The 57671-nt window shown below is 51.7% G+C and carries 44 protein-coding genes, 1 pseudogene and 1 CRISPR repeat array (1 of these 46 running past the window's edge); of the genes and pseudogenes, 32 read left to right on the forward strand and 13 right to left on the reverse strand.

The window, feature by feature from the left end:
• The first annotated feature begins 340 nt into the window (after window positions 1–340).
• Window positions 341–673: direct repeats of the CRISPR family, unit length 37 nt; unit sequence GTTACATTGAGGACCCGAGGAACGAGGGGACTGAAAC.
• 381 nt (window positions 674–1054) lie between these two features.
• The 4 genes from AC3WJN_RS13715 to AC3WJN_RS13730 form a co-directional block, all read right to left on the reverse strand.
• Window positions 1055–1594, reverse strand: a complete 540-nt coding sequence (locus AC3WJN_RS13715) for a hypothetical protein (RefSeq protein WP_237716587.1) — start codon at window positions 1592–1594, stop codon at window positions 1055–1057.
• Window positions 1595–1616: 22 nt separating this feature from the next.
• The gene (locus AC3WJN_RS13720; protein WP_007778817.1) at window positions 1617–3272 is read right to left on the reverse strand and encodes a stalk domain-containing protein; all 1656 of its coding nucleotides are present in this window, start codon (window positions 3270–3272) and stop codon (window positions 1617–1619) included.
• Between the two features lie 445 nt (window positions 3273–3717).
• A complete protein-coding gene (locus AC3WJN_RS13725; RefSeq protein ID WP_025845198.1) occupies window positions 3718–3900 on the reverse strand; it encodes an aspartyl-phosphate phosphatase Spo0E family protein in 183 nt (60 codons plus the stop codon).
• Between the two features lie 300 nt (window positions 3901–4200).
• On the reverse strand, window positions 4201–5448 hold the full coding sequence (locus AC3WJN_RS13730; RefSeq protein ID WP_007778819.1) for a helix-turn-helix domain-containing protein: 1248 nt from the start codon (window positions 5446–5448) through the stop codon (window positions 4201–4203).
• A 1515-nt stretch (window positions 5449–6963) separates the two neighbouring features.
• Between AC3WJN_RS13730 and AC3WJN_RS13735 the strand changes: the two genes are divergently transcribed.
• Window positions 6964–7455: a GNAT family N-acetyltransferase gene (locus tag AC3WJN_RS13735; RefSeq protein ID WP_005830902.1), complete on the forward strand. Its 492-nt coding sequence runs from the start codon at window positions 6964–6966 to the stop codon at window positions 7453–7455.
• Window positions 7456–7904: 449 nt separating this feature from the next.
• On the opposite strand, the gene AC3WJN_RS13740 is transcribed toward AC3WJN_RS13735, so the two are convergent.
• On the reverse strand, window positions 7905–9035 hold the full coding sequence (locus AC3WJN_RS13740) for an NAD(P)/FAD-dependent oxidoreductase (protein WP_007778825.1): 1131 nt from the start codon (window positions 9033–9035) through the stop codon (window positions 7905–7907).
• 280 nt (window positions 9036–9315) lie between these two features.
• On the opposite strand from AC3WJN_RS13740, the gene AC3WJN_RS13745 reads away from it, so the two are divergent.
• Window positions 9316–13662 carry an Ig-like domain-containing protein gene (locus AC3WJN_RS13745; RefSeq protein WP_007778828.1) on the forward strand — a complete coding sequence of 1449 codons (4347 nt, stop codon included), beginning with the start codon at window positions 9316–9318 and terminating at the stop codon, window positions 13660–13662.
• 69 nt (window positions 13663–13731) lie between these two features.
• On the opposite strand, the gene AC3WJN_RS13750 is transcribed toward AC3WJN_RS13745, so the two are convergent.
• Genes AC3WJN_RS13750 through AC3WJN_RS13760 form a run of 3 tightly spaced genes read right to left on the reverse strand, consistent with a single transcriptional unit; the run spans window position 13732 to window position 16926 of the window.
• On the reverse strand, window positions 13732–15633 hold the full coding sequence (locus AC3WJN_RS13750; protein WP_007778831.1) for a hypothetical protein: 1902 nt from the start codon (window positions 15631–15633) through the stop codon (window positions 13732–13734).
• A gap of 4 nt (window positions 15634–15637) precedes the next feature.
• Window positions 15638–16411, reverse strand: coding sequence for a PilW family protein (locus tag AC3WJN_RS13755; RefSeq protein WP_007778834.1), 774 nt, complete (start codon window positions 16409–16411; stop codon window positions 15638–15640).
• Window positions 16408–16926, reverse strand: coding sequence for a type IV pilus modification PilV family protein (locus tag AC3WJN_RS13760; protein ID WP_005830893.1), 519 nt, complete (start codon window positions 16924–16926; stop codon window positions 16408–16410). The genes AC3WJN_RS13755 and AC3WJN_RS13760 overlap by 4 nt, the downstream gene beginning before the upstream one ends.
• Window positions 16927–17104: 178 nt before the next feature.
• On the opposite strand from AC3WJN_RS13760, the gene AC3WJN_RS13765 reads away from it, so the two are divergent.
• The 10 genes from AC3WJN_RS13765 (at window position 17105) to AC3WJN_RS13810 (ending at window position 27583) form a co-directional block, all read left to right on the forward strand.
• Window positions 17105–17899, forward strand: coding sequence for a glycosyltransferase family protein (locus AC3WJN_RS13765; RefSeq protein WP_007778838.1), 795 nt, complete (start codon window positions 17105–17107; stop codon window positions 17897–17899).
• Window positions 17900–17922: 23 nt separating this feature from the next.
• Window positions 17923–19506: a VanW family protein gene (locus AC3WJN_RS13770; protein ID WP_007778844.1), complete on the forward strand. Its 1584-nt coding sequence runs from the start codon at window positions 17923–17925 to the stop codon at window positions 19504–19506.
• A 33-nt stretch (window positions 19507–19539) separates the two neighbouring features.
• Entirely contained in the window at window positions 19540–21198 is a 1659-nt protein-coding gene (locus tag AC3WJN_RS13775) for a GspE/PulE family protein (RefSeq protein ID WP_005830887.1), read from the forward strand.
• 31 nt (window positions 21199–21229) lie between these two features.
• Window positions 21230–22273 carry a type IV pilus twitching motility protein PilT gene (locus AC3WJN_RS13780; protein WP_005830885.1) on the forward strand — a complete coding sequence of 348 codons (1044 nt, stop codon included), beginning with the start codon at window positions 21230–21232 and terminating at the stop codon, window positions 22271–22273.
• The gene (locus AC3WJN_RS13785; RefSeq protein ID WP_005830883.1) at window positions 22273–23481 is read left to right on the forward strand and encodes a type II secretion system F family protein; all 1209 of its coding nucleotides are present in this window, start codon (window positions 22273–22275) and stop codon (window positions 23479–23481) included. Before AC3WJN_RS13780 ends, AC3WJN_RS13785 begins: the two co-directional genes overlap by 1 nt.
• A 22-nt stretch (window positions 23482–23503) precedes the next feature.
• Entirely contained in the window at window positions 23504–23980 is a 477-nt protein-coding gene (locus AC3WJN_RS13790; RefSeq protein WP_007780133.1) for a prepilin-type N-terminal cleavage/methylation domain-containing protein, read from the forward strand.
• Window positions 23981–24097: 117 nt separating this feature from the next.
• A complete protein-coding gene (locus AC3WJN_RS13795; RefSeq protein WP_007780131.1) occupies window positions 24098–24859 on the forward strand; it encodes a prepilin peptidase in 762 nt (253 codons plus the stop codon).
• Window positions 24860–24964: 105 nt separating this feature from the next.
• Window positions 24965–26011: a type IV pilus biogenesis protein PilM gene (gene pilM / locus AC3WJN_RS13800; protein ID WP_005830877.1), complete on the forward strand. Its 1047-nt coding sequence runs from the start codon at window positions 24965–24967 to the stop codon at window positions 26009–26011.
• A 6-nt stretch (window positions 26012–26017) separates the two neighbouring features.
• A complete protein-coding gene (locus AC3WJN_RS13805) occupies window positions 26018–26677 on the forward strand; it encodes a PilN domain-containing protein (RefSeq protein ID WP_005830874.1) in 660 nt (219 codons plus the stop codon).
• Window positions 26678–26695: 18 nt separating this feature from the next.
• Complete coding sequence (locus AC3WJN_RS13810) at window positions 26696–27583, forward strand: type 4a pilus biogenesis protein PilO (RefSeq protein ID WP_007780126.1); 888 nt, start codon at window positions 26696–26698, stop codon at window positions 27581–27583.
• Window positions 27584–27694: 111 nt separating this feature from the next.
• On the opposite strand, the gene psiE is transcribed toward AC3WJN_RS13810, so the two are convergent.
• Window positions 27695–28111, reverse strand: coding sequence for a phosphate-starvation-inducible protein PsiE (gene psiE / locus AC3WJN_RS13815; protein ID WP_005830870.1), 417 nt, complete (start codon window positions 28109–28111; stop codon window positions 27695–27697).
• Window positions 28112–28331: 220 nt separating this feature from the next.
• Here psiE and AC3WJN_RS13820 point away from each other — a divergent pair, with 220 nt between their 5' ends.
• Complete coding sequence (locus tag AC3WJN_RS13820) at window positions 28332–29090, forward strand: metallophosphoesterase family protein (protein ID WP_007780123.1); 759 nt, start codon at window positions 28332–28334, stop codon at window positions 29088–29090.
• A 212-nt stretch (window positions 29091–29302) separates the two neighbouring features.
• Here AC3WJN_RS13820 and AC3WJN_RS13825 read toward each other — a convergent pair whose 3' ends face one another.
• The 4 genes from AC3WJN_RS13825 to AC3WJN_RS13840 all read right to left on the reverse strand — a co-directional run bounded on the left by AC3WJN_RS13825 (window position 29303) and on the right by AC3WJN_RS13840 (window position 33565).
• Window positions 29303–30292: a hypothetical protein gene (locus tag AC3WJN_RS13825; protein ID WP_005830866.1), complete on the reverse strand. Its 990-nt coding sequence runs from the start codon at window positions 30290–30292 to the stop codon at window positions 29303–29305.
• A gap of 179 nt (window positions 30293–30471) precedes the next feature.
• Entirely contained in the window at window positions 30472–31011 is a 540-nt protein-coding gene (locus AC3WJN_RS13830) for a hypothetical protein (protein ID WP_035316968.1), read from the reverse strand.
• Window positions 31012–31451: 440 nt separating this feature from the next.
• Window positions 31452–33119, reverse strand: a complete 1668-nt coding sequence (locus AC3WJN_RS13835; protein WP_007780113.1) for an MDR family MFS transporter — start codon at window positions 33117–33119, stop codon at window positions 31452–31454.
• On the reverse strand, window positions 33116–33565 hold the full coding sequence (locus tag AC3WJN_RS13840) for a MarR family winged helix-turn-helix transcriptional regulator (protein WP_005830858.1): 450 nt from the start codon (window positions 33563–33565) through the stop codon (window positions 33116–33118). The genes AC3WJN_RS13835 and AC3WJN_RS13840 overlap by 4 nt, the downstream gene beginning before the upstream one ends.
• Window positions 33566–33837: 272 nt before the next feature.
• On the opposite strand from AC3WJN_RS13840, the gene AC3WJN_RS13845 reads away from it, so the two are divergent.
• The 19 genes and pseudogenes from AC3WJN_RS13845 to AC3WJN_RS13935 form a co-directional block, all read left to right on the forward strand.
• Window positions 33838–35625: an amidohydrolase gene (locus AC3WJN_RS13845; RefSeq protein WP_007780109.1), complete on the forward strand. Its 1788-nt coding sequence runs from the start codon at window positions 33838–33840 to the stop codon at window positions 35623–35625.
• 157 nt (window positions 35626–35782) lie between these two features.
• Window positions 35783–36322: a GNAT family N-acetyltransferase gene (locus tag AC3WJN_RS13850; RefSeq protein WP_007780106.1), complete on the forward strand. Its 540-nt coding sequence runs from the start codon at window positions 35783–35785 to the stop codon at window positions 36320–36322.
• Window positions 36323–36408: 86 nt separating this feature from the next.
• Entirely contained in the window at window positions 36409–37191 is a 783-nt protein-coding gene (locus AC3WJN_RS13855) for an ABC transporter ATP-binding protein (RefSeq protein WP_193373876.1), read from the forward strand.
• Between the two features lie 12 nt (window positions 37192–37203).
• On the forward strand, window positions 37204–39084 hold the full coding sequence (locus AC3WJN_RS13860; protein WP_007780103.1) for an ABC transporter permease: 1881 nt from the start codon (window positions 37204–37206) through the stop codon (window positions 39082–39084).
• A 283-nt stretch (window positions 39085–39367) separates the two neighbouring features.
• Window positions 39368–40648, forward strand: coding sequence for a hypothetical protein (locus tag AC3WJN_RS13865; RefSeq protein ID WP_007780100.1), 1281 nt, complete (start codon window positions 39368–39370; stop codon window positions 40646–40648).
• Between the two features lie 305 nt (window positions 40649–40953).
• Complete coding sequence (locus AC3WJN_RS13870) at window positions 40954–41991, forward strand: ABC transporter substrate-binding protein (RefSeq protein WP_005830841.1); 1038 nt, start codon at window positions 40954–40956, stop codon at window positions 41989–41991.
• Window positions 41988–44084 (forward strand): Fe(3+)-hydroxamate ABC transporter permease FhuB, encoded by a 2097-nt coding sequence (gene fhuB / locus AC3WJN_RS13875; protein ID WP_081494690.1) that lies wholly within the window; start codon window positions 41988–41990, stop codon window positions 44082–44084. The genes AC3WJN_RS13870 and fhuB overlap by 4 nt, the downstream gene beginning before the upstream one ends.
• A 114-nt stretch (window positions 44085–44198) precedes the next feature.
• Window positions 44199–45830 carry a helix-turn-helix domain-containing protein gene (locus AC3WJN_RS13880; protein WP_005830837.1) on the forward strand — a complete coding sequence of 544 codons (1632 nt, stop codon included), beginning with the start codon at window positions 44199–44201 and terminating at the stop codon, window positions 45828–45830.
• A 104-nt stretch (window positions 45831–45934) separates the two neighbouring features.
• Complete coding sequence (locus AC3WJN_RS13885) at window positions 45935–46972, forward strand: ABC transporter substrate-binding protein (protein WP_007780089.1); 1038 nt, start codon at window positions 45935–45937, stop codon at window positions 46970–46972.
• 451 nt (window positions 46973–47423) lie between these two features.
• A pseudogene (locus AC3WJN_RS13890) lies at window positions 47424–47852 on the forward strand (hypothetical protein); the annotation flags it as partial.
• Between the two features lie 74 nt (window positions 47853–47926).
• On the forward strand, window positions 47927–48661 hold the full coding sequence (locus tag AC3WJN_RS13895) for a hypothetical protein (protein ID WP_007780082.1): 735 nt from the start codon (window positions 47927–47929) through the stop codon (window positions 48659–48661).
• A gap of 174 nt (window positions 48662–48835) precedes the next feature.
• Window positions 48836–49915 (forward strand): Delta(5) desaturase DesA, encoded by a 1080-nt coding sequence (gene desA / locus AC3WJN_RS13900; RefSeq protein WP_005830828.1) that lies wholly within the window; start codon window positions 48836–48838, stop codon window positions 49913–49915.
• A gap of 67 nt (window positions 49916–49982) precedes the next feature.
• On the forward strand, window positions 49983–51119 hold the full coding sequence (locus tag AC3WJN_RS13905; protein ID WP_005830826.1) for a sensor histidine kinase: 1137 nt from the start codon (window positions 49983–49985) through the stop codon (window positions 51117–51119).
• The gene (locus AC3WJN_RS13910) at window positions 51116–51715 is read left to right on the forward strand and encodes a response regulator transcription factor (RefSeq protein WP_005830825.1); all 600 of its coding nucleotides are present in this window, start codon (window positions 51116–51118) and stop codon (window positions 51713–51715) included. Before AC3WJN_RS13905 ends, AC3WJN_RS13910 begins: the two co-directional genes overlap by 4 nt.
• Window positions 51716–52064: 349 nt before the next feature.
• On the forward strand, window positions 52065–53084 hold the full coding sequence (locus AC3WJN_RS13915; RefSeq protein WP_007780077.1) for an ROK family protein: 1020 nt from the start codon (window positions 52065–52067) through the stop codon (window positions 53082–53084).
• Window positions 53085–53165: 81 nt separating this feature from the next.
• On the forward strand, window positions 53166–54230 hold the full coding sequence (locus AC3WJN_RS13920; RefSeq protein WP_005830821.1) for a Gfo/Idh/MocA family protein: 1065 nt from the start codon (window positions 53166–53168) through the stop codon (window positions 54228–54230).
• A 95-nt stretch (window positions 54231–54325) separates the two neighbouring features.
• Entirely contained in the window at window positions 54326–55909 is a 1584-nt protein-coding gene (locus tag AC3WJN_RS13925) for a glutathione ABC transporter substrate-binding protein (RefSeq protein ID WP_007780070.1), read from the forward strand.
• A 152-nt stretch (window positions 55910–56061) separates the two neighbouring features.
• Window positions 56062–56985 (forward strand): nickel ABC transporter permease, encoded by a 924-nt coding sequence (gene nikB / locus AC3WJN_RS13930; RefSeq protein WP_007780066.1) that lies wholly within the window; start codon window positions 56062–56064, stop codon window positions 56983–56985.
• A 19-nt stretch (window positions 56986–57004) separates the two neighbouring features.
• Window positions 57005–57671, forward strand: partial view of an ABC transporter permease subunit gene (locus AC3WJN_RS13935; protein ID WP_007780063.1) — the 5' portion only. 227 nt of this gene lie beyond the right edge of the window; 667 of the gene's 894 nt are visible here — the first part of the coding sequence; its start codon is at window positions 57005–57007; its stop codon lies off the right edge, out of view.

Below are 57671 nucleotides of genomic sequence, written 5' to 3' on the forward strand. Positions count from 1 at the left end.
ATGGATGGGAATGGCTGTTGAAGGGGAAGAGGGGAGGTTGCGGTGTGCCTCCTTAATTAACAAAAGATATTCTGTAGTGATTTCGTTAGGAAACGAGGGAGCAATCTTACAAAAATGAGGCAAATGATTTATTATAGTCGTGAGAGCACATGATTATACTCTTGAAAGTGAATACTAATGGTAGGATACAGCCGGAAAGCAAGTGGAGAAAAAGTGTTTTCGAGGATGAAGCCTGTTTTTGGACAAAAAGATAATCCTCGAAAAAAGAGAGGAATGTTGAAGGCTTTGACTACAAGCAAAGCCCTGGCATGACTGGGTTTGTTCACGCCGACCAAGGTCGGTTACATTGAGGACCCGAGGAACGAGGGGACTGAAACATGATCTTCTTAACGGCTTTGTCCGAAATCGCATCCGGTTACATTGAGGACCCGAGGAACGAGGGGACTGAAACAGGCCATTGTCCACCGTTCGGCAGGGATGCTCTCCAGGTTACATTGAGGACCCGAGGAACGAGGGGACTGAAACCGCCAAAAATCGCCAGTTGGCTGATCGGCAGCACCGTAGTTACATTGAGGACCCGAGGAACGAGGGGACTGAAACACGTATTGTGCCACGGGTGAATTTTCCCGTCCGCCTGTTACATTGAGGACCCGAGGAACGAGGGGACTGAAACGGTTGCTGTTGATACGTCATTGTCGATAGCAGCTCATAGTTACATTGAGGACCCGAGAAAAGAGGGACTGAAACAACAGCATTCTTGATGATCGGGCCAATTTTACGTATCATTACCTTCATTTTTTAACGAAAACCTAATTTTGCAAAAGGCTCAATGATACATCCACTGCTTTTTTCTCGAACGCAGCGTCAAGAGTTCCCCAGACCTTTTCTATAAGAAAACCCCTCATAGTAGACAGAAAAAGCAAGCATGTACTCTGTCTACTATGAGGGAGCATATCATGGACGGCTGGTTATGAATTTATAGTATGTTTCTCAGTCGAGAAGGAATTTTTTTGGAAATCAAGGTTTTGGTGCAGAGACTCGCATAATTCTGTATTTACTTTTTTACAATATGATGACGGAATAACTCATCTCGGGCAGGCACTTCCCGATTCGCTCGGCGATAAGCGTCAGCGATCATTTCACAATAGTGGTCAAACCACTCGCGGTTTATTTGGCAACGGGTAAGCCCCTGATAGATTGGATGATTTGTGATGTCAGGGTTTATCTTCTTTAACTCTTCCAAATAGGTATGGAGTGAGGCTACCAATTCTTTTTTAAAAGTATGATAAGGAACCGGTGCTTCATAATGGGCCACCAAATCCTCAAAAATAAAGTAATCAAGGACGAATTGCTCATCTTTCAATTCAAAATAGTAGGTGCCAACCGAATCTGGATTCTCCATCTTGATCTTGACACCCCTTGATTCCATGAGATAAAGCAGACTAAAAAACTCATCCAAGGCATCAACTGCCCGAAAGAAGGAAAACACAAACTCGTTTCCATTCCATGTGCACGTAATATCTACTTTTCCTTTAAAAAACTCAAAAAATTTCCCCTGTTCAAGCCGTTCCTGCTTCTCGATTTGAAAATGCATCTTCAAGTTAAAGCAGCCTCCTTTACAATCTTCCTTCTCGCACTTTCGATCCACTCAATGGATATGCAGTCGTTATCGTTCCTAAATTATGATTGACGACAATTCTCAATGATTTAATACCGTGCTTTTCTTGTGAAAATGTAATATCGTAGACATCATTCAAGTCGTAAGTTCCAGCATTATTTCTCATAAATTCCTGTGCGGTAGGTTTGTTCACCTTATTCAGTTGATCCATAATCAAATTCATGATGTCTCTCTCAGACATGGCGGAAGGGAAGATGGTTTTGCCTCTAGGGAGACGATTTGGGTCGCCTACGTGTAAATCCTTAATATGTTTCCAACCCCAGTTGCTATTCCCTTCAAACAAGACAGCTTTTTTGGATTCAGCCAAAGCTTCCCCGACATTGCTACCGAGATTAACCATTCGAAGTACATGTTCCCCATCACCGCCAAATCTCGTCAAAAGGGCTGCGACAGCAGGGATTTTTAAAGCTTTACCAGTTGGAAGCAAAGAGGCGGCAGCTACTGTTTTCTCTGTTTTGCTGGCTTTGGGATCGAATAGGGTTTTCACATCGGAAAAGGCAAATTCAACCGCCATTTCACCCAAAGCGGCAAAGATAAAGCTTCCCGTTCGATTTTCCCAATCATCGAATGTAGATGTATTAATTTCTAACGTTCCTTTCCTCTGATCCCATTCTACATCCGTATCAGGCAATTTGTTTAGGAAAGAAGAAACGCGCACCACATCTTTGTGATCGAAGTTTTCCAGTTTGACGTCATATTTTTTCACCTTATGATTTTCATTAATCTCTAAGGAGCCTCTTTGAAGGTTGTATTTTACCCGTGTATCTCCTTTAGTCCCAATCAAGGTGGTTCCTTCATATTTGGTCTGATAGCCAGCCGCCCAAAGCAATTCTTGTGGCGTCGCATATAAATTATGGTCCCGAACCATTAAACTGTTAATTTTGACCTGATTTCCGTTTACCTCTGTTTGATTAATCGAGCTGTTAATAACTACCGAGTTTCCCTTTGGGTTTGAAGTGACTTTGACCGCATACAATCGACTAATTACATCATCCGAAACATAGGTCGTTCCATTTTTAATTTCAGCAGCACCGATTGTAATACTCCTTTCACTGTCACCGTCCTTCGAATATGTACCAGCGTAGGTGATTTGTCCACTGCTAATTCTGAGTTTAACGTAACTACCACCTTCCCCTTTTAAGGTGATTTTTGCAAACCCATTCCCCTGTTCATAAGAGACTCGCCCGCCAAGCTCCTCTAGCACAGCCTTGATTGCAACCATGTTCATTCCGTCTTTTTTATATCCATCGACGTTAGAATTACCAGCGGATATGTTTCTGCCGTTCACTGTAACATCTATACTATTAGAACTTGCACTGTACGCCGTAACTCCTGCTACTTTACTTCCAGAAGCGGATGAAAGGGACGGGCTATAGGATGTTGTAGACGTTGTTGAGCGGTTTGCAAAAGAAGACTGTTCGTAAGCCTGTTGTGCAGCCAGACTAATTTGAACGGAGTCACTTTTTGGTTTGGGTGTCGCAGTGGCTACTTCTTTAGGAGGAGGGGATGTTTTGGGTGGAGTAGTAACTTTTGCAGTTTGATCCGTGTTGCTTCTACTAGGTGTGTAATCGCGAATAGAGATGTTCTTTACCATTATGTTCACTCCTGGAATAACTTGTTAAAAACATATAGAATATAGGAATGAATACCATAATTGTAAATTATTTTTTGTTTACAAATTTCGACAATTCTTGTCGCAGTAAATTCGTATATAGTTGCATGTTTTACTTAATGTTCACGATATGAGTATAAGTTCCGTCTTGAGTGCGAGTAACAATGAGAAGGCAACTACAAAGAGCCGTAGAGCAGCAGAACGATATCCAGAGCATCTGCTTGGGCATCGACGTTCAGACGACAAAGCGCACTTTATGGCCGCTGAAGATCGCGTGTGATTGATTGAAGGCATATTGCCTCGCAAGGCGGACGCCGCGTGTGTTCCTACCCGCCTCTACATGTAAAGCCGCTCATGTTGCCATCCGCCTGTTAAAAACCCATTTACTCAAAAAAATTTACATTCCCGAGAAATCGTGTAATCGCTATCATTTTGGATTCATACTGCTTTGAAACTGGACAATATATTCATCCAGACGCTGGCTCAGAATTACAACCTCTATATGGTCCAATCCTTTTTCCTGAACGAGTTTAACAAGTTGTCTTCGTAATTCTTCGATGATATTCAATAGGTCTTCTTCATTTTTCCTTTTTTTGTTCACTTGAATCATACACCTGTCTTTATGGAGAGATTAAAAGTGATTTGTTCCAGTTTAATCGGGAAAAGATCTGGTTAATCGGAAATTTCTCGGTGATACCTTCCTTTTTGTGTAAGGGAAGGGCAATTCTACTATACAGCACTCTCCAAAAAATTCGGTTTAGAGAAAATAAGGAAATATAAAAGCCAGCACGTTTACACAAATGCTGGCTTTTATCTCAGGCTATTTCGTTTTTGAACTGCCAAGCAAAGCAAGTACTGCTTTGCGGAGTGGTTTGGACACGTCGCAGAGGACCGATACATTAACCAAAATCTAGCACAAGTCGGCCAAGTCCATGCAGCATAAAATTTCGTCGAGTGCTTTGTTCATGCGGCCGCGCTTCAATTCATATGCGATTTTAAAATACCGGAAGTTATAATGTCTTCCCTTATTAATCTGATCCTGATGTTCATAAAAGCGTTCGATTTCCGCAGAATACCGCTCTAAAACATGATCGATAGAAATGTCGAATTTGCTGGCAACTTCCATGATCGTCAAAAGTCCGGCTGGTATTTCCGTAGGGTGTTTGTCTAAAAAATCCAAATACTCGGGCAAGACTTGGGTATCTCCCATCAGTAAATCATACGTGTACATATTGGCTTTTGCCCATGTCTTGAACTTCTCTACTTCCATTCGCCCTGTATTATCAAGGAGTTCAAACCAGTCAAGATCAGCATAGCCCTGCACATACTTTTTCGCTTCACCATACAGCCCTTGCATCTGCAAGGCAGCTCCTTTCAGCAGAAAGCCTTGACCGTAATACACAACCAGATGACGCTCGGTCTTGAGCGGCTCACACGTCTTGGCGTTTTTCCGTTTGCGCCATTCATGCTCGTAAACCTTCGAGGCCAGTAAGCGGAGCTCGTCTGCATACTTTTCCATATCGCTCCACCTTTGCAAAACAAAAGATACATTCGCCAACTGAAGCAACCCGTCCAACTGATAATTTTCCGGCAGGCGATTTCGATAAGGTTCAAAGCGGATGACGGCTTTCCAGTTGTCTTCGGCATTCGCTCCTAGCGTTGCACGAAACAATCTGTACTGACTGAGCGAAAAGCGTTCTGAATGGCTATCCTTTTCATTTTCAATCACGAGCTGGTAAAAAGGAATGGATTCCTTGCGCTTCCCCGCTTCAAAGAGGCGTTCTCCTACTGAAAAGAGGATATCCACATTTTTTTGCTCATCCAGCAGTTTAGAAACGATCGGTTGAATGCAATCCTGTCGCCCAATCTCAGCACACCGGATCAAATACGGGATCACCCTCGGCCGCGAGACTCTTTCTTTGGCAAAGCACTCGTCGGGGTACAATTCATACAGCCATCCGGGAGGCTGTTCAAATGCTGTAGCCAAGGCATCCAACTGTCTTATCGTCATCGGGCGATTGCCCCGTAAAATATCGCTGAGATGCCCGTGATTGATTCCCGACAGCGCACTGAGTTTGCTTAGGGTGTAGCCGTATTGCTTTTGGATTTTTTCTATCGCTGACCGCAACGAACGTTGCAACGGTTCTTGCAGCCTCATAGAATACCTCCTAATCGAAAAAGTTTTGCGTGGGCGAATTTTGTTTCTGGTAAATATTGAGAAATCCAAATTCCACTTTAGTTTACTGTACAGTGCTGGTCAAGGGAAACTGGCATCTCGGTAACGAGAAGTTTTTTAACCAGGCTGCGAGTGGTATGGCACTGAGCTTGAGGGGAAAAGTCCCGATGGGGTCTTGTTTCTCCAAGAGCAATAGATACGCAGATGAGAGTGAGCAAGAAAGAATCTGAGGAAACAGGAAGAACCTTCGGCGCCATGCTGGGCGATGGGGATGTCTGCCGAAAGGGAAGATGAGAAGTGAGGTGCGTCTTTTTGTGGACAAAAGATATTTTGTCGTGATTTCGGCAGGAAACGAGGGAGAGGTATTATAAAAATGAGGCAAATGATTTATTATAGTCGTGAGAGCACATGATTATACCCCTGCAAGTGAATACTAATGATAGGACTCAGCCGGAAAATAAATGGAGAGAAAGTGTTTTCGAGGATGGGGCCTGTTTTTGGACAGAAAGGTAATCCTCGAAAAAAGTGCGGAATGTTGAGGACTTTGACTACAAGCAAAGCCCTGGCATTACTGAGTTTGTTCATGCCGACCAAGGTCGGTTACATTGAGGACCCGAGGTACGAGGGGACTGAAACTTCTCTTACTACGTAGTTTATCCGCTGTTTACTTATAGTTACATTGAGGACCCGAGGTACGAGGGGACTGAAACCTTTATAAAGGAGGACATAACTATGAAAACCTTAAACCGTTACATTGAGGACCCGAGGTACGAGGGGACTGAAACACGCTGAAAACTCAGGGTAAAAACCGATGAGGTCACGTTACATTAAGACCCCGAGAAACAAAGGGACTGAAACCGCTCTAACACAGACTGTTCTGCTTTTTTCGCTTCTGTACATTACGAACCCGAACACGAGTGAACTGCCACAACGAACCAAGTTCTTACGACAAAATGGCAACTGCCTAGAACACCCTAAACCCACAAAATAAGCCTACGAAAAAATTAAACTCATACTGAACAAACCGCAAAGCCCAACATTAAAAAATCCGCCCAACCAAAACCCCAGTTCCGAAACGAGGTGACCAAATGTTCGGATACTTCATCACGTTTGCCCTTAACTTTATAGTGGCCTACTTTATTTACGACGACCCCAGCATCCTGAAGCCTTTCGTGCACTCCGTTTTGATTCTGGCTTTGATCGTCCTCGTGGATCTATTTAAGAAAAAACAAAGAGCCACGCGCTGACTTTCAAGAAGGCAGTATGGAGCGCTAAAACAACTGGAAAGTAAGCAAAATGCCCTAATTCACACTTTTACAATTGTTGTATTTTGGGAACTATCCCGGACTGATCCAAATATAGGGAGCGAACCGTTACTATCCGTAAGACCATCCCCCATACACCCCACCCTCATTCCTACAACTACGCTATATCTATCTGTAATGACAAACGTACGTTCCTATGCTACTATAAAAATAAAAAGCAGGTGCTCCCCCAATGAACAAACCCGTCCACGTTAAATTGACGCACTATTCTCCCGCTCACTTGCCAGCGCTGCGCTCGTTTGAACTCCCCGAAGAACAGGGACAGTTTACATCATTGCCTGTCGAGACTCTCGCGGTAACAGAAGGCCAATACCCGATTGTGATTGTAAGCGAAAAGGAACCCGTAGGCTTCTTCTTGCTCCATTCCACGGAGCGGGTAAAGGAGTATTCCGCGAACCCCGACGCGATGCTGCTCACTTCCTTTTCCATTAACCATGCACAACAAGGCAAAGGCTATGCAAAGCAAGGAATGCTTCTCTTGCCGGCATTTATCCGTACCGAGTTTCCTGCCTGTACGGAAATTGTTTTGGCAGTGAACCATAAAAACATCCCTGCCCAGCGGCTGTATGTGGCAGCGGGCTTTGCAGATACCGGGCGCAGAAGAATGGGGCCGCTCGGCGAGCAATTTGTTTTCTGTTTGCCGCTGCCAAATGACCCGCAATAATCGCTAGCTACGCTATACGCTACTACAGCGCCAGCAGACAGCGGAGCTGCACACGAAAAACAAGCCGGAAACCCGCATTGGTAAAGGGCTCCCGGCTCTTTTCACACTCTGTTTGTTCCTGCAACTCGCAGTTCTCCTTCTTCGACAGCACTCATCTCAGCTCCGGCATGCTTGCTACGCATTCACACGAATACAACCGCCAGCCTGGACACTAGCCATCACACCGGAAACAATCGACCAAAAGCCAAGCCCGGCCCTAAAAGCGCAATCCATTCAGTTTTGCCTCTCTACCATACAAAATCCGCTTGCTAAGCCGAGCTACAACGACTTTCACTCGCTCTATACACGACAACCGCAACGAAAACAAACCGACAACACAACCGACAAAAAAACCGAAAACAAAAACAAGGCCCCACCCCAAAAAGGGACAAGACCTCGCTTTTCCAAACTCATTCACATTCAGCAACAATCGCGCCTGACACAGCGTAATGCTCCAACTGAATATCCATGTCCAGTCCTAGGGCAAGCTTGGCCATCTGATAACCGACGTAAGGCCCCATTGTCAGGCCGGACGCGCCGAGGCCATTGGCGACGAAAATGCCTTCCCAGCCGGGGAGCGGGCCGAGGACGGGAAGAAATCCCGGCGTGAACGGGCGAAAGCCTACCCGCGCTTCCACGAACGTGCTGTCGGCAAGCCTGGGGGCGATGTCCAGCGCTTTTGTGAACACTTCATGCAAGCCGCCTGGCGTTACGCGCGTGTCGAAGCCTGCGACGTCGTTTTCGTGCGTGGCTCCGACGACCATTTTTTGCTGATCGAAGGCGAGCAAATATTGATCGTTGGGCGGAATCACCACAGGCCAGTTGCCCGTATTCGCGTCTGGATAGTCCAGATGGACAATTTGCCCCTTTTGGAAAGTAACCTGAAACTGGACGCCCAGAGGCTGGAAAATTTCGTTCGCCCACGCTCCGGCACAGACGATGACGGAATCGGCGGTGATCGTTTCAGAGCCTGCACGCACTCCGGTTACCCGCGTTCCGTTGTGTACCAGGGTAGCTTCCTCGTATAGAAGCACAGCTCCATTTTTTTGCGCAGCCCGCAGCAAAGCATCCCGCAGGGCGCGGCCATCCACGCGAGCGGCTCCTGTGACATGCACCGCGGCGTAGTCCTCGTCGAGCGGAGGAAAAAGCGCTTTTGTCTCCTCGGAGGAAAGCATGGTGACGTCGCCCAGCTCCGGCGCATCTTCCTTGCGCGTGAGAGCCCGCTTTTCCAGCGCCTGCAGCTTGTCTGTATCCTTGTGAATGCTAAGAGCGCCGACACGGGCATACCCGGTGCTCGTCTCGCCGCTCTGCTCAAGCTCGGCGATCAGCGAGGGGTAAAAGCGCGCGCCTTCCTTCGCCAGTTTGTACCACGCCTGATTGCGCCTTTGCGACAGCCACGGGCAAATGATCCCTGCGGCTGCATCGGTGGCCTGGCCTTCATGTTTTCGGTCCACAATGATTACTTCTGCGCCTCTTTTTGATAGCTGATACGCCGTCGAAGCACCCAAAATTCCGGCACCTACAACAATGATTTTTTGCATGGTTCGCATCCTTTTTCATGAGGGGTGTACAATGGCTTCCTTATTACTATAAACTAACGGAGCAAGAAAAGGTACGTCTGCCATGGACCCAAGCTTGTGAACAGATGAAGGCGTAATTGTCGAAAAGATAATTAGTGCAAAAGTACCAATATTGGCGTAATCTGATAGTAATATAGTCGTTGGCGGATTGCTAGACAGCTAAAGGGCAAAACCATCATGATTTTGCTTCTGGCGCTTATACGAAGCCAAGCCAAAAAGGAAAAAGGAGGAGAGGGAAAAAGTGAGAGTATGGAGGCTTTTGCTATTGTTCCTGCTCATGGTTCAACTGACGTTGGGGACTTGGGGGCCGCAGGCGATTAGCCATGCGAATAGCGGGAACGACTTGAAAAAGCAGATTTTGGAGATTACGGATTCCGGCAGTTCGGAGCTTTCCTTGTCCAGTTCCGACTATGCGATCACGACGATGAGCATGAAAAAATTCGTCGCGATTCGCGAAGAGCTGGACGGGAAATACGATGCGATCTACATCGGCTCCGGGAAGTACAGCACGGATCCGGTAAGCTATCGCAACATGGAAAACTCCAGTTCCCCGACGGATCGGGCCAACGCGCACGATACAAAAAACAAAATGAACGACATCACCGACCTGAAGGCCGAAGCGATCAAAAAGGAGTTTATCAGCAAAGGCCAACTGGTAGTCTTGCACAACGATACCGTTACCAAAAATACAGGCAAGTTGAAAGCGCATTTTAACCCATATAAAAGTGGCAGCCAGAAAAATGTCCTTTTTGCCAGCAGCGCCTCAGATGCAGCGAAAAAAATTGCGCAAAACATAGCGACAAGACCGCGCTTGACCATTCTTTCCCAGCCGAGCGATTACACGCTTTCCTCGCATGCCATTTACGGTCCGGGAGATAAGATCACCTACACGTTCAAGTTGGCGAACTACTCTTCTTTTGTCGGCCGCGGGCTGAGCGCCAATCTGTACATTGACGCTGACTTCGACAGAGTATATGAGCCGGAAGAGCTGGTCAGCACGACTTCGCTTACGGCCAACAGCGCAGTCAACGAGCTTTCCTTCGTCCTGCCAAAAGGCTTGTCCACGCTGTACTACTGGAAGCTGGAGCTGGTAGACGAAGCGACCAAGCTGAAAGATTACGAGACAGGCATTTTTCAGTTCCGCGATCAAAAAGTGAACGTCAGGGTGCTGCAAGTAACCGTCAGCTCCAATGACGAGAGCGATTTGAACAAGCGGATTCAGAAGGCGTATCTGGACAACGGCACCGATTACGCCCTCCAGATCAATACGGTTTCGATGAGTGATTTCAACAAAACGTATTACAAGACCTTGAACGGCAACTACGACATGCTGGTGTTTGGCTTCCGGGATACATACAACGAAGGCGCGTCGATCAGTACAGCAGCAGCCGAAGCGGTGCAATCTTTTATCCGCACAGGCCAGGGCGTCATGTTTTCCCACGATACGATCTACCGCAGCAGCAACAACTGGCTCACGTATTTCAAAGACATTAGCGGACAAATCGACCCGATGCACAACCTGGGCTTCGGAGCGCCGAACCGTTCGAAAACGACCAAGCAAGTCAACAGCGGCTTGCTGACGCAGTACCCGTTTGCTTTGGGAGAATCCGTCACGGTGGCGGAAACGCACGACCAGTACTATACGCTTGACCTGGAAGATCCGACTGTCATTCCGTGGTACAACATGACAGGCAGCAACCGGGACGTCGACGATAGCTGGAACCATTACTACACCTACTCCAAGGGAGGCGTCACCTACTCGGGTACGGGACACACCTCCAGCAGCTTTCCGGATTCCGAGCAAAAGCTGTTCGTCAACACGCTGTACCGCGCCTTCATCGGTGCCAACCATGCGCCGATCATTACGATGATTGCGCCAAATGACAAGGAGCGCATTCGCAGCACCGACAAGGCGTTCGATATCGTCTACCGCGTGGACGACTACGATTTGAAAGACTTCATGCTGAAAACGAAAATCTACGTCGACGGCAAGCAGGTCTACTCCAATGATCGGACAGGTAACGGCTCGATCGTCATTTATCAGGCGGCCAATACCAAGCCGAACGGCGGCGAGATCGAGATCAGGGTAGAGGTGGAAGACAGCAAGGGAGCCAAGCAAACCGTTACGCGAAAAGTCATCGTAGACAAAGTGACACCTGCGCTCGCCCTGTCTCGCAAAGTGCTCAATGAAAATCCGGGACGGATCAAGAAAAGCGATCCGATCGCGATCGAGTACACCATCGAGCCTAGGGATATTCCCGTCAGCGAGCTGGCGTCGACAGGTCTGCGTCCAATCTGGATGCCGCAGGAGAGCTATGTGGTCGGCCAGGCGTATTCGTTCCAGGACCCGACAAAAGGGGATTTTGGACCGATTGCGTGGGCAAGTCCAAACACTGGCACGGCATACCTGAATCTGTTGAAGACAGGCTACACCCAATCCGTTTCACTCGGTGCGACCGTCAATACGCTGCCAGGCAGCAATCTGAAAAACGAACTGAATGAAGGCTTGAAATATTTGTATGATCGAAAGGCGATCATTACGCTGCCGATCGTCGACGATACGAAGCTGACCAGCAGTTCCACAGTGGCGCCGATCCTCAACTTTGGCCGCTTTGAAGTGAAAAAGGATGCGGCTGGCAACTACACAGGCGTCTTCCAGGGATACGTGTATCAGGTTACTGGCAATCAGCTTACCTTGAAAAATATCAGCTTCAACGAAATTTACCCGGAGGGCATTGAAGTGAGCAGCAATTCCGAAGGGTGGCAACAGTCTACGTCAGGAGGCAAAAAGCAACTGGCTGGACAGTTGCAGGATGTGACGTACAACCTCGTGAATACGTCTGCCGGCAAGGTGTACCGTGCGGAGAAACAGCAATTCACCGTAGAGCTGAAAGCAACGAAAAGCGGTCTGTACACGCTCAACCAAGCTCAGATGAATTACACCGATTTTACGGAAGCGGAGATTACGGACAAGTTCAACAGCGTGAACTTCAATGTGTACACGGCTGTGGAAGGCGTCACCCTCAATAAAGAGCAAATTACACTCGTCGCGGAAGATCCGGCTCGCAATACCGAGAAGCTGGTGGCAACCGTCTTCCCGGCTGATGCAGAAAACAAAGACGTGAAATGGACCTCCAGCAACGAAAAAGTAGCGACCGTCGACTCGGTAGGGCGTGTCGTCGCTGTCGGCAGCGGTCAGGCAACGATCACGGTGACGACAGTGGACGGCGGATATACGGATACGTGCCTGGTCATCGTTTCGTCCCAGCCGCAGTTGACCATGACACCTAACGATGGCTGGAACAGCTTGTATCCAAAAGAAGTAGTCATTACGGCAGAAGTCATCCACTTCAGTAAAACCGAAGTGCTGCAACCGGATTTTCGCATCAACGGTACTTCTGTAGACCCTGGCACACCGAAGGCTCCGGTTGAAGTCGGAAACGGCCTGTTCAAAACGACGTACCAGTTTACGATTGAGCAAAATCAGACCTCGTTGGGCGGACCTTTTGTCGGGCCTGCGGTGATTACAGGTCAGGTGAAAAACGGGCTGGGACAGCTTTCCAACGAAGCAGAAGGGAAAGTGTACTTTAACCCGCCAATCGAAATTACGGCGACGGGCGAGCGAGAGGGCAGCTCGCAGACGGCCAAGCTTGTCGCTACGCCGTCTGGAACGATCATGCCAAATGCAACCTTTGGCTGGGTTTACGAGAGCGATAACAAGAATGTCAACCACCAGACGCAACTGACCGATTTCAACAACGGCACCACTGCTCAAGGCGTACCGTTGAAGCCAGGCGTGAACCACTTTGTAGTCGCCATGCGCCAAGACTTTAACGAGGACGGAGATACGACGGATGTTAATGAAATGAGCGTGTCGAAGGTCATCACGATCGGCGGTAGCGAGTATCCGGTATTTACGGCAGAGGCGGAGAAGGTTTTGGAGCTGGAAAGCATAGGGACTGTGAAGGTGACCCCTCAAGAGCATGTCACCGAGGATACCGTCTGGAAGTACAGCACAACGCCTAACCCTACGGAAAGCGACTTTACGCCTATTCCCAACATGGACAGCAAAAACGATAACTACCTGGACATTCCGCTGCGCACGGAAGGCGGAAAGTACGTGGAAACCACGGTTATCATCAAGGCAGATAATGGCGACGGCTATGTGACGACTCGCCAGGTTGTCCTGACACCGCCGAAAGAAAGAACTTCGCCGTATGCCTTTGTCATCTCGACTGGAAGCGTGCAGGAAAACAGGGCGGTAAACGTGCGCCTGGGCTACTCTTTTAAAGACGTAGATGTCGATGGCAGAGTCAAGGTCAACGTAAAAAATGCAAAATATACGATTGTGCAGGTCGGAAGCGGTGAACCTGGCACAACGGTTGCTCTCCCGCATAGCGATATTTTTGCAGAGAAGTTCCTCAATCTGAAAACGGACAATTCGAAGACGAAAACATACAAGATTACCGTAGAAGTCGAATACACCGTTACGACCATTCGCAAGGGAGGAAAGAAAATAGAATCCCCAATCAAGCATACGCAAGATGAGTTGACCATCACCGTTCTGGCAACGGGGACACGTCAATAACCGCTTCCTGACATGAAAAATAGAAAGTGCCAATGCGAACTGGTTTGTCTCGCATTGGCACTTTTGCTTTTACTCCAGGATCGGATCTCCTACTTCGGGATACTCTTTGTCGTACATGTCGATGTGAAAACGGTCGCCAGGCGGGAGGCCCGGTGTCTTCTCTTCGAAAATGTTGCGGTCAAAAGAAATCGACATGTGCGTCGGTGGCTTTTCCGCACGGTCTTCGCGCACGGAGTTCAATTCGATGTAGCTGGTTCCTTCTTCTACAGCATCACGCACGCTGCGGCCTGTGGCGATTCCGCCAATCAGCCGGTTGTGGGAGTTGATCGAGTAAATCTCCATGGCGCTCTCCGAGTACAGGAAGGCCGAGAGTGGATAAATGTCCTTGCTGTCGATCGAGCTTTCGTCTTTGTACCTGTCTGTGAGGCTGATCGTGCCGGACGCGATAATGACCAGGTTGTTTTTCCGACCGGGCTGCGTAATATTTTGGATCTCGCGAATGACCACGTTGCCATCGACATAAACCGTGCCGTTGATGGACACGTCTCCGACAATGTCCAGGTTGCCCTTGATGTAGATCGTGCCCGTGTAAGTGAAAGGCTTGCCTTCATGGTCCGGCTCCGCCTTGAACGAGCCGCTTCTGCCCATCTCTACCGCTGCCATTCCTTCGCCGTCCGGACCGCTGATGTACAGATGGCGAATGTTTTCCAGCGAATCTCCCGTGAAGCGGGCCGTCAGGTTCAGGAAATCCGGGTTGGCATCGCGATAAGGCGATTCGATGACGAGCAACTCACCGCTCGGCGCGTAGGCATCGATAAAGCCAGGAGGCACTGCGCCATCCGCTTCGTCAGGGTCTCTGAACCATCTGGCCGATTCGACAGGCGGCATTTGCTGTGCGCTGGTCGCGAGTGCTTTTCCTTCGCGGATGCGGTCGGAGACGTATTTCGCGGTGCTTCCCACTTGTTCATCTATGAACAGCGAATCTGTCGGACGGTTTCTTTCGGTCACGATAGGCGGCTCATATCCGGGGATGTACGGCGTGGCCGGATCAGCACTGAGCGTAACCGCATTTTCCTCCGTGTCTGGCAGCGGGCTGGGGACGAAGGCAGATTCCAGATCAGCAATTCGCGGGCCGGAAAAAGCGGTGCTGCTCGGCTCCTCCGCAGGAAAAGCGGCAATTTCCATCAGGCGGCTGCGGCTCGGCAGGAAAATTTCGCCCTCCACGTAGTTGGGACCGCTTGTGCCGACCTCCCAGACTACCTCATCGTTTGCCGGATCGCTGTCCTCCGTATTTTTCAACGAGCTGTAACGATAGCGCGAGCTGGTCACAACCGAGTCGGCTGCGATGTTGCCAATCACGTTGCTCCCGCCGAAAAGCCGCAGTTGGCCGGGAGTGCTGATCGCATAGTGAAAAGGCGCAGGCACGGTATTCACGTAGACAGTCGAGGTGAGCTTGACCTTCCGCAAGTTTTCCGCCCGGTCGGGAATGCCGATCACGGACACTTTGAGCTTCAGCACATACGGCTGGCTGGTGCTGCCGGTGTCGCGGGGAATCCGCGACTCGATGGCGGTATGGATGGCGAAGCTGCCGTTCATGCCCGGCAAGCGGATTTCCTTGTATGTATTCGGTTCCGTAGCGGAGATGCTCTCGACCAGGTCGATGACCTTGTCGCTGGATTGGGTCACTGGTACCTCAGTGGGACGCGACAAAGAATCCCGCACCTCGCTGATCGTCCCATTCCCGTTCAGGAAGGAATGAGGCATCTGCAACTGCGTCTCCAAATACTCCTGGAAATAGGCCAGTCCCGCGTCTGCCAGCAGTTTGCCCTGCACCTCATCCTCGGCAAAGGTGCGCTGCTTTACGCTCTGCATGGTGTAGCTGGCGAGCGAGAGGGCCAGGACCGTAAACAGGACAATGATAAAAAAGACGATGACAAGGGCGCCGCCCCTCTCTTCTTTGACGATCTGCATGGACTCACCCCTTCTGCTCGCTGCCCAGCTCGATTTCCGTACGGACGACACGTACATACTGGGCTTTTTCCGTGTTTTGTGTGACGGCGTTCTCCACCTCGGTCCAATTGGCAAAAAGCTGGTGGTTTTGCCTGTCCTCCTCTGTGGAAGGAAGCGGGAAAGAACCGTAGCGCAGGGCAACGACGAGATAGAGAACTACCTGTTTTTGGGCTGCATCGTCGTTTTCTTGCTGAGGCATGGTGAAAAAGCCTTTTACCATATACTGGTTACGATCTGCCGGAAAGGGAATGTGGCTGCATGGATTGATCTCTGACCCGTGTGTTTCACAGGCGGCAAAAGCATACGTTTCCCTGGTGAGCAGCGACACTGTTTGCGTGCTCGTGGAGGCTCGATCAATTTTGACGGAGCGCTTGTGCAAATAGACCTGGCTGGAGCTGGTGGCATCGGCAAACTCGGGAAAAGAGGCGCTGACGATATGCCGTGCTGCCGTATCGTCCGCTGATCCTTGCTCGGGGTCGGCCGAGGCAGAAGGCAGCTTGACGTAGTCCGCCTCCTGGATCGTGCGCATCACGTCGCCAATGACAAAATCTGTATCGTTTCGCAACGTGTTTTTTAAGGAAGTAGTTTGATAGATTTCTACTCCTTTGACGTACACACCGATCAGCGGGATCAAGATGGCAAAGAAAATGAGCGACGTGGTGAGCACCTCAACGAGCGTAAGCCCGCGTTCATCCTTGAGGTATTTGGTTAGCGGTAGTTTGCGCGATCTGATTATCATGCGTCATTCTCCTGCCCAATCTCTGGATTGGCTATCAATGTTTCCAGCTCCGCGACTTTCACATCGTTTGAAAAGACTGTGACGACGACTCTGATGAGCGACTGGGATGCTGTTTGCTCTGTTGTGATAAACCGGGGGAGCACGTAAGTCTGGTAGACGCGATCGTTGATGGTCATGTCAGCGAGCTTGATCCCCTTGAAGTCGTTGGGCCAATTCGGTGCCTCGTTGGAGCAGATGCTTGCGAGCAGGTGAAAAGGAAGCGGTTTGCCCAAGTATTGATCTGCCAGCGAAATTCCTTGCTGCTGATCGGCTGGGATCACGCCATTTCCGGCCCGCCACTCTTCCACAGTCTGCCTGGCCAAGTTCATGGCGACTTGCCGACTGTCCTGATTGCCGGAGATTTCAAAGCTTCTGACGAGAAAATGGCTCAAAAACAGGAGGGCGATGGAAAAAATTAGAAGCGATGCGACCACTTCGACCAAGGACAAGCCTTTTTCGTTATCTAGTACTTTCATCCTGGTTATCCTCCTGGAAAGGTTCGTGACCTTATTGTACACGAAATGAGAAAAATAGGATATTATACAGGAATGTCAAAATTTCGAACAGGAATTTGCACATCAAAGTCGAATCGGGTTAGAGAGAAAGGAATGGGTCTAATGGCATATTTTTTTGAGAGGATAGGGTGAAATAAAGATGGATACAACAGGTGTCCTGATATTTATTGGCTGCTATTTTCTATTGTCTGCCCTATTTGGAGTGATGCTCTATCGGAGGGCGAAGCGCACTTTTGCGCGAAAAGGCTGGCTGGTAGCAGCGGGGGCGGTCCTGATCGGCGCCGTTTCTCCTTTCTTTATTGCTTACACAAGCTTGTGGCTGTGGCTGTCCGTTTTTCTTTTGCTCGCGGTTTGCCTGGCGTGGGGCGCATGGAAGCTGTCCGCAGTGCCTGTAAGGAGAGGCGGATTTGCTCCTGTTTTTTCTGTGCCGGCGACAGCGGAGCTGGGTCGGCAGCATCCGTGGAGTTTGGAAGAGGCAGCGGATGAGCAGCAAGACGAAGGCGTGCCAGCAGTAAGTGAGCTTGAGCAGCAGCATGAGAGTGAGCACCAGCATGAGCATGAGCTTGAGCATGACCTTGACCTTGAGTTGGAACTGGAGCTGGAGGAAGAAGTCGAACAGGCGGCTTTGGCTGAAGTGGCCGTGAGCCAGGAGGAAGGCAGCTTGCCGGAAATCCGCGACGAGGATGAGGCGATCAGCTACGACTTTTTGCAGGAGGAAGAAGCGGAGACGATTCCGTTCATGCCTGCACTGGAGCCTCCTTCGGCAAAAATAGAGGCCGAGGAAGCAGACGAGGATCGGATCATCTACTTTTTCGAGGAAGAGTCTCCTGCCGAAAAGAAAACCATGCCTGACACAACGGAACGGACAGATGTCGGGAAAGCCGATGAGCATGAATGGAATTTCATCCACGATGACAAGCAGACAAATGAATAACCGATAAAGAAAGGCGTTGACGTATGTACGCAACCCAAATCTCGCCTCGACGGCGCTATTCGTTTTCTTGGTTCTTTGCCATATTTTTCGTCCAGCTCATCCTGATCCCGGCGCTTTCGCTTTTTTCGATGATCGAGTGGGGAGGCGCCACTTTTGGCGAGAAGATTTTCCAGGAAGAGATCAGGATCGCATCGCTTCCCGTAGGCGGCCAGACATATGAGGAAGCAAGGCAGAAGCTGCTTGAGGCCGTACAGGCCAGCCAAAATACAGAAATTCGCTTTGTACTAGATGGACAAGCGTACCCGATTGACAAAAGCAAGCTGCAACTCAGCTTTGATGTAGAAGCGACCTTGCAGGAGGCGTATGCCCGCTCCCGAGAAAAGACCGGGTTTTTCTCCCGCTTGTGGGGGGATTCTGCGCCTGTCAATGTGCCGATCAAGATTGCCTTTGATCGCGCGGAGATGTCCAGACAGCTTGACGCCATCGGACAACAGATCGAGCGCCCGGCTGTGTCTGCGACAGGAGCTGTTTCGGGGAATACGATCTCGATCGTGCCAGAGGTGGTCGGTTACCGGATCAATCTGGAGCAGTCTTTGTCCGCCTTTGAGCAAGTCATCTCGTCCAATCTCGCAGATTGGTCGGGAGAGCTTCGTCTGGCTGTACAGGAAGACGTGCCACAAATCCGCACAGCAGATTTGGAGTCGATCAAAAACATGTTGGCTGAGCAGTCTTTGCCGATGGCTGTTTCCGGGAGCAGCGGGCTTGCCAATTTGCAGCAGCTCGTCTCCCGCCTGAACGGCACGGTCGTTTTGCCTGGCGAGACGTTTTCCTTCCTGAAGGCGACAGGGCCGTACACGCAGGAAAACGGCTATGTGCTGCAGCCGATTCTCGCCGACGAACAAGTCGTTCCGGACCAGCTCGGTGGAGCCGCGACACAGGCAGCGACTGCTCTCTACCAAACCATTTTGCAGAACCGTCTGACCGTGATCGAGCGGCATGCGGCTCAGCGGCCTGTTTCCTATACAAGTGCAGGGCTGGAAGCGCGGGTCGATGGGGAAGAACTCGATCTGCGCTTTTCCAACCAGACGGAGAAGCCGCTGTTTATCCATGCGGCACTGCAGAGCAATCAGGTGCGAGTGGCGCTTTTCGGGGCAAAGCAGGACGTGCCTGTGGCGACGCTTGTTACGGAAAAAGGCGCGACGGTGTCGCCGAATACGATTGTTCGCGTAGACCAAACGCTGGGGCCAAACGAGGAGTTCATCGAGCGCAAAGGCAGCGAGGGCTTCACGGTCGCCGTTTACCAGAGCTGGCAGGAGAACGGGATATTCCGGAAGCAAAAGGTTTCCGAGGATTACTACAAGCCGCTGCACAACGTCGTTGCGGTTGGCCCCGTTTATGAAAAAGACAAGAAGGCGCGGGCGACAACTGTGCCAGGGGCGCAACAGGAAGGCGGTGCGGCTCCGGCCGAAACGGCTGATGACGGCGGCGGAACACCTGCCGCTGCACCGCCTCCAGACATACCGATGCCAAGCGCCCCTTCCACTGACGCAAACAGCGGAAGCACTGGCGGGACGGAAGTGGTAAACGGCATTATTTATCAAAACTAGGCAAAGCAACCGTACGTAAGAGGGGGGAGTCTCTTGTCCCGCAAAAGGCTTGGCGACATCTTGGTCGAGAGCGGCATCGTTACCACCGACCAGTTGCAGGAAGCGCTGGTCGAACAAAAAAAATCGAAGCTGAAGCTCGGTGACCACCTGCTGCAAAGCGGCTACATCACCGAGCAGCAACTGATTGAAATTCTGGAATACCAGTTGGGGATTCCCCATGTCAGCCTGTTTCGCATGCGTCTGGATCCGTCTTTGTCAGCGATTGTGCCAGAGGAGCTGGCTCGCCGCCACTCGCTGGTTCCGTTGAAAAAAGAAGAGAACAAGCTGACTGTCGCGATGGTTGACCCGCTTGATTACTACGCAATTGACGAGCTGAGGATGAGCACGGGTTTTGTCATTAACGTGGTGATCGCGACCCGCGACGAGATTCAGCGCGCCATCTCGCGAATGTACAGCATGCAAGGCTCTGTGCAGGAGCTGATGGAAGGCATCGAAGTGCCGGAGGATTTGGAAGAAGCGCGGATTTTTGACGACAATTCGCCGATTGTTCGCCTGGTCAACCAAATGTTTGAGCAGGCTGTCCAGCTTCGGGCGAGCGACATCCATATCGAGCCGATGGAAGACGGCATCCGCGTCCGTTTCCGCATCGATGGTCTGATGCGAACGGAGCGGGTCTTGCCGCGGCACATGCAGGGGATGCTGACGGCCCGGCTGAAAATCATGGCGAATCTGAACATCGCCGAACGCAGGATGCCGCAGGATGGCCGGGTGCAGATGAATGTAGACTTCAAGGAAATTGATATCCGGATGTCGACTTTGCCTACCATCTACGGGGAAAAAATCGTCATGCGTCTGCTTGACCTGACCAACGCTCTGGTGGAGATGAGCCAGCTTGGCCTGTCGAAGCGCAATCTGGCGATGTTTCAAGAGCTGGTTACCATGTCCAACGGGATCGTACTGGTGACGGGCCCGACGGGAAGCGGGAAATCGACGACGTTGTACTCGGCGCTCAACCATTTGAACTCAGAGCATGTCAACATCATTACCGTCGAGGACCCTGTCGAGTATCAGCTTGACGGGATCAACCAGGTGCAGGTCAACGAAAATATCGGGATGAGCTTCGCTTCCGCGCTGCGCTCGATTTTGCGCCAGGACCCGGACATCATCATGGTCGGGGAGATTCGCGACAGGGAGACGGCCGAAATCGCCATCCGCGCCGCGCTCACCGGGCACTCGGTGTTCAGCACGCTGCATACCAACGACGCGGTCAGCAGCATTACCCGTCTCGTGGACATGGGCATTCCGTCGTTTTTGATCGCTTCTTCGGTGCACGGCGTACTCGCGCAGCGGCTCGTCCGCCGCATCTGCAAGGACTGCAAGCAGGAATACCAGGCGTCCGAACAGGAGAAGAAGTTGTTTGCCCAAAAAGGGTTGAACGTGGAAACATTATGGAGGGGAAAAGGCTGCGCAAGCTGTCAAATGACCGGATACCGAGGCAGGATCGCCGTTCACGAGGTGTTCAAGATCGACGATACGATCCGCTCGATGCTGATCCAAAACCTCCCGTCCCACGAGTACAAAAAGTATGCGATGAAAAACGGGATGGTCCTGTTGTTCGACGATGGCCTGCTCAAAGTAAAGCAGGGCATCACCACCATGGAAGAAATTTATCGGATATCGGTCAGCCAGTGACGGCCGACGTCAGGAAGAGGGAGGATGAAGCGTGTCTAGTGTCGATATTAACAAGCTGCTGAAGTACGCCTTTGAAAAAAGAGCATCCGACCTGCACATATCGGTAGGGACGTCGCCTGTCTTTCGGATTGACGGCGAGCTGAAGCGGCTGGATTTGCCGCCGCTCACTCCGGAAGACACCGAGTCGATGGCGCGGACCTTGATCCAGGAGCACATGTACCACAAGTTCCAGGAAAAAGGCGAGCTGGATTTCTCTTACGGCCTGGCAGGGGTGTCCCGTTTTCGGGTGAACGCGTATCAGCAGCGCGGCTGCACAGGGATCGTGGCTCGGGTCATTCCGACATCGGTGCCGACCATTGAATCGCTCTGTATGCCGGAGATTTTGCGGAAATTCTCGCAAAAGCCCCAGGGACTGCTGCTGGTAACAGGTCCGACAGGCAGCGGGAAATCGACCACGCTTGCCGCGATGATCGACTATATCAACCGCACGATGAGAAAGCACGTGATTACGTTGGAGGACCCGATCGAGTATTTGCACAAGCATCAGCTCTCCATCGTGAACCAGCGCGAGATCGGCTTTGATACAAAAGATTTTGCCAGCGGGCTGCGGGCCGCGCTGCGCCAGGACCCTGACGTGATTCTCGTCGGCGAGATGCGCGATCTGGAGACGATCAGCACCGCGATTACGGCGGCGGAGACCGGACATTTGGTGCTCGCGACGCTGCATACGTCAGACGCACCGCAGACCATCGACCGGATTATTGACGTTTTCCCCGGCAGCCAACAGCCGCAAATGCGGACACAGCTCGCTTCCGTCCTGGTCGGCATCATCTCGCAGCGCCTTTTTCCGAAGGTAGGCGGTGGCAGGACGGTGGCGACGGAGATTCTCGTCAATACCCCTGCGGTCGCCAACCTGATTCGCAGCGAAAAGGTGCATCAGATCAAGAGCATTCTCCAGACAAGCAGGGAGATGGGCATGCATACTCTGGAGATGTCGATCAAGGAGCTGATCGCAAGCGGCACGATCACGATGGAGGCGGCCCAGTATTTCCTGAATGAGAGGGTGCTGGAATAATGCCTACTTTTCAATACGAAGGCCGCGAGCGGACGGGGAAAAAGGTCAGGGGCAAAATCGAAGCCAATACAAGAAACTCTGCCATCATGGAATTGAAGCAGCAAGGCGTCCTCGTGCTGAACATGCAGGAGCCGATCAAAGGCGTGCTCGACCGCAACATCGAGCTCACCCGCCCGGTAAAAGGCAGGGACATCGTCATTTTCTTGCGCCAGTTTGCCACGCTGATTCGCGCGGGCATCGGGATCGTAGAATCGGTACATATCCTCGCTGCACAGACCGAGAGCAAAAAGCTGCGCAAATACTTGGTGGATATCGAGGTAGATTTGCAGCAAGGGACACAACTGTCCGAGGCGTGCGCCAAGTTTCCGAAGGTGTTTGAGCCGCTATTCATCAGCATGGTGCGCGCGGGCGAGGCGTCGGGGAATATGGAGCTTGTGCTGGACAGGCTGGCTACGTTTTACGAAAAGTCCTACTACACAAAGGAAAAGATCAAGTCGGCGATGGCGTACCCGGTGACCGTAGGCTTGATGTCCGTCACCGTCACGGTCTTTTTGCTGGTCAGCATTGTGCCGACGTTTGTCGATATGTTTGCAGGCTTTCAAGCGGAATTGCCGGCGATTACGAAAGCGGTCATGGGCTTTAGCAACAGCCTGGTTGAAGTGTGGTATCTCTATTTTCTAGGACTTTTGGCACTGTTTATCGGTTTTCGAATTTTTGTCAACACTTCTTATGGACGATATTACACTGACTATGGTATGTTAAAACTACCAATATTCGGCAAGCTGCTGCAAAAAGGCGCGGTAGCAAGAATGACCAGAACGCTTGCTACGTTATTTGCCAGCTCGGTTCCGATTCTGCAATCTCTCAACATCGTCGAGGGAGTGGTAGGGAACCAGCTTATCAGCAAATCCATTGGCGAGGCGAAAGAAAGCCTGCGCCAAGGTCGACCTCTGTCAGAGCCGTTCAAAAAATCGTGGGTAATCCCTCCGATGGTGTCCCATATGATTGCGGTTGGCGAAGAGACAGGTTCGCTTGATTCGATGCTGGACAAGGTTGCAGATTTCTACGAAAAGGAAGTGGAGAACTCTGTTGACAAAATCAAGTCGCTAATCGAACCAATTATGATCGTCTGTTTGTCCGGAATTGTGGGAACTATCGTGCTATCCATCATGGTGCCGATGTTTGAGATTTTCAGTCAAGTTAAATAATGGTCGGGGGAGGACATATTGTATGTTGAAAAAGATTTTAAAAAATGAGCGTGGCCTTACACTGATCGAGCTGTTGGCCGTGATTGTGATTATTGGAATTATTGCGGCGATTGCAGTTCCTTCGATTGGAAATATTATTGAAAATTCCCGCCGCGATGCTCATGTGGCCAACGCCAGAATGTTAATTGATGCAACAAAAATGAGGATAACAACCAATCAATTAGGGACTACTGACGATGATCGTAAATTCACGTTAGCTGAACTTCGGGATTGGGGGCTCATTCAAGATATTCGTGTGCCGGGTGACAATGGCAGCTATGATGGAGAAGATAGCTTTGTAAGAGTTGAAAGAGATGCTGATAATAATATATTGACATATCACGTAACTTTGGCTGCTGCAGGCAGCGCTGAGCCATTTATTGACAACGTAGAATTGCAAGAACTAACGAGAGCAGTAGTTGATTTGGATAGAAACGGTACACCAGACAACGCGCAGTAATTCACTTTGCAACTTCCTTCTCAAATATCGAGAAGGAAGTTTTTTGCAGCTTAGAAGCAGTTGGCAGCTTGCTCGCTAACACATGCCCGACACGACTTCCAACCTAGAGGTGAAGAAATGCTCCAACTACCACTCTCCATAAGCTTCTTCCTCCTCGGCCTCCTCTTTGGCTCCTTCTACAACGTAGTTGGGCTGCGAGTGCCAAAAAAACAGTCCATCATTTACCCGCCGTCGCATTGTCCGACCTGTAAGCGGCGGTTATTGCCCGGAGAATTAATCCCGGTTATTTCCTATCTTCTCGCAAAAGGAAGATGCAAGGGCTGCAAGACGGCGATTTCTCCGCTCTATCCGGTGATGGAGGGCTTGACGGGGCTTGGTTTTGTCCTTGTCTATTTGCGGTACGATCTGACCTGGGAGACGTTGCTCGGGATGTTGTTTGTCTCCCTGCTGTCGATCATCACGGTGGCGGATTTGACGTATCGGCTGATCCCGAATAAAGTGCTGCTGCTGTTCTTTTTGCTTTTTCTCGTCATGCGCTTTTTTTGGCCCTATGGCGATGCCAGCTATGTAGCGCATTTGATCGGGATGGCGGCAGGGTTTTTGTTCTTTTTTCTGCTTGCAGTCATCACGCGTGGCGGGATGGGGGGCGGCGATACCAAGCTGTTTGCTGTGATCGGGATGTTTCTGTCGCCGACGCTGTTGTTTTTGACCGTGTTTCTCTCCTCGGCCTTTGGCGCCTTGTATGGACTGTTTCTGCTGGCGATTCGCAGGGCGACGCGCAAGTCGATGATTCCGTTTGGGCCGTTTATTGCGCTGGGAGCCGTCACCGCCTATTTATACGGTTCGGCTATCGTGGACTGGTATTTATCTTTTTATTAAGCCATCGGTCTGCCACTATTTACGGCAGGGTGGAGGCGAGCTTTGTCTAATTTAGTAGAAAACAAGAAATGCATTTCCTAGCATCAATAGAAAGGGTGGAGTCGAATGGGGGTCCATCTGCCGTTTCTCCCGTCCAAAAAGAGAATTGGCATTACGATAGAAGATGACGGGATTCGCGTCGTCGAAACGTCGCAGAACGCAGGAGCTGTCCAGGTCCACCAGATGGGCATGATTCCGTTGGAGCGAGGTTTGCTTGTCGGCGGGAAGATTATGAACCAGCAGGCGCTGGAGCAGCAACTGTCCGCAGCCAAAAATCAGTTACTATTGAGCGGGAACAAGGTGTGCCTTGCCGTACCGAGCTCGTTTGTCGTCATCAGGAAGATCGCTTTGCCGCGAGTGCCGGATAAGGAAGTTCGCCCCTTGATCGAGATCGAGCTGGAATCATCCGTTCACTTGCCGTTTTCCCGTCCTTATTTTGACTATTACAAGCTGCCGAAAAACAATGTGTGGGCGCTTCCCAACCAATTCTCCGCCGAAAAGCTCGGCTCGGGAGAGGAGGAGCAGTATCTGGTCATTGCGGCGCCGGGTGAGCTGATTGACCAGTATTTGTCGCTTTTGAAGGTGCTCCGTTTGGAGGCGACTTCGGTTGATATCGAGCCGTTGGCGTTGCATCGGCTTCTGACCAGTGGCGGGATGGAGCTGAGCCGGAACATGCTCGTGGTGCAGCTCGGGGTACGCTCCATCAATGTCGGCATTTTTGAAGGCGATATTCCGGAGTTTTTGCGCAATATTCCACTTGACCTGGAAAATTACAAGAACAGTGCAGACGAGAACGAGCCGTCGACCAAAGAGCTGCTGCAATTCCTTGAACGCCGCAGCGCCTTTTCCAACTTTGCGGAGGAGTTGGCACGAGAGCTGGAACGGGTAATTAACTTTTACCAGTTCTCCTTGAAAAACGGGATAGTCAAGCTGGACACGATGTACCTCACAGGCGACTTTCCCGACCTGGATAAAATGGTCAGGTTTTTGCGCGAGCGACTTCCTCAGTTGAAGATCGCGCCGCTGCCGCTAGAGCACATTGAGCACGTAGGGGCAAACCAGGCAATGCTGCAAGCCTTCTCTGTGGCGCTGGGATTATCTTTGAGAGGTTGAGGGCTATTGGTTACGATAAATCTGCTTCCGCGAAAGAAGCGGTTATTTACCGCCTCGCATATCGTATTGTCAGGAATCGGCTTGACGTGGGTAGCTGCTGCCAGCTTTCTCTGGCTCACGTATGGCTCAACGAATGAGTCGGTCACTCTCTTGAAACAGGAAATCAAAATGAAGGAAACGGCGATTGCTGCCCTGCAAAAACAGGCGGTAGCCGTGCAAGCGGACGACTCGCTGGATCAGTATGTGCTTTTTTCCGAGCGGATGCAGCAGTTGTTTTTGCCGACGAACCTGCTCATGGACGAGATAGCGCACGCTTTGCCCGAGCATGGCCGCCTGGACAGCATCAAGTATAGCTTGAGTGGCAGCATTGAACTGGAAGGCAGCTTTGAGCAGTATGAAGATGTTGCTGCGTACCTCCACAATTTGCAAGCCTCTCCCTACGTCGTGAAAGCGGAAGTTACCAGCATCAAGGCGAGAGAAATCAAATGGCAAGGCCCTGTAGATGACCAGGGAAAACCGCTGTCGGCCATTTTGAGCACCGTTGGCGGAAAGCTGCTCCCTCGCTATACTGCTTCCCTGAAAATAAAGGCGATTACTGTTGATTTGCAAGAGCTGGTTGCCAAGGAGCAAGCTGCCGCAACAGGAAAAGCCGAAGTGAAGAAGTAAGAGGAGGGGAACCGTTGCATGGGAGAAAAGACGCGTCAGATTGCACTCTTCATCTTTGCGTTATTGTTCGCTGCCTTGGCAGGGGCTTACTATTTATACATCGTACCTGTTACGGACCAAAAGACGAGCTTGCAGGTGCAGCTTGAGAAATTGAAACAAACCTTTGACCAGTTGCAAAGCGCACAGGCGACGGAGCCGACAACCCCAATGGTGATCTCCAATAAAATCCTGGAAGCGATCCCGGTTAGGCCGTATGCGGATCAGCTTATCAAGGACCTGGAGAGGCTGCAATCCGTCAGCCAGATTTCGATTGAAGAAGCCTCCTTTTCCGAGCGGGAAAAACTGTCTGCAAAAGAATTGGCTAATCAGCTCACCTACATGGATCAAGCTGAGGGGGGAGAAGCGCAGGCAACACTCGAAGGAGAGGTACAAAAGCTTGATGAAAAAGCGCAGAAGATCGCCAAGTCCGCGCAAAATGCGGGTTCATCGGCCGGACAACCAAAGCCGGCTGCCGGGAAAGAAGAGCGCCAGGTGAAGGCGGAAATGATTGAAAAATACTTGCCGCCAATTCCTTTTCATAGCGTGGAAATTTCCCTCAAGATCAAAGGCGATTACAAGGAAATTTATCGCTTTGTGAGCGAAATGCAAAAGATGTCGCGTTATTTGCGTGTCGATCAGCTCGACTTCAAATCGAACCAAAAAGACGAGTTTGTCATTCCGGAAGACACGAAAATGGTCGCAACCGTCAAGCTTACGAGCTACTTTGCGCCCCAGTTTGAAAAGGATCTGGAAAAGCTGCCAGCCGTGCAGGTGGAAGGGCCTGCGGGCAAGTGGGACCCGATGCAGTACGAAACGGTCAAAAAAGAAGAAGCATCTGTCGGGACCGCTGCGAACGAAGCGAACTAGCCGTACAAACCGCAACTGATAAGAGTGAAGCCTCCCAGCCTGTTAGGGAGGTTTGTTTTCGATAGAAAAAGGCTGACAGTTCAAGTTGCTGCCAGCCTTTTTCCGCTTGATTTATTTCCCTGGCCGTTCGACCGGAGTTTTGTTAATGATGTAATAGCTAATAATCAAAATCAGAATCACGCCGGAGTAAATCAGCGTGTTGAGCGGGCTGTGGTGATCCACGATAATCAGACGAACCATAGCCGTTATGCCGATGTAAAGAAAATAGCGCAGGGGAAAATGGTAGTTCTCGCGAAAGTACTTGACGATCATGGCAATAAATTCGAAGTAGAGAAAAAAGGCAATGATGGCTTCGAGAAATTCGTTCAGCGAGGAATCGCTCGAGATCATCATTTTCCCGAAGTGGATCAGCTCCTTGCCGAGCAGCACGACGAGGATGACGGCCAGGATAATCAGGGCGAGGTTGAGGATCAGTTGGAGCAGGGACGGAACGGAGAAATGCTTGATAACGGCTTTGACATGGTTCATGACGGTGGCCTCCTGTGGAAAAAATAATCGGACAAACACAACCGTTACAATATGTTATACAAATATAATTAAAATTCAGAATATAATCAACACATCTAGCGAAAGTGACATACTATTTACACAATCAAAAGTGAAGTCTCCCTTCGCACAAAATGGCTGGCTCATAAAGGCGAAGGGCGGTATCATTTGTGACAAGACTGTCTGAAAGGAGCGAGCCTTTTTGAATCAGCATCAAAACCAGAACCATGCCATCGCCGTCATTTCTGACATACATAGCAATGTCTTCGCGCTCGAGGCGGTTTTGCAGGACATTGACGCGCGGGGGATTCAGACGATTGTGAACCTCGGAGACGCGCTGTTTGGCCCGATTGCCCCGGTGCAAACCGCGGAGCTGCTGATGCGGCGCACGGATGTCGTCCACATTATGGGCAACTGCGACCGCTATTTGCTGGAGGGGGTGCTGGCTTCCCCCACTTTTCAGCATGTGAAGCCGCTGCTGCGCGAAGACGTGCTCGACTGGCTCCGCACGTTTCGCAAGCAGTGGGTTTACGAGGACCTTTTGTTCTGCCATGGAACGCCTTTTGCGGACGATGAGTATCTCATGGAGCGGGTCGCTCCGTACGGGACTGACGCGAAAAGCGTCACCGAACTGATGATTGAGCTGGCGAATGTACCGCAGAACGTCATTTTTTGCGGACATACGCACGTGCACAGATCGGTGTGGCTGCCGGATGGAAAATGGATCGTCAATCCGGGGAGTGTCGGGCTGCCCGCTTACTTTGAAGAGAAGCCCCATCCGCATTTCATGGAGTCGTTGACCCCGCACGCGAAGTATGCGACGGCCACGCGCCAAGGAGACTCCTGGAAAGTGGAGCACATCCTGCTTCCGTATGATTATGAAAAAGCGGCCAAACTCGCAGAGGAAGCCGGGCGCATGGACTATGCCCATGCGATCCGGACGGGCAGAGCGCGGTTGTAAAACGAGCATAGCGGCCGAGGGCCGGGCAACAAAAAAGGGGGGCACGTCGATGTGCTCCCCTTTTTCTTCTATATGTCATGGAGTCATTGACGCCGTACGCCAAGTATGCGACGTCCACAAGGTGAAATTCTCCCTTTACCAAAAAAAGAGAAAGTACCTTGGATTTCACACCTAAAAGTAGTTCTCCAAGATACTTTCGAAATTTGGATTAATTACTTGTAAAATTCTAAATCTGAGTCACTCGTATAATACGGGCAATCATCGGCCATATGTTCTACTAATCCTAATTGCCCCCATTTGGATTTAACTTTAATCATACTTGCTTGATCTTTTCCAGGTGCAGGTGGGCCAGAATAAACTGTCGTAACTATCCCAGTGTGTTCATTACCTCTTACATCGTAGTAAATTTTGCTATCTCCAGAAGCAGAACTCCTTTTTTTATAACTCCCATCTGTCATATAGGCGCCAGGGTCATTCATCCAATATTTGTTGCTAGAAGAAGTACTGTACCAAGCATAGGAATGACAATTGTAATTTGTTGTAGCTGATCTTAGGAGAGTAGTACGAGGATATGCCCTTTCAACCTCCCGATCCAGAGCTTTAATCTCCGCAGAAGATAAACGTTCCCCTAGTTGCAACACTTCCACCTTAGTGCCCTTTGGTGTCTTTACATATATAGCAGCCGCTGCCCGTTTTGGTTCTTCCGTAAGCTCTTCCACTTCTTCTACTTCGTTTGGAGATAACTTCTCTTTAATCTCACTTTGTTCTAAAATAATTTCAAGATTCTTCAAGTCTAACATTTCATCTGAAGATGCTTTCTTAACTCCCTTCGATTCTTTTGTCACTTTGTATTTCTCAAGTAGCTTCGAAGCAGCATCTTCTCTTTTCAGCAGTTCCTTTAGACCGTTGAAATTGGATGAAACAGCAGAAAAACCTTGTTCAAAAGAATCGTATGCATACATGTCGATCAGGAACGGATAGTCTAAAACAGTTTCAACAAGCTCTTCGGTTGACAATTGTTCCAAAACATCCTCAGGTATTTGGCTTACCTTTTGGCGTTCCATTTTGCTTTCAAGTGCTTTCCACTCAGTTGTTCCGGGTTTCACGGGGTACTCATATCCGCCAACTTTTTCTGCACTAGCAGGTGCGACTAAGCTTATCGCTAATAAAAACACGGGCAAAGCTCTCTTAAATAATTTCATACCTTTCCTTCCTTTTCATACGATTTGGAAAAAATAAAGAAATGGTCAATCTTGAAAGTTGTTCTAAAATCTAACCTCCCATCGCATTAGATTTCATATATGGTTTGATTCTTTGATGAGCAAAAATGATTATCTGTTTCCTTAGTTCAAATGAGCAACTTTGTTTCAATTCGAAAGCATTAGTAAGCATCTGTTTTTATTACAAATCCAAATGGATATTCCTTATCATCTTTATAAGCATTGATTCGAAAACCTCTATAAACCGTTTGAGACGGTTCATCGTTCGAATTTAAAGCAGAAGCGAAGTGCTTCTCTAATTTGAATTGATATTTATTGTCTATCCGGGTAAAGGCAACATTCTTGATTTCTTTATCCGTATATAATTGTTCACCTTTAGAATTTAGGAGAATGTCCAAAATAGTTATGTTATCATATACTGTTTCACCAAAATCGATGGTAACTGTCTCACCGTTTTTGTAGTATTTAATCTCTTGGGGAACTGTTGGGTCAAACGCAAATTTGAATTGGTCTTTGAGATTTTGATTACCGCTTAATTCATATAATTTAATAGTGTCTGCTCCAATCATTGCACTTCCCTGCTTGCTAATTGGATTTTCAGTGACACTACTATTCTCTTCCTTATTGTCAGTGGCCCCCCCACATCCGCTAATTCCCACTAAGATCAACAATGATAATAGAAAGTTTTTTAACAGGTTCATCTTCGTCACCCCATTTAGGAATTGTCATGTTTCTATTTGTGAATTCTATTGTGAAACAAAATCCATAAAAAATATATCATAATTGGAATTAACAGGGAACATGACCTGCGTTCTATTTCAAAATAATGTAAAAAATCCTTTATTCAAGAGAGTTCTCGAAATCGTATTGAACTAAAACAAGCAGCTTTGTACAGTTCCCATACGAGTTCCCTTGCCCGCGAGTGCTCCTGGAAAGTGGAGTACGTCCTGCTTCCCTGCTTCCGTATGATTATGAAAAAGCGGCCAAACTCGCAGAGGAAGCCGGGCGCGTGGACTATGCCCATGCGATCCGGACGGGCAGAGTGCGGTTGTAAAACGAGCATAGCGACCGGAGTGTCGGGCAACAAAAAAGGGAGGCACGTCAATGTGCTCCCCTTTTTCTTCTATAATATGTCTTACTCTCAAGCTTTTCCTGTAGCCTGCGCACCGTCCCATTCGGCGGTACTTGTCGCCCGCTTTTCGTTTTCGGACGATTTCTTTTGCTCCGGCTTGTTTTGGCTGCGCAACGGGATTTCTTTCAGGAACAGCGCGATCACGACCGCAAAGCCAGCGACAATCGCTCCGGTCAAAAAGGTGGTCGTAATGCCGTAGCTCATCGCTTCGCGGATCGTGTCCAGCATGTGGGCAAACACGGTCTGCGACTCAGGCGGCAAGCTGTGCAGCGCCGCTTCGATTTTGGGCTGATCGAGCAAATTTTGTGGATTGGTGAACAGCGACAGCTTTTCAGCCAACGCCGGATCGGCAGGCATCGAGGCAGCGCCCTGGCTCATGGTAGGCGAGAGCTGGTTCATTTTTGCAGACATGCTGGCGCTCATGACGCTGCCCATGACGGCAATTCCGATCGTACCGCCCAGGTTGCGGAACAACTGGGAGGTAGCGGTGGCGACACCCAGCTCCTGCGGTGCGACTGCGTTTTGCACAGTCAAGGAGAAGACGGGCATCGCGATGCCCATGCCCAGGCCGAGCACGATCATGTACAGCACGAGCAAATAAATCGGCGTGGTCGGCACCATGAAGTACATCAGCACCATGCCGAGCGTCATGACGAGCAGCCCGCTGATCGCCATCTTTTTGTATTTGCCTGTTTTGGTCATCAATTGTCCGGCGAGCGCAGACGTCACGAGCATGGCAATCGACATCGGCATGGCGACGTAGCCTGCCATGGTAGGCGAGATTCCTTTTACGCCCTGGACGAAAAACGGAACGTAGATGATCGCTCCCATCATCCCGGCATTCAGGAAAAAGCCGACCAGATTGGAGACGGTGAAAATGCTGTTTTTAAACAAGCCAAGCGGCAGCACAGGTGTTTTTACCCGCGTCTCGACCCACAGGAACACGAGCAAGGACACGACGGTGACAGCCAGGAGGCCGAGAATTTGCCAGGAGCCCCAGGCGTATTTGTGCAGGCCTTCTCCTGCCCAGGAAAAAGCAAGCAGCATCGGAACGATGGTCGTCGTCAAGAACAGGGAGCCGAAGTAGTCGACGGATTCGCCCTGGCGTTTTTCCACCTGCGGAAAATGAAGCAAAATCAAGGTGAAGGCGATCAGCCCGATCGGCAGGAAAATCCAGAATACCCAATGCCAGTCGAGATGATCGACAATATATCCGCCGAGGAGCGGACCCGCGACGCTGGAAACGCCGAATACCGCGCTCATGACTCCGGTCCATTTGGCTCGCTCGCGAGGCTCATACAGGTCGCCCATGGCGGTGAAGGCGGTGGACATGATGATACCGGCACCTGCCCCTTGAATGGCGCGATAGGCGATCAACTGAAAGATCGTGGCGGAAAAGCCGGATAGCAAAGCGCCGATGCTGAACAGCCCGATCCCGGCCAAAATAAACGGCTTGCGCCCGTAAATGTCCGACAGCTTGCCGACCAGGACGGAAGCGATGGTGGAAGTCAGCAAGTAAATGGTGATGGCCCAAGAGTAATAATCCATGCCGCCCAGCTTGGCGATAATGCGCGGCATGGCGACGCCGATGATCGTTTGGTTGATCGCGGAAAAGAACATCGCCGTGATGATCGCGATCATGATCGTCACTTTCTTTTTTTCGGTTAACCCGTTCATGCGTGATTCTCCTCTCTTCGCTGTTCGATGTTAAGCAAGACTTGCCTGTAGATGCGGTTCAGGTGCTGAAGGTCTTCTTCCGACAGCCCGGCAAACAAGTCTCCGATCGTTTTTTTCAGTTCCACTCTGTATTGCTGCAAAATCGCTTTTCCCTTCTCGGTAATTTCCAGGTAGACTACCCGGCGATCGTGGCTGACCCGGCTGCGGCTGGCGTAACCGCAGGCGATCAGTTTATCGGAAAGGCTGGTCACTGCTCCGGGAGTGATCTGCAAAAGCTCGGCCAGAGCCGACGCTTTTTGCGGACCGTTTTTATCCAGCATCCGCAGAAGCATGGCTTGCGACGCGGAGACGAGCGGGTCCAGCCGCTTGTGCCATTTTGCTGAGACACTTCGCTGCACCTGGATGTAGAGCTGTTCAAAATCAGTAAGACCGGATTGGCTCGGCATGCTAATCGCTCCTGTTTTAAATGTAAAATAATATACATGGTTAATAATTAAATACTTGAAACATTAATCAGTGTAAATGTTCTGCTCGGGGATGTCAAATCTACCTTTTACCAAATGAACCAGTTCATTCGATGAAAATCGAGGTGTTTCGCCAAAAATCGGGAAAAAAGTCGAGTTTGCCGGAGGGATTTCATGGAATTTTCTGAGTTGTGGTGCTACAATCAAGTTTGTCGTGTTTGGCATCATGGAAAAAGAGATAGGTGGGGATTTTTTTGTTCGGAAAAAAATGGACCAGCGCATTGCTGGCAACGGCGCTGATGATTCCGCTGCCCGCATTCGCTGCGCAAGGAACGAGCCAGGCGGCGGGACAAGCCTCTGGTCAGGCGACTGCGGATGCTGCGAAGCAGGCAGTCGTGCAGCCGGCCGATGTCGTGTTGTCGGGCGGCGCCGTGTACACCGTGGACAGAAACAGAAACTGGGCACAGGCTGTCGCGATTCGCGGCGGCGAGATCGTCTACGTAGGCACGGATGAGGGCGCAAAGGCGCACATCGGGAAAAGTACGAAGGTAACCGACTTGAAAGGGCAAATGGTGCTGCCAGGCTTCATCGACAGCCATACCCATGCAAGCAAAACAACCGGGCTGATCTATTCCATCGACCTGTTTGACGCGGGCTCGATGGAGGAGTACACAGAGGTGGTTTCCGCGTTTGTCAAGGCGCATCCACAAGAAGTAGCCTTGCAAGGACGCGGCTGGAGCAATCCGGTAGCGCCGGGGATCGGTCCGCGCAAAGAAGTGCTGGACGCCATCGTGCCAAACATTCCGATCGCTCTGACCTCGGATGACGGACATTCTCTGTGGGTCAATTCCGCCGCGCTGAAACTGGCGGGCATTACAAAGGAAACGAAAAATCCGGAAGGCGGCATTATCGAGCGCGATCCAGAGACAGGCGAACCGTCGGGAACGCTGCGCGAAAAAGCAATGGATCTCGTGCTGTCCAAAATCGGCGGCTACACCGTGCAGCAGTACAAAGCGGGAATCGAGGAGTATCAGCACAAAGCGGTTGAGCGCGGCGTGACGACTGTCCGCGACCCGGACATGCTGCGCTATCCGAACGTGCTGGAAGCGTATGAGGAGCTGGCTCGCGAAAACAGGCTGACTATCCGTTTTCGCAATGCCATCACCGCCAACCCGGACAAAGGACCTGAGCAGATTGCCGAGTTTGTGAAAATTCGCGAGCGCAACCAAAACCCGCTGTTCCAGGTGAACGCCGTCAAAATTTTCATGGACGGAGTCGTCGAAGGCGCTACTGCATACCTGGAAAAGCCGTATGAGCACAAGCACACGAACGGCGAATTGATCTGGAAGCCAGAGGTGTACAACAAGACGGCAGCGGCCGCTGACAAGGCGGGCTTCCAACTGCACGTTCACTCCATCGGCGACGCTTCCACCCGGATCGCGCTGGATGGCATGGAGTACGCGGAACAGCAAAACGGCAAACACGATGCCCGTCACTCGCTCGTTCATTTGCAACTGGTCAACCAGGAGGACATCGCCCGCTTCAAAAAGCTCGGAGCTGTCGGCATCGTGCAGCCGTTCTGGTTCATGCAGGAGGACGGCTACTACGACGAGATCGAGGTGCCGTATCTCGGCCAGGAGCGCGCAGAAAAAGAATACCCGATGAAAAGCTTCCTGAATCAAGGCGTGCATGTAGCGTCCTCTTCGGACTACATCGTGACGCCTGAGTTCAATCCACTCCACGGCATCCAGCAGGGCATTACGCGCATCGAAGACGGCGTGACCGATCCGGCGAAAATCGCCAATCCGAATGAGCGCGCCACCCTGCCTGACATGATCGCCAGCTTCACGATTGACGGCGCGTACGCCAACCACGTCGACGACATCACCGGATCGATCGAGGTGGGCAAAAAAGCGGACCTGATCGTGCTGGACAAAAATCTGTTTGCGATCCCGGCTACAGAGATCAAGAATGCGAAAGTCGTGCTGACCTTGGTAGAAGGAAAAGAAGTGTACAGCCTGAAAGCTGCTGCTGCAAAATAAACCAGCCCCCCAAAAATGGCCATCCGTGCTGCGATGGCCATTTTTCTTTTGGCGATGCGTTGGCTTTTTTTACAAATTCAGCGGGATTTTGTATGTTGGTCGGGGAATCGGTCAGTACATGCCAAAAGCTGAATAGGAAAAGAAAGGGAGAGAGAAAATGCTGCAAATACGCAGAGCACACGTGGACCAGGCAGGCGCACTGAGCGACCTCTGTTTTCGTTCCAAAGCCTATTGGGGCTACAGTGACGCATTCATGGAGGCATGCCGCGAAGATTTGACGGTGACGCCAGATTACATAGAGACGGGGCTTGTGATTGTGCTGGAAGACGAGAATCGTCTCTTAGGGTTTATGGGACTGGAACAACTTGAGGAAAGCGGCCGCTGGTTGCTGAAGGATTTGTTTGTCGAACCAGACGCAATCGGTAAAGGCTATGGAAAAACATTGTGGGAGCACATGCGGAAGCTAGCGAAGGAGTTGCGGATTGGCAGCCTATTGATCCATAGCGACCCGCATGCGGAAGCGTTTTATTTGGCGAGGGGAGCAAAGCGCATCGGGGAGAGAGACAACAGCGACAAAGCCATCCCGTTAAGGATAACGGACGGCTTTTTTGCATTCCAAAGCGCTTGGCGCCCTCCGGAACCAGCCAACCTTACCTTTCCCCTTCCACGACCTTACAAAAACGAAAGCGAACTGTAAGGTAGATCAATAGCTCCCTATATGGAAACGAGTTACAGTAAATAGCGAAGAGAACCACGGTAGGCAGCCGAATGCCAAAAAAACGAATGGAGGAACAACGAGTGAGTACAGCCGTACTGGAAGTCAAAAACGTCCAAAAAATATACGGGACAAAGGGCGAGAGCCAGTCCCACGCCTTGAAGGGCGTATCGCTGACGATCGAAAAAGGAGAGTTCGTAGGAATCATGGGCCCGTCCGGCTCGGGGAAAACGACGCTCCTGAACGTCATCTCCACGCTGGATCGGCCATCGGAGGGCTTCATCCAGATAGCCGGAACGAACATTACACAAATGAAACAAAACCAGTTGGCCGATTTCCGCTCGCAAAAGCTCGGTTTCATTTTTCAAGATTTCAACCTGCTGGAAAATTTGACGGTGTACGAAAACATCGCGCTGCCGCTGTCGCTGCAGGGCGTGCCTTCCAAAGAGATCAGCGCCAAAGTGAACAAGGTCGCGCAAACGCTTAGCATCAGCGAGATTTTGCAAAAGTATCCGGTGCAAATTTCCGGGGGACAAAAGCAACGCGCTGCGGCGGCGCGCGCACTGGTGCATGAGCCGGCGATTTTGCTTGCGGACGAGCCGACGGGTGCGCTCGATTCGAAAAACGCGAAAAGCTTGCTGGAAACGATGTCCGACCTGAACGAAAACCACCAGGTGTCGATCATGATGGTCACGCACGACGCTTTTAGCGCGAGCTACTGCAAACGCATCCTGTTCATCCAGGACGGCAGCTTGTACACCGAAATTCACCGCGAAACGGACCGTCAGCAATTTTTCAAACAAATTTTGGATGTACTGGCTGAGCTGGGTGCAGCTCATGATGGGCGCTAGGAGGAAGTTGTCATGTTGTGGAAGCTGTCGTTATCGAGTATGCGCAAGATGATGAAGGACTACCTGGTGCTCCTGGTCGGACTCGTCATTTCCATTTCGATTTTTTACATGTTCCAGACGTTAGGCATGAATAGTGAGTACGTGAAAGCGAACTCGATGATCCGCTCGATCGGGATCGTTTTCAATGTAGGGGCCTTTCTGCTGGCGTTCATTACGATCTTCTACATCTTTTACGCGAACTCGTTTTTGCTCTCGCTAAGACGCAAAGAGCTGGGGATGTACATGGTGCTCGGGGCGAAGAAAGCCAGGATCAGCCAGATGTTGTTCGGGGAAACTTTGCTGATGGGAGTTGTCTCCCTTGTGATCGGCAGCCTTGTCGGAATCGTGTTGTCCAGCGGAATCGGGCAATTGCTGATGAGCTTGCTGGACATTTCCACTGAAGGGTACCATCCGTTTTACTTGCCGTCTTTGCTGATGACGTGGGGCTTTTTCCTCGTGCTGTTCCTGATTACGTCGACGATCAACGCCATTCGGCTGGCGCGGGCGACAGAGCTGGATCTTATACGCGCCGAGCAGCAAAATGACAAAGTCAAGGCAAAAGGCGTCGGCACGATTGTCGTGGCTATCCTTGGGATATCGCTGGTAGCTTTTGGCTACTACTTGTTGACTCACCTTAGAGAATACGTCACACTTGGCTTCATCGTCGGGGCTGTCGTGACGACGATTGGGACCTATCTGATCTTTATCTCGCTCTTGCCTGTATTCGTCCAGATGTTGAAGAACAACAAAAAGCTGAACGACCGTCAATTGAATGCCTTCACCTTTGCCCAGCTTCGTTTTCGGGTCAACAACCTGACGAAAATATTGGGAACCGTCGCGATGCTGATCGCCTTGGGCGTCGGCGCGATGGCGGGCGGGCTGGCTTTCCAGCAAAACGTAGAGCTGGTGGCGAGCATCGGGCGCATCTACGACATCACCTTGCACGATCCGGTCGAGGAAGATTATCAGGCACTTGCCAACATGCAAGTGCTGGAGCAAAATACGTATCGCTACAAAAAGGACGAGAAAGCCTACTACTTTACCAAAGAAGACTTGCTGGCGCATCCTCCGCTCATCTCGACCAATACGATGGAGCAGTATTCGCCGGATAACGAGCCAAAGCGGGTGACGCAGCCGCTGCCGGAAAAGGCGTACATCATGTATAACGATCCGGCCGAAGATCCGCAGCTTGCCGCGGTGCCGGATGAGTGGAGCCAAGCGATTTCCCGCGAGTTCATCAGCAGTTACGAGATGCTCTCGGACCATGCCGTGCAAATCGTCGACCAGGAGACGTATGCGGCAATCAAGGGCAGCGAGCACAAAGTTCTCGTGGCGCAAGTGGATGACTACCTCAAGTACAAAGCCGACTTGAAAGCGATGGACGAGCGCCAAATGAAGCTGCTCAAGCCTGAGCATGTTGACGAGGACCATGAAGTCTCCATCAACTCCAAATACAGCACGTACCAGCAAGTGTACGCTTTTACCAGCGGCACGATGTTTATGGGCTTTTTCCTCGGGATTGCGTTCCTGGCGATGATGGCAAGTTGCCTGATGTTCAAAATTTTGTCCGGGGCCACCCGCGACAAAGACCGCTACAGCATGTTGCGAAAAATCGGCGTGCGCAAGGAGCTGCTGGTCGGCTCGATCTACAAGGAGCTGTTTGTCGTGTTCGTCTTCCCGGCTTTGCTGGGCCTGCTGCACGTGCTCGTTGGGATGGAAATGTTTTCGATCATCCTGCTGGACCCATATGTAAACATCTGGATTCCAACGGTCATTTTCGTAGCCGTGTACGCGATCTACTACCTCGTCACAGTTCAGCTCTACCGGGGAATTGTGTTGCCGAAAGAAGTGTAGTAGAAGGAAGTAAAAAGGAAAAATCCTCCTCGCATGAGGGGGATTTTTGGTTGTGGGGCGAGCGCTTATCGTTAGCCAAAGACAGTGGAGTCTATTGCGAGGTGGAATCTGAGGAAGCCCAGGGCTAATGCTTGATCCAATGTACACAACTCAGTTTGAGACGAGGGCAAGTCGATTAGAACTGTCAAACCAGAAAATGTTAGGTATAATAAAGGCGCTCTCCAATGATTGACATTTAAGTATTATAAATGGTGTTTTTTATGCAAAAAAGGAGTTGAGTTTGATGAAGGGGAGAAAAATACTAAAAATTTCGACGTGTATTGTTCTACTCATGACAGTGGTTGCGGGGAACTTTGGTGTTGAAGCTCAAGAAGTAGAGATTACTACCTCAAAAATAAAACAAGGCCCTTTTAAAATTGGCGTAATTGGCTATGAGCAAAATAGCGCTGTCGGTAAAACAATTGAAGAAGCTACCCGTGAACAGAGAAGTCTTGGTAAAGTAGAGGAATCCATCCAAATATTAGAAGAGGATATTCAAGAAATTCCAGATGAGATCGATGCGCTTTGGATCGCTGAATCGAATCTAAAGGACACGAAGGTGAAAAAATGGTATAAACAAGCTAAAAAAGAACACAAGCCTTTTTATATTTTCGGCGAAAAACTTGATGCGGAAAATATCATAAACACTTTTGAACCGGATTTGGGTTTGTCCCCTGAGTATCCGAAAGATTCAACATACTCGCTTGATCTGTTTGGTTACAAATTTGAAAATAACCAGGTGAAATTGTCATCTGTTATCTCGATTAATCGAGAAAATCAACGCTATAATCTGGAAGATCTCGAGAATATCACAAAGAGATACAATATTAAAATAAATAAGATCGCTAACCCTCGAAAATCCCAAAATAGCTTTCTAAGTCCAAATATAGCCAAAGCAGCGGGAATAGACGTGAACCTTCCAGATTCATTTTCAAATATATACACTTGGGAAACGGAAATGAATAACTTTATTGATATTAATTCTACCCAACAGAGACTAGCAAAATCATACCATGTCTGGGAAGTTTATAAAGATGACACTCCCTCTAACCCTGATACAAAAAGCTATGTCTATTTCCGTGCAGACCAGCCGCTTAATGAGATTGAAGTTTTTGAATCGAGAGAATTTGTGGACAGACTTGATGCGGATAAAACAAGTAATATCATTACAAAAGGGTGGCTTCCTGATGATTCCAGTATTTCTGGTAGTGTAGATTTTGATCTTACATGGCCTCCCGGCGCGAGTGTATCTTGGGATACATCTGGAGACATAGAGATTTTTGATTCAAATGGAAGTCTTTCCGGCGATTGGCATGAATTTAAGGTAGAGGACAATGAGTATTTTGATGATGTTCTAAGGGAATCTGATGTTTGGGTATCTTCACAGTCGTACACGATTAGTCAGAATGCAAAGGGACATAAAATAGGTCATGACTTCGAGGCAACAATCGATGGCCATTCTGGCCGAGCAGAGCCAGCGGAGGTTGATAACGGGGATACTTCCGGTAACTTGTACTTCTGTTGAGTGGTAAGAAGGTAAACCCTTTTTAAATCTTATTCCTATTTTCTAGGCACTCGGAATGAACGGAGTGTCTTTTTTTATGCCAAAAAGACCGTCAAAACCCTCGCAAAATCCGGGACAAAACGGTACTTGGGGCGAATGACTACTTCATTTCGCCTCGATCAGCAAGGCACGAAAATCGAACATATCTGCATATTCTAATATTGACAAAGAAAATGATAATCATTATCATTTAATAGTGGAAGACATGACCATCGCCAGTAATCATCTTTAGAATGCTTGCAACGTAAAAAAGGGGGAGTCATCGCATGCGTATCACGAAGTTACCAATCCTGCTCGTCTTTTTGTCTGCCATGCTTCTGTTGGCAGCGTGCGGGAACGGAGGGACTGCTACTCAAAACGCCCAATCCGGTTCCGGGCAGGCACAGCCGGCAGCATCTGCGCAGCCAGAGGCAGACAAGGCGGCGGAAGAACAAGTGCGCACTGTCAAGCACTTGATGGGAGAAACGACAATCAAAGGCGTTCCTAAGCGCGTTGTTGCTCTGGAATGGAGCAGCGCTGAGCATGTTCTGGCTCTCGGCATGCAGCCTGTAGGAATTGCCGATATTCCAAATATGAAAAAGTGGGTCAAGCTCCCTGTGGAAATTGCCCCGGATGTAGTGGACGTGGGAAGCCGCGTCGCGCCAAACTTGGAATCTATCATGCTCCTCAAGCCTGACCTCATTATCGGCATGAAGCGCAACGTGGAAGCGAACTACGACGAGTTGAGCAAAATTGCGCCAACCATCGCGTTTGAATCCAACCCGGCAGAAGGCCAGGGCGATCAATATACCCAAATGATTGCCACTTTTAAGGAAATTGCCGATATTTTGGGCAAAAATGCGGAAGCAGAAAATGTGCTGAAAGAGCTCGACAAAACTTATGCAGAGGCAAAAGAGCGAATTGTCAAAGCTGGCATGGACAAAACGCCAATCGTACTCGCCATGGGTTACAGCAACCAGAACGCAGTAGAATTCCGTCTGTCCACGGACAACTCTACCGCGATCCAAATTCTGAACCGCGTCGGACTGACCAACGCATACAAACCTAAGAAATTTGAGATGAACGGAATGACGACGACAGACGTGGAAGCACTTCCTGCGCTCCAGGATGCCAACTTCCTGCACATCATTCAGGACGATGACAACGTCATCGAGAACCAGTTGAAAAACAACCCGGTTTGGAACGGCCTCAAATTTGTCAAAGAAAATCGCATTTACGCATTGGGCGGCGACATGTGGCCATACGGCGGTCCATTGTCCGCACAAATCATGGCGAAAAAAGCTGCTGATCTGCTGGCGAAATGAGTCTGGCCAAGCGTGAAAGCGATGCCCCAAGCGGCATCCATCAAGCCCCTTCTTCTTCAAGAGAAGGCTTGAGGCCGTTATGGATGCTGCTTGGCGGCCTCGTGCTTCTGGTGTTGCTCACATTTGTCAGCCTGACACAAGGACTGGCTGACATCTCGGTACGTACCGTGATCGAAGCGATCCTCTCCCCACAAGATATTGCCGACCATCAGATGATTCACGGCGTCCGTCTGCCGAGAACGGTGATGGGGCTCTTATCCGGCGCGGCTTTGGCGGTTGCGGGAGCGATGATGCAGACCGTGACGCGAAATCCGCTTGCTTCGGAAACGACGCTGGGCGTAAATGCCGGAGCCTATTTGTTTGTCGTTTTCGGAATGGTTTTTTGGCCGGCGATCCTGCACCAGTACCCGCTGCCATTTGCCATGGCGGGAGGGATACTGGCTGCTGCTGCCGTTTACTACATGGCGGGTGGGCGAAAAGGAACGCCCGTGCGCGTAGCTTTGTCCGGGATGATCGTTACCCTGGTGTTTTCTTCGCTGACCAGTGCCATTATTTTGTTTAATGAAGAAACGACACAGGGCATCTTCATCTGGGGTTCAGGCTCGTTGAAGCAAAACGACTGGACAGGGGTGCAGTTCAGTTGGCCGCTGATTTTGCTCGGGGTGGCAGCGAGCTGCCTGATGGCCAGACAGCTTGACGTGCTCAGCTTTAACGAAGAAACAGCGCAGTCGCTTGGGCAAAAGGTCGGCAAAACGCGCCTGATCGCCATGCTCATCGCGATTTTGATTACGTGTGTCAGCGTCAGCGTAGTCGGGCCGATCGGCTTTATCGGGCTGGTGGCACCGCATCTGGTGCGGCTCAGCGGGCTGACAAGACACATCTGGCTTTTGCCGATCAGTGCGATCTGGGGGGCGGCGCTGCTCGTTGTCTCTGACACGATCTCACGCACGTTTATCAATGCGTACGGCGAGCTGCCTGCAGGTGCGATTACGGCGGCGATTGGCGGGCCGTGGCTGATCTGGCTGGCGATGCGGGTATCCCGCAAGCTGAGCGGAGGCACAGGCTCCGGGGCGCAGACCTCGATGAGCGTAGGCGGCTGGCAGCGCAAAGTTCCGTATCCGATCGTCGTCGTCATCTTGTGCGTGCTGCTCGTCCTCGTCTGGATGTCCGGCCTGGCAATCGGGAATCTGTATTTGCCTTGGGCGGAAATCATCGCCGTTTTCATGGGACAAGGAAACGAGATGTACAGCCAGCTTCTGTTCGAGCTGCGGATGCCGCGGCTTTTGACCGCGATGCTGGCGGGAGTGGCCTTGGCGATCAGCGGCAGCCTCATGCAAAGCGCCGTGCGCAACCCGCTCGCTGATCCGCAAATTGTCGGGGTGACCAGCGGCGCGGGCGTGGGAGCCATCCTCTTGCTGCTCGTGTTCCCGCCGTTTTCCGCGTGGATGCCGCTCGGAGCCATGCTCGGAGGGATTGTCTCCGCAACGATTGTGTATGCGGTGTCGTGGCGGAGAGGCTTGAACCCGATCATTCTCACGCTGGTCGGGATCGCGGTTGCCGCAGCAGGCGCCGCTTTTATCAATATTTTGATCGTAAAAGCACAGCTTTTGGCTGCACCGGCGCTCGCCTGGATGGCAGGCAGCACATACGGACGCGGCTGGACGGAAATAAGCCGACTGCTGCCCGCGATCCTCGTGCTGACTCCGCTCGCCTGGTGGCTGGGACGCCGCGTGGACCTGCTCGCCTTTAACGATGAAAGCTCGATTGGCTTGGGCTTGCAAGTTCGCCGGACGCGACTCGCTGTAGCGGTCATTGCGGTGCTGCTCGCTTCGGCGGCTGTTGCCAGCGTCGGGGCTGTAGGGTTTATCGGCTTGCTCGCGCCGCATGCGGCACGCTTGCTGGTCGGGGCTCACCACCGCAGGGCAGTCGTCGTCTCCGCGCTGTTGGGCGCGGTCTTGCTGGCCGCCTCCGACTTGCTCGGGAGAGTCGTGATGATTCCAAAAGACATCCCGTCAGGCATCGTGGTTGCGCTGTTGGGTGCGCCGTATTTGTTCCTGCTGATGTTCCGTGCGGCAAAAGTACGACAATCGTAGACAGAGATGCGATCCAGCATGATCGAACAAAAAAGGAGTAGTACAGGCGGCTGCACCGACGCTTGGCTACTTTTTTCTTGTACAGATAATGACGAAAGCAAGGATGTGAGTCTGATGAGGAACAGCCGGGGTTGTCATGCTTATGTATGGACTGCTTTTCGCAAGCAGCGGTTGAAAAGAGGCTTTCGTCTGCGGCAACTGCGACTGGAAGAATACGTCCTCTGCTATGTGGCAGAAGGCAGCGGAGAGATTACCGTCAATGGCAAAAAGCATGGAATCGAGGCGGGCACGCTCATCATGCTGACTCCTGCGATGCGCATTGACGAGCTGTCCGTTCCCTCGGGACCGCTGCAGATGTATCGGCTGCACTATACGCGGATCGACGCGGCATCGCCAGCAGGCGGCAAGCAAGCGGCAGCACCCGGCGCACAGAAGCGGCTGGCGGGGGAAGCGGCGGGAGCAGAAGTGTTTCCTGTCGCGTCCGCATCCGCTTTTGTGACGAAGCTGGAGGAGTTGTACCGCTTGGGGCAAGAAGCGGACGAATGCCTGCATCTGCGCGCCCAGTCGTTGTTTTACGACTTGCTCGCCACGGCTTGCGAGGAGCGAAGCGCTCGGGCAAAAGGCGGGGACAGCTCCGTTGCCGCGACGATTGACTACATGAAAAAGCATTTTCGCGAGGCTTTGGACCTCGGGGCCTTGCCCAAGCTGGCCGGGTTGACGCCAAGCTCCTACTGCCGGGCGTTCAAGCGGGCAGTCGGGATGACGCCGGGGGAGTATTTGACGCAGCTTAGGATGGAGGAGGCGAAGGCGATGCTGTCCTCGTCTTCTTCCGCCAACCGCGTCAAAGACGTGGCCCGCAGTGTCGGCTTTTCGGATGAGCTTTATTTCAGCCGTCTGTTCAAAAAGCGGGAAGGCTTGTCGCCGCAAATTTACATGAAGCAGGCGGGCCAGCGCGTGGCGATCGCGAGCAAGCTGTTTTTGCAAGATCACTTCCTCGCGATCGGGATTCAGCCGATTGCCGCCCCGTCGTTTCCCAACTATTTCCCGACGCGAACCGGGTTTCCGGTTTATTTGCAGCAGCGCCTGCGCGGGACGAAGGCGTTGAATGCGGAGCGCAGCATCACGCCGCAGGAGGTTTTGCCTTTGTCGCCTGACGTGATTGTGCAGATCGACACGGGACAGGAGCAGGGGCAGGGAGAGTGGAAAAAGCTCGGGGAGACGTTCATGTTCAACGGCTACTTGAGTTGGCACGAGTATCAACGGCAGATCGGCACGGTTTTCAATAAGGAGAACCAGGCCCAGCGGATTATCGACCACGTGCAAAAAGTGGAGAAAGCGGCAAGAGAGGCGCTTCTCCCCGTCACGCGCCAAGGCGAATGGACGATCGTCCGGGTGCTGGAGAATGAGGTGCGGCTGTACGGGACGGAAGGGCACGCCTTGACCGACCTGTTTTATGACAAGCTCGGCTTCCAGCCCGATCCGCATGTGACACACGCCTCCTACAAGCCTGACGCGTTGATGGAGCTGGTCAGGATCGACCCTGAGCGCATCATCCTGTTCTGGAGCGAAAAAGAGGACGTGGAGCGCCTGTGGCCGAACCCGCTGTGGCAAAGCTTACGGGCTGTTCGGGAAAACAAGGTGTACTATCCGGAGAGCAAAAATTGGGACCCGTGGGGGCCGCTGGGCAGGGAGTACATGATCGAGCAGTGCACGGCGTACTTTTTGCGGGCAATCCCGTCCATATAAAACAGGCAATGGCGTGCATGGAAAAGCGGGAGCAGTCTCTATATACTATCAATTGATAATGGTTATCAATCAAGCGACTGATAGAAGTGGGGGCATATCTCGATATGAAAAGAAAGACCAGCGCACGAACCATGCGCCACATCATGACCAGCTTTTTCTCTCTTTGCATGCTGTTTGTTCTGGCAGGCTGCGGAGGAGGTGCCAATCAGGCACAGCAGACACAGCAGCCAGCCCAGCAACAAGCGACGACGGAGCAAAGCACAACGGCCGCCCAGCCAGCTCCAGCGGAAGCAGGCGAAGTGCGCGAGATCAAGCACGCCATGGGTACGACCCAGATCAAAGGAACGCCGCAACGCGTCATCATCCTGACCAACGAAGGAACGGAAGCGCTGCTCGCTCTCGGCGTGAAGCCAATCGCTGCCGTGCAATCGTGGGAAGGCGAACCTTGGTACGACCATATCAAGGACGAGATGGCAGGGGTAGAGTCTCTCGGCTTTGAAACCGAGCCGAACCTCGAAAAGATTGTATCGCTTTCCCCAGACCTGATTATCGGAAACAAAGTCCGTCATGAAAAAGTGTACGACCAACTGTCCAAGGTCGCGCCAACCGTGTTCGCGGAAGAGCTGTCGGGCAGATGGAAAACCAACTTCGCTCTCTATGCCGAAGCGGTGAACAAAAAAGCGGAAGGCGAGAAGGTGCTCAAGGAGTTTGACGAGCGCGTAGCCGCAGCCAAAGAAAAGCTTGGCTCGAAGACGGCTACCAAAGTATCCGTAGCGAAATTCTCGAAAAAAGGCGTGCAGATTTACCAAAAGGATACCTTCAGCGGTGTCTTGCTCGAACAACTGGGCATCGCGCGTCCAGCTTCGCAAGACGTGAACAACTTCGCGGAGTTCGTGTCCGAAGAAGGCATGTCCGTCATGGATGGAGACGTCCTGTTCTACTGGGTATCGGAAGAAAAAGGCGCCACCGATATTACCAACATGGCGAAAAAGTGGATGGACAGCCCAGTTTTCAAATCGTTGAACGTATCGAAAAACAACCAAGTATTCCAGGTTAGCGAGACGATCTGGAACACGGCAGGCGGCATCAAAGCGGCCAACCTGCTGCTCGACGACATCATGAAGCGCCTTGATGTCCAGTAAATAGCGAGCCAATCCAATAAACAACGCAACGCACAAGACCTCATCCGGGCAAGGGATGAGGTCTTTTTTTGTTTGCAGCCGTGCAAGTGCAACCAAGGCAAAGGCTCCTCTTCCGCCAATGGCAAGGTGCAGCCGCGTTTTCTACTGGGGAGAGACAGCCGTTGCTGTGCGCTCGTATTTTCGCAAATCTTTGTTCCATTCGTAGACGGTGCTCGTCAGCCGCTTCGCGGAGCCTTCCCCACTAAATTTTTTTATCATCCAGCAGGAAAATATTTCTCGTAAGCCCTGGAAAGGGAACAGAACGGGAGGGCGACCACTGTGAAATTTGGAAAAAGTGTCTTTTAGGCTATAGCCTCGATGCGATTATGCGCTAAAATATGGAAGGAAAAATATACCTGTGTAGGATGCTCGGCATGGACAAGGAAGGGGAATCCTTTGTGGATAAAAAAGCCAGGCATTTTGGAGCAGCCAAGGCTGGAAAAGTCGCCCCTACGACTATTCGGGTGAAGATTTTGCCTATGCGAAAAGCAAAGGGCTGATGTTCGATCCGCTAACGATTCATCATGACGAGTGTGTGCGCCAGGTCGTGGAATGGCATGAAAAGGTGCCGAAGGAAAAGGTAGCGGCCGCCTTTTTGCACAGCTTGTCCACCCGCAAGCTGCACTTGCGCAGCGCGCTCTCCAGTTGGGCGTTGACCCGGCAGTTTACGCTGCATCCGTTTGCAAGCAACGCAGGCAGATATACCGCAGCGGAAAACGGCGTCGCCTACGCGATGCACGGGGATTGCTACGTGTGCGACAGCTTCCATATCGCCTCCCGGGAATCGTATGTGGACGAGGATTTGAATGTGCTGAATTTCGAGCGATACAAGTGGGGCGGCGAGGACGGCTATTCCAGGCAGGCGGTACAAGACTTTTTCGGTCCGTGGCTGTAGAGATAGAGGAGGAGAGAAACATGGCGAAAAAATGGCACGAAGACGGAGTAATCCTGTATCCGAAGGCAAGCGATGTTTTTACAGACGAGAGGCTCGCTTGTTACTTCAGGCCGCTGCTCAGCTTTGCCTGTAGGCAGGACGGCAGAGAGTACACGTTTCATTTGCTCGGCACGGATGGCCTTTACTGTGAGAGAGAGTACCGCAATGCGGAAAACAATTTTTTCGGCTTTCGCTACGTAGCAGGCAAGTACGAGTTTCTCGGCGACCTGGCGGTGTTTGGCGAAGGCAACGTGGAGGAAGTCTACGCCTTGCTGCAGGCCGATTTTGCGCAAAACAAGGAAACGTACTGGAAGGAAAAAGTAACGGTTGCGGCGTACAAGGAGCGGATGATCGACGAATTGGCCGAAGTGGCCGATTTTGACGTGGACTACTATGCCGAGGCGTTTTACAGTTACGAATTTACGAAATATCATTACGAGCGGACTGGCGAATTTCGCCATATTACCGAGCTGACGGAAGGCTGGGGCCATGACGATTCGCCAGTGCTGATCGCTCGGGAGACGGCGCAGGAGATGAGCGAAGAGTTTTTCATGAACCTGCAATGGAACGTCAAATTCGATTACGGAATCGACAAGAGCATGGTTTGCGCAGCGACGGAGCGCTTCCGCTTCATGTCCGCGATCGGCGGCGGGACGGTGTTTGCTCTGTGGAAGCCGCAGGAGCAGACGGTTTATTTGTTGGAGTATTTTTCGTGATCGTTCACACACCCTAAATTTTCCAGTTCTTTTTTCAACCATGACATTTGTCATACCCTCGACTTGACGTTTATGACTACAGGGGCCAGCGCGTATTTCTTACAATATAGATAGAAAAATGCGTCTGATGCAACCTGAGTCATCCGCGCAGTTCAATCGAGGAGGTACCAATTGATGCATCAATCGAACATCGCCCAGCTCAAAAAGAATGTGGCCCCCTTTGAAAAAACAGACACCAAGTCGAGCATTCGCCAGATGGTCAACACGATTCTTCCCCTGCTTTTGCTCTGGTATGGCGCCTATCTCAGCCTGTCCGTATCGTACTGGTTGACGTTGCCGCTGGCGATTTTGACAGCCGGCTTTGTCATCCGCACGTTCATCATTTTTCACGACTGCTGCCATCAGTCTTTTTTCAAAAGCCGTCGGGCCAATGACATTCTCGGCACGATCACGGGCGTGCTGACATGCGTCCCGTACGAACAGTGGAAGCAAAGCCACTCCATTCACCACGCGACGAGCAGCAACCTCGACAAGCGCGGTGTCGGCGACATCTGGATTTTGACGGTGGAGGAATATCTCGCCGCTCCGCTTTGGCGTAAAATCGCCTATCGCATCTACCGCAATCCATTTGTCATGTTCGGGATCGGTCCGATTTTTGTATTTGCGCTGCAATACCGCTTCAATCGCAAAGGAGCCCGCCGCAAAGAGCGATTGAACACGTATTTGACCAATGTGTTGCTGGTTGGCCTGTATGCGCTTCTGATCTGGGCGATCGGTTGGCAAGCATTTTTGCTCGTGCAGCTTCCCGTCTTTTTTGTCTCCGGGTTGCTTGGGATTTGGCTGTTTTACGTGCAGCATCAGTTCGAGGATTCGTATTTTGAAAACGAGGAAGAGTGGAGCTACGTGAAGGCCGCAGTAGAGGGCAGCTCCTACTACAAGCTCCCGAAAGTGTTGCAGTGGATCACGGGAAATATCGGCTTCCACCACGTGCATCATCTGAGCCCGAAGGTGCCAAACTACAATTTGGAAAAAGCGCACAACGAGACGCCGCCGCTGCAAATGGCGACGACGATTACGCTGTCTACAAGCGTGAAATCGTTGCGCTTCCGCCTGTGGGATGAAGAGAGCAAGCGTTTTGTGAGCTTCAAGGAAATCAAGGAACGCAAACAGCAGCAAGTCAAGCTAATGTCGGCATCGGCTGAGGCGATTATCGACGCGCTGCACAGCAAAAAAGCCAGTTTGGAAAGAAAATAAGCCTGCCCGAATCCCCTGCATTCCGATACACTGATAAGTAGTGGCGAAGAAAAAAAGGTGGGCATCCATGCAAAAGTGGTATCACATTCTCCATAAAAACACGGGCCTTAGTCCTTATGTGTGGGTTGTTTTCTACATCCTGCCGTTCTACTTCATCTTTCGCTCGTCGTCCACGTACGAGGTCGTGAGCGGAATCGCGATGATTATCCTGTTTTTCGTCTGCTACGTCCTGGCGTTTCTCTCCAAGGGCTGGCTGATTTACTTCTGGACCAGCTTGCAGATCGTGATTTCGATTGCGATGACCGTCATGTTCGGCTATGTGTACTTCTCGCTGTTTCTGGCGTTTTTCATCGGCAATATCCAGAACAAGATCGGCTTTATCACGCTGTACACGATTCATTTGATTAGCACCGTCGTGACGATCAACATGGGCTTTCTCTCGAAAAACGCGCAGCTTTTCAACCAGTTGCCGTTTGTGCTCGTCAGCCTGATCGCCGTCATTCTGCTGCCGGTGACGACGTACAACTGGAACAAGCGGGAAAAGCTGCAGGGAGAGCTGAACCACGCGAACAAGCGGATATCCGAGCTGGTCAAACTGGAGGAGCGGCAGCGCATCGCCCGCGACCTGCACGATACGCTGGGGCAAAAGCTGTCCTTGATCGGCCTGAAAAGCGACCTGGCGAGCAAGTTGATCTATAAAAACCCTGTGCGCGCGCAAACGGAGCTGGAGGAAATCAGGCAGACGGCGCGAATTGCGTTGAAGGAAGTGCGGGAAATGGTCACGCAGATGCGGGGGACGCGGCTTGCGGAGGAAATGTTCCGCATCAAGCAAATTTTCAAGGCGGCGGAAATCGAGTTATCCGTGGAAGGCGATCCGGATTTGAAGCACACCTCCCTGATGGCGGAAAACGTGCTCAGCATGTGCCTCAAGGAAGCCGTCACAAACGTCGTCAAGCACAGCAACGCCACGGCATGCTCCATCGTCATCGAGCCAGCCCGGACGGATCTGATCGTGCGCGTCATCGACAACGGCAGCGGGATGGCAGAGGAATCTGTTTGCCGGGGGAACGGGCTGCGCGGGATGCGGGAGCGGCTGGAATTTGTCAACGGCAGCATGGACATTCAGTCGTCGGAGTCTGGCACCCAGGTCGTCTTTCGGGTGCCAAACGCCTTCCAACAACCGGAAAAGGAGGCGGGATCATGATTCGCATCGTCATTGCAGAGGATCAGCGCATGCTGCTTGGCGCCCTGGCTTCGCTGCTCGATCTGGAAGAAGATATGCAGGTCGTCGGGAGAGCGAGCAATGGCGAGGATGCCGTCAAGCTGGTGCATTTGCACAAGCCTGACATCTGTATCATGGATATCGAGATGCCTGTAAAAAGCGGTCTGGATGCCGCAGAGGAGCTGAAAGGCAGCGGCTGCAAGGTGATGATCCTGACGACCTTTGCCCGTCCCGGCTACTTCGAGCGCGCGCTGAAGGCCGGGGCCAACGGCTATCTGCTCAAGGACAGCCCGAGCGAGGAGCTGGCCAGCTCGATTCGCAGCATCATGGCGGGCAAGCGGATTTACGCCCCGGAGCTGGTGGATGAGGCGTACGGACAGGAGAATCCGTTGACCGAGCGGGAAAAGGAAGTGCTGCTGCTGATCGCGGACGGCAAAAACACGAAGGAGATCGCCAGCCAGCTTTTCATTACGACGGGGACCGTGCGCAACTACATTTCCGTCATTCTCGACAAGCTCGGCGTGAGCAACCGGATCGAGGCGATCATGCATTTCAAGGAAAAAGGCTGGTTCAAGTAGCCAAGTAGTCAAGTAGTCAAGTAGTCAAGTAGCGAAAACGGGAGCATAGCAGGAGAGGCCCTTTCTGTAGCAGGCAGGAAGGGTTTTTTCGTGCAACTAAGGCTGGGCAAATGGCTTGGCGCAGCCAAGTTTTCTAATGCGGCATGTTGGTGGAGTGGCCTGTTGACGTAGCGGGATGCGTGCGGGGGCCGGGCTTTTCTTTTTTAGTCAGAAAAGTGCGAATGCTTTATTTTCTTTCCGACCTGTGCTAAAACTAAAGCTAAGCAACTTTGTAAAGCCATTGGAGAAAATAATGTAAGCGGTAGCAATCATTTTGCAGGAATCAGAGCAACGGAAGGAGTGGACGCGCATGGCACGGGACGAGTATGCGATTGGATTGGACTTGGGTGGGACGAAAATATTGGCAGGACTGGTGCACAGCAGTGGAAAAATGCTCGGACAGACGCTGCTGCCTACGGCTTCGCAGGAAGGAGCGGAGGCGGTGATCGACAGAGTGTTGGCGGCGATCGAAGGCGTTTTGGCTGCGGCGCAGGTGGAGCGGCGAAGCGTGCGCGGAGTCGGCATCGCCTCGGCCGGAGTCATCGACAGCGCGGCTGCCGAAGTGATTTTTGCGGGCAATCTCGGCTGGCGGAATGTTCCGATTGGCAGGCTGATTGCAGACAGGTTCGGGCTGCCTGTCCGGCTGATGAATGACGCGAATGCCGCTGCGGTGGCGGAGTGGATGTGGGGCGCGGGCAAGGGGACGCAGAACATGATCTATGTGACGGTCAGCACGGGAGTCGGGGCGGGGATCATCAGCGGCGGCCAACTGGTGCAGGGGGCGGAAGGCGGGGCTGGCGAGTTCGGCCACATTTCCATCGACTGGAACGGCCCGTTGTGCGGCTGCGGCAACCGTGGCTGCCTGGAGCTGTACGCTTCCGGGACGGCGATTGAAAAGCTGGCGCGCAAGCAGGTCGAGGCGGGCGAGCTTGTTTTGGCAGGTGCAGGCGGTGCCTTGACGACGGGCGAGGCGTTGACGGCAAAAGCGATCGGAGAAGCGGCGCTTGCCGGAGATCGCGCCTGCATCGAGATCGTAGAGCGGGCGGGCTTTTATTTGGGCGTGGGCACGACCAGCCTGATTCATCTGTTCAACCCGGAAGTAATCGTCTTCGGCGGAGGCGTCATGAACGCTTCGTCCATCCTGCTTGCGGAAGCAGAAAAAAGCGTCAGGGAACGGTGCATCCCGTCCATGGCGAACCAGGTGAAATTCGCGCTGCAACAGGTCGGCGTAGAGGCGGGCGCGGTCGGGGCGGCAGGGTCGTTTTTTTCGTGGGACGGGCAGGAAGCAAATCTTCCCATTTTCTCGCGGAAACTATATTGCAAAGATTAAGATTATTTTGTATCATTCAATTAATAACTCCACTGAAAAAATAAATTAACCAGTTAAACGACACAGGGGGGAAACATCCGCATGGAAAAGGTAAAGGTTGCGGTGATCGGGGCAGGCTCGATTTCGGACATGCACCTGCAATCGTATCAGCAAAATGACCGCGCACAGTTGCAGGCCGTCGTCGACTTCAACGAAGCACGGGCGAAGGAAAAAGCAGAAAAGTACGAGGCGGCGGCGCACTACAGCAATCTGGAGGAAGCGTTGGCTGACCCGCAGATTGACGCGGTGAGCATCTGCACATGGAACAACACGCACGCCGACATTGCCGTATCCGCTCTGCGCGCAGGCAAGCACGTGCTGCTGGAAAAGCCGCTCAGCACCTCGGTAGAGAGCGCCCTGCTGATTGAGGAAGCGGTAAAGCAGAGCGGCAAGCGGCTCCAGGTCGGCTTCGTCAGAAGGTACGACACCAATGCGCAGTTGCTCAAGCAGTTTATCGACGCGGGCGAGCTGGGAGAGATTTATTACGCCAAAGCATCCTGCCTGCGCCGGTTGGGCAATCCGGGCGGCTGGTTTGCGGACAAGGAGCGCTCCGGCGGCGGGCCGCTGATCGACCTCGGCGTACATGTGATCGACCTGTGCTGGTATTTGATGGGCTGCCCGAAGGTTGCGACCGTAAGCGGCAATACATACAACAAGCTCGGCAACCGCGCCCACGTCAAAAACTTGTCTTTTTACAAAGCGGCTGACTACGATCCGAGCAAAAATACGGTCGAGGATATGGCAAACGCGCTGATCCGCTTCGAAAACGGCGCTTCCCTGTTCGTGGATGTCAGCTACACGCTGCACGCCAAAAAAGAGGAGCTGGCCGTGAAGCTGTACGGGGACAAAGGCGGCGCAGAGGTGGAGCCGGAGCTTTCCATCATCACGGAAAAGCACGACACGATCCTCAACGTCACGCCGCAGATCGACAAGCTGTCGTTTGACTTCAAGCAAGGCTTTCAAAATGAAATCGACCACTTTATCTCATACATTTTGGGCGAAAAAGAGACACTCAGCCCAGTGGAACACGGCGTAGAGATGATGAAAATTCTCTGCGGCATTTACGAATCGGCGCAGACCGGACGCGAGGTCGTCTTCTCTTCCTGAGAAAAATGGCGGCCGTGCCCAGCAGCGGACATCCAGATTGCATCCATAAACAAGATTGCATCCATAAACAGAACCTTGTAAGGGGGAAAAGGGGAATGAAAAAAGCATCGTACTTGCGAGCAGCATCTGTCTTACTTTTTTCAGTGGCATTACTTTTTGGATGTTCCAGCGGAGGCGGGACTCCGGCAGCGTCGACCAACACGGGCGCGAACACGGAAACGGGCGCACCGCAGAAAGACCAGATGGTGATCGCCGTAAACGAAAACTTCATCACGATGGACCCGCAAAATACCGGGGATGCCCTGTCCTCTGGCGTGCAAACCTCGATGTATGAAGGGCTGCTGATTTACGACAAAGACTTGAAGCTCATGCCGGGGCTGGCGACCGAATATTCGGTCAATGAGGACGCGACCGAGTACACGTTCAAGCTGCGGCAAAACGTCAAGTTCCACGACGGCACGCCGTTCAATGCCGAAGCGGTCAAAATCAACTTCGACCGGATGAGCAACCAGGACAACAATCTGCGGGCGTACCGCAACTACAAATACATCAAGAGCACAGAGGTTGTCGACGAGTACACCGTCAAAGTGACGCTGACCCAGCCGTTTTCCGCGATGATTAACAAGTTCACGACAGGCATCATCAGCCCGGCGGCATTGGAAAAGTACGGCAAGGAAATTTCCAAAAACCCTGTCGGCACTGGCCCTTACAAATTCGTGGAATGGGTACAAGGCGACCATCTGACCGTCGAGCTGAACCCCGATCACTGGAACAAAGGCGCGGCCAAGGTCGGGAAAATCGTTTACAAGCCCGTGCCGGAAAACGGCTCGCGCGTAGCGATGCTCAAAACTGGCGAGGCCGATGTCATCTATCCGCTGCCAGAGCAACAGGCCGAGACACTTGGCGGAGCAGAAGGCGTCAAGGTGGAGCGCACGCCGTCCACGATCACCCGCTACGTCTCGATCAACATGCTGAAAAAGCCGTTTGACGATCTGCGCGTGCGCCAGGCGATCAACTACGCGGTCGACAAGGATGCGTTTATCAAAGTGGTGAAGGCAGGCTACGGCACGCAACTGGAATCGGTCATGTCCCCGACGATCGCGCACTACGCCAAGCAGGGCGTCTATGAGTACAACATTGAAAAGGCGAAGCAACTGCTCAAGGAAGCGGGCTACGAAAACGGCTTTACAACAGAAATCTGGGGCAACACGAACTCCGACACGATGAAAGGCATGCAGTTCATCCAGCAACAACTGCAAAAAATCGGCGTGACTGTAGAAGTGAAGTCGATGGAGGAAGCGACGCTGTCGGACGAAATCTACGGCATCAAATCGCCAGAGGAAGCGAAGATGAACATGTGGTACGTTAGCTGGTCTTCGGCGGACCCGGACAATGCGATGCGCTCGTTGTTCAGCAGCGAGAACTTCCCGCCAGCGGGCGCCAACACCGCTTTTTACAAAAACGACATCGTGGACCAAAGCATCAAGGAAGCGACGCAGTCTTCCGATGAAGCCAAGCAAAAAGCGCTGTACGGAACGGTTCAGGAACACGTCTTCAAGGATGCGCCGTGGATTTTCCTGGCGGTCGACGAGATTTTGTACGGCAAGCGCGCCAACGTAAACGGCGTCTACATCACGCCGAGCGGCGGCATCTATGTGAGGGAAGCGGCATTCCAATAACGGTTTTTCTGGCAGCGTTGGGTCGCTGCTCGCAGCCCAACGCTGCTTTCCTATTACGTTTTGGTCGCAACAATCAAGAAAAGTCTTTGGGAGAAGGAAAGCATGGCGTTGCCATCCGCTGTGCTTTCCCATCCGTTAGGGGGAACCGCTAAATGTTCCGTTATATCGTCAAAAGGCTCATCGAGATCATCCCGATCATTTTCGTCGTGTCCCTGCTCATTTTCTTCTTTATCCACCTCGTCCCGGGGGACCCTGTCCGCTTGGCGGCGGGAAAAGACGCCACGCTCGAAGAGATTACCCGCGTGCGCCAGGAGCTTGGACTGGACAAACCGCTGCTGTTGCAGTACGTCACCTATATGCAAAACCTGCTCACGGGCAATCTCGGCCATTCCTTGAAAACAGGGCTTCCGATCAGCGACATGTTTGCCAACCGCTTTACGATTACGATGAATTTGACATTTATGAGCCTGGGCTGGGCGCTCGTCCTGGGGCTGCTCATCGGCACGGTCTCCGCTGTCTTCCGCAACAAATGGCCGGACTACGTGGGGATGCTGACGGCGATTTCCGGCATTTCCTTGCCGGGCTTTTGGCTGGGGCTCATTCTCATACAAATTTTTTCCGTCACGCTGGGCTGGTTCCCGACGGGCGGAGTCGACGGCTGGAAAAGCTACGTGCTGCCTTCGCTGACGCTGGGCGCGGGGATCATGTCGATGCTGGCCCGCTTTACCCGCTCCTCGCTTCTGGAGACGCTGAAGGAGGACTTTATCCGCACAGGCCGCGCCAAAGGCTTGAAGGAGTCCGTCGTCGTTCGCAAGCACGCGCTGAAAAACTCGATGATTCCCGTCGTGACGATCGCCGGGTTGCAATTCGGCTTCCTGTTGGGCGGCTCGGTGGTCGTGGAGACGGTGTTCAGCATTCCGGGCATGGGGCGGCTTTTGGTCGACTCGATTGCCTTCCGCGACTATCCGGTCGTGCAAGCGGTCATCCTGCTGTTTTCGCTGGAGTTCATTCTCGTGAACTTGCTGGTGGACATTTTGTACAAGGCGCTCAATCCGAAAATCCGTTATGAAAGCTAGGCGAAGGGGGGCGAGGTAAATGGAAGTAGTAAAGGAAATCGGCCAGACAACGGGCGTTGCCGTGGAACAGAAAAGCTCCAGGGCGCGGGAGTTCTGGAAAAAGTGGAAGAAGCAAAAGACGGCGTTCTGGGCCGGATTTTTCATCCTGTTTTTGCTGCTCGTGGCGATTTTCGGCCCGGCGATTGCCCCGTATGATCCGTACGAGCCGAACTACGACGCCACGCTGCAGACGCCGTCGATGGCGCACTGGGCGGGAACGGATGAGTATGGACGGGATATTTTGAGCCGGATAATCGTCGGGGCGCGTCTCTCGCTCGGCGTCAGCTTTACCTCGGTATTTGTGGGGGCTGTGCTCGGAACGATTTTGGGGCTGTGCAGCGGCTACTACGGCGGCTGGATTGATCGGCTTATCATGCGCGGCAGCGACGTGATGTTCGCTTTTCCCGACCTGCTGCTCGCGATCGCCATTGTGGCGATTCTCGGCCCCGGCTTGACGAACGTGGTGGTGGCCGTGGCGGTGTTCAGCATTCCGTCGTTTGCCCGCCTGATTCGCGGCAATACGCTGGCGGCCAAGGAAGCGGTCTTCGTGGAAGCGGCGCGCTCGATGGGGGCAAAAAGCAGCCGGATCATCTTTCGCCACATTTTTCCGGAAACCGTCTCCAGCATGATCGTCTTCTTTTCGCTCA

This window comes from Brevibacillus sp. FW306-2-1A-C05A, from assembly GCF_058781555.1.

Coding starts and splice junctions, on each gene's coding strand:
- AC3WJN_RS13715 (WP_237716587.1), bottom strand. CDS start 1,594: ATGCATTTTCAAATCGAGAAGCAGGAACGGCTTGAACAGGGGAAATTT.
- AC3WJN_RS13720 (WP_007778817.1), bottom strand. CDS start 3,272: ATGGTAAAGAACATCTCTATTCGCGATTACACACCTAGTAGAAGCAAC.
- AC3WJN_RS13725 (WP_025845198.1), bottom strand. CDS start 3,900: ATGATTCAAGTGAACAAAAAAAGGAAAAATGAAGAAGACCTATTGAAT.
- AC3WJN_RS13730 (WP_007778819.1), bottom strand. CDS start 5,448: ATGAGGCTGCAAGAACCGTTGCAACGTTCGTTGCGGTCAGCGATAGAA.
- AC3WJN_RS13735 (WP_005830902.1), top strand. CDS start 6,964: ATGAACAAACCCGTCCACGTTAAATTGACGCACTATTCTCCCGCTCAC.
- AC3WJN_RS13740 (WP_007778825.1), bottom strand. CDS start 9,035: ATGCAAAAAATCATTGTTGTAGGTGCCGGAATTTTGGGTGCTTCGACG.
- AC3WJN_RS13750 (WP_007778831.1), bottom strand. CDS start 15,633: ATGCAGATCGTCAAAGAAGAGAGGGGCGGCGCCCTTGTCATCGTCTTT.
- AC3WJN_RS13755 (WP_007778834.1), bottom strand. CDS start 16,411: ATGATAATCAGATCGCGCAAACTACCGCTAACCAAATACCTCAAGGAT.
- AC3WJN_RS13760 (WP_005830893.1), bottom strand. CDS start 16,926: ATGAAAGTACTAGATAACGAAAAAGGCTTGTCCTTGGTCGAAGTGGTC.
- AC3WJN_RS13765 (WP_007778838.1), top strand. CDS start 17,105: ATGGATACAACAGGTGTCCTGATATTTATTGGCTGCTATTTTCTATTG.
- AC3WJN_RS13770 (WP_007778844.1), top strand. CDS start 17,923: ATGTACGCAACCCAAATCTCGCCTCGACGGCGCTATTCGTTTTCTTGG.
- AC3WJN_RS13785 (WP_005830883.1), top strand. CDS start 22,273: ATGCCTACTTTTCAATACGAAGGCCGCGAGCGGACGGGGAAAAAGGTC.
- AC3WJN_RS13790 (WP_007780133.1), top strand. CDS start 23,504: ATGTTGAAAAAGATTTTAAAAAATGAGCGTGGCCTTACACTGATCGAG.
- AC3WJN_RS13795 (WP_007780131.1), top strand. CDS start 24,098: ATGCTCCAACTACCACTCTCCATAAGCTTCTTCCTCCTCGGCCTCCTC.
- pilM (WP_005830877.1), top strand. CDS start 24,965: ATGGGGGTCCATCTGCCGTTTCTCCCGTCCAAAAAGAGAATTGGCATT.
- AC3WJN_RS13810 (WP_007780126.1), top strand. CDS start 26,696: ATGGGAGAAAAGACGCGTCAGATTGCACTCTTCATCTTTGCGTTATTG.
- psiE (WP_005830870.1), bottom strand. CDS start 28,111: ATGAACCATGTCAAAGCCGTTATCAAGCATTTCTCCGTTCCGTCCCTG.
- AC3WJN_RS13825 (WP_005830866.1), bottom strand. CDS start 30,292: ATGAAATTATTTAAGAGAGCTTTGCCCGTGTTTTTATTAGCGATAAGC.
- AC3WJN_RS13830 (WP_035316968.1), bottom strand. CDS start 31,011: ATGAACCTGTTAAAAAACTTTCTATTATCATTGTTGATCTTAGTGGGA.
- AC3WJN_RS13835 (WP_007780113.1), bottom strand. CDS start 33,119: ATGAACGGGTTAACCGAAAAAAAGAAAGTGACGATCATGATCGCGATC.
- AC3WJN_RS13840 (WP_005830858.1), bottom strand. CDS start 33,565: ATGCCGAGCCAATCCGGTCTTACTGATTTTGAACAGCTCTACATCCAG.
- AC3WJN_RS13850 (WP_007780106.1), top strand. CDS start 35,783: ATGCTGCAAATACGCAGAGCACACGTGGACCAGGCAGGCGCACTGAGC.
- AC3WJN_RS13855 (WP_193373876.1), top strand. CDS start 36,409: ATGGAGGAACAACGAGTGAGTACAGCCGTACTGGAAGTCAAAAACGTC.
- AC3WJN_RS13860 (WP_007780103.1), top strand. CDS start 37,204: ATGTTGTGGAAGCTGTCGTTATCGAGTATGCGCAAGATGATGAAGGAC.
- AC3WJN_RS13865 (WP_007780100.1), top strand. CDS start 39,368: ATGAAGGGGAGAAAAATACTAAAAATTTCGACGTGTATTGTTCTACTC.
- AC3WJN_RS13870 (WP_005830841.1), top strand. CDS start 40,954: ATGCGTATCACGAAGTTACCAATCCTGCTCGTCTTTTTGTCTGCCATG.
- fhuB (WP_081494690.1), top strand. CDS start 41,988: ATGAGTCTGGCCAAGCGTGAAAGCGATGCCCCAAGCGGCATCCATCAA.
- AC3WJN_RS13880 (WP_005830837.1), top strand. CDS start 44,199: ATGAGGAACAGCCGGGGTTGTCATGCTTATGTATGGACTGCTTTTCGC.
- AC3WJN_RS13885 (WP_007780089.1), top strand. CDS start 45,935: ATGAAAAGAAAGACCAGCGCACGAACCATGCGCCACATCATGACCAGC.
- AC3WJN_RS13895 (WP_007780082.1), top strand. CDS start 47,927: ATGGCGAAAAAATGGCACGAAGACGGAGTAATCCTGTATCCGAAGGCA.
- desA (WP_005830828.1), top strand. CDS start 48,836: ATGCATCAATCGAACATCGCCCAGCTCAAAAAGAATGTGGCCCCCTTT.
- AC3WJN_RS13905 (WP_005830826.1), top strand. CDS start 49,983: ATGCAAAAGTGGTATCACATTCTCCATAAAAACACGGGCCTTAGTCCT.
- AC3WJN_RS13910 (WP_005830825.1), top strand. CDS start 51,116: ATGATTCGCATCGTCATTGCAGAGGATCAGCGCATGCTGCTTGGCGCC.
- AC3WJN_RS13915 (WP_007780077.1), top strand. CDS start 52,065: ATGGCACGGGACGAGTATGCGATTGGATTGGACTTGGGTGGGACGAAA.
- AC3WJN_RS13920 (WP_005830821.1), top strand. CDS start 53,166: ATGGAAAAGGTAAAGGTTGCGGTGATCGGGGCAGGCTCGATTTCGGAC.
- AC3WJN_RS13925 (WP_007780070.1), top strand. CDS start 54,326: ATGAAAAAAGCATCGTACTTGCGAGCAGCATCTGTCTTACTTTTTTCA.
- nikB (WP_007780066.1), top strand. CDS start 56,062: ATGTTCCGTTATATCGTCAAAAGGCTCATCGAGATCATCCCGATCATT.